At 58.8% G+C, this 56,878-nt stretch carries 52 protein-coding genes, 1 tRNA gene and 1 pseudogene (1 of these 54 cut by a window edge); 33 read left to right on the top strand and 21 right to left on the bottom strand.

The window, feature by feature from the left end:
- The 5 genes from dgt to G5367_RS18440 form a co-directional block, all read left to right on the top strand.
- Positions 1-379, top strand: partial view of a dGTPase gene (gene dgt / locus G5367_RS18460; RefSeq protein ID WP_216980169.1) — the end only. The gene continues 986 nt to the left of window position 1, outside the view; only the last 379 of its 1,365 coding nucleotides appear in the window; its start codon lies off the left edge, out of view; its stop codon occupies positions 377-379.
- Between the two features lie 315 nt (positions 380-694).
- Complete coding sequence (locus tag G5367_RS18455; protein WP_042059910.1) at positions 695-898, top strand: hypothetical protein; 204 nt, start codon at positions 695-697, stop codon at positions 896-898.
- Between the two features lie 221 nt (positions 899-1,119).
- A complete protein-coding gene (locus G5367_RS18450; protein ID WP_421294828.1) occupies positions 1,120-5,370 on the top strand; it encodes an ATP-binding protein in 4,251 nt (1,416 codons plus the stop codon).
- Positions 5,351-6,562, top strand: coding sequence for an EAL domain-containing response regulator (locus tag G5367_RS18445; RefSeq protein ID WP_421244817.1), 1,212 nt, complete (start codon positions 5,351-5,353; stop codon positions 6,560-6,562). Before G5367_RS18450 ends, G5367_RS18445 begins: the two co-directional genes overlap by 20 nt.
- Positions 6,563-6,600: 38 nt before the next feature.
- Positions 6,601-8,577, top strand: a complete 1,977-nt coding sequence (locus G5367_RS18440; protein ID WP_421244816.1) for a HAMP domain-containing methyl-accepting chemotaxis protein — start codon at positions 6,601-6,603, stop codon at positions 8,575-8,577.
- 53 nt (positions 8,578-8,630) lie between these two features.
- Here G5367_RS18440 and rfaH read toward each other — a convergent pair whose 3' ends face one another.
- The 4 genes from rfaH to metN all read right to left on the bottom strand — a co-directional run bounded on the left by rfaH (position 8,631) and on the right by metN (position 11,731).
- Entirely contained in the window at positions 8,631-9,131 is a 501-nt protein-coding gene (gene rfaH, locus G5367_RS18435; protein ID WP_005341090.1) for a transcription/translation regulatory transformer protein RfaH, read from the bottom strand.
- A gap of 96 nt (positions 9,132-9,227) precedes the next feature.
- Positions 9,228-10,028, bottom strand: coding sequence for a methionine ABC transporter substrate-binding lipoprotein MetQ (gene metQ, locus G5367_RS18430; RefSeq protein WP_005349258.1), 801 nt, complete (start codon positions 10,026-10,028; stop codon positions 9,228-9,230).
- Between the two features lie 25 nt (positions 10,029-10,053).
- Entirely contained in the window at positions 10,054-10,707 is a 654-nt protein-coding gene (locus G5367_RS18425; protein WP_005339070.1) for a methionine ABC transporter permease, read from the bottom strand.
- Entirely contained in the window at positions 10,688-11,731 is a 1,044-nt protein-coding gene (metN, locus tag G5367_RS18420; RefSeq protein WP_181269932.1) for a methionine ABC transporter ATP-binding protein MetN, read from the bottom strand. The genes G5367_RS18425 and metN overlap by 20 nt, the downstream gene beginning before the upstream one ends.
- Before the next feature lie 505 nt (positions 11,732-12,236).
- On the opposite strand from metN, the gene G5367_RS18415 reads away from it, so the two are divergent.
- Positions 12,237-12,692, top strand: a complete 456-nt coding sequence (locus G5367_RS18415) for a hypothetical protein (RefSeq protein ID WP_421244815.1) — start codon at positions 12,237-12,239, stop codon at positions 12,690-12,692.
- A 100-nt stretch (positions 12,693-12,792) separates the two neighbouring features.
- Here G5367_RS18415 and ppgK read toward each other — a convergent pair whose 3' ends face one another.
- Both ppgK and queG read right to left on the bottom strand, forming a co-directional pair.
- Positions 12,793-13,536: a polyphosphate--glucose phosphotransferase gene (ppgK, locus tag G5367_RS18410; RefSeq protein ID WP_421244814.1), complete on the bottom strand. Its 744-nt coding sequence runs from the start codon at positions 13,534-13,536 to the stop codon at positions 12,793-12,795.
- Between the two features lie 109 nt (positions 13,537-13,645).
- Complete coding sequence (queG, locus tag G5367_RS18405) at positions 13,646-14,800, bottom strand: tRNA epoxyqueuosine(34) reductase QueG (RefSeq protein ID WP_421244813.1); 1,155 nt, start codon at positions 14,798-14,800, stop codon at positions 13,646-13,648.
- 60 nt (positions 14,801-14,860) lie between these two features.
- On the opposite strand from queG, the gene G5367_RS18400 reads away from it, so the two are divergent.
- From G5367_RS18400 to G5367_RS18350, 11 genes are all read left to right on the top strand, one after another.
- Entirely contained in the window at positions 14,861-16,372 is a 1,512-nt protein-coding gene (locus tag G5367_RS18400; protein ID WP_421244812.1) for an NAD(P)H-hydrate dehydratase, read from the top strand.
- A gap of 10 nt (positions 16,373-16,382) precedes the next feature.
- Entirely contained in the window at positions 16,383-16,856 is a 474-nt protein-coding gene (gene tsaE / locus G5367_RS18395) for a tRNA (adenosine(37)-N6)-threonylcarbamoyltransferase complex ATPase subunit type 1 TsaE (RefSeq protein ID WP_005339056.1), read from the top strand.
- Between the two features lie 23 nt (positions 16,857-16,879).
- Positions 16,880-18,571 (top strand): N-acetylmuramoyl-L-alanine amidase, encoded by a 1,692-nt coding sequence (locus G5367_RS18390; RefSeq protein ID WP_421244839.1) that lies wholly within the window; start codon positions 16,880-16,882, stop codon positions 18,569-18,571.
- Positions 18,572-18,587: 16 nt separating this feature from the next.
- Complete coding sequence (locus G5367_RS18385; protein WP_202411275.1) at positions 18,588-18,746, top strand: hypothetical protein; 159 nt, start codon at positions 18,588-18,590, stop codon at positions 18,744-18,746.
- Between the two features lie 3 nt (positions 18,747-18,749).
- Entirely contained in the window at positions 18,750-20,618 is a 1,869-nt protein-coding gene (gene mutL, locus G5367_RS18380; RefSeq protein ID WP_421244810.1) for a DNA mismatch repair endonuclease MutL, read from the top strand.
- Positions 20,608-21,537 carry a tRNA (adenosine(37)-N6)-dimethylallyltransferase MiaA gene (gene miaA / locus G5367_RS18375; RefSeq protein ID WP_421244809.1) on the top strand — a complete coding sequence of 310 codons (930 nt, stop codon included), beginning with the start codon at positions 20,608-20,610 and terminating at the stop codon, positions 21,535-21,537. Before mutL ends, miaA begins: the two co-directional genes overlap by 11 nt.
- Before the next feature lie 72 nt (positions 21,538-21,609).
- A complete protein-coding gene (gene hfq / locus G5367_RS18370) occupies positions 21,610-21,873 on the top strand; it encodes an RNA chaperone Hfq (RefSeq protein ID WP_216980178.1) in 264 nt (87 codons plus the stop codon).
- Positions 21,874-21,936: 63 nt separating this feature from the next.
- Positions 21,937-23,223, top strand: a complete 1,287-nt coding sequence (gene hflX, locus G5367_RS18365) for a ribosome rescue GTPase HflX (protein WP_005339043.1) — start codon at positions 21,937-21,939, stop codon at positions 23,221-23,223.
- A gap of 91 nt (positions 23,224-23,314) precedes the next feature.
- On the top strand, positions 23,315-24,466 hold the full coding sequence (gene hflK / locus G5367_RS18360) for an FtsH protease activity modulator HflK (protein ID WP_421244808.1): 1,152 nt from the start codon (positions 23,315-23,317) through the stop codon (positions 24,464-24,466).
- A 3-nt stretch (positions 24,467-24,469) separates the two neighbouring features.
- The gene (gene hflC, locus G5367_RS18355) at positions 24,470-25,354 is read left to right on the top strand and encodes a protease modulator HflC (RefSeq protein WP_005339038.1); all 885 of its coding nucleotides are present in this window, start codon (positions 24,470-24,472) and stop codon (positions 25,352-25,354) included.
- 105 nt (positions 25,355-25,459) lie between these two features.
- Positions 25,460-25,648, top strand: coding sequence for a DUF2065 domain-containing protein (locus G5367_RS18350; protein ID WP_100646711.1), 189 nt, complete (start codon positions 25,460-25,462; stop codon positions 25,646-25,648).
- Positions 25,649-25,729: 81 nt separating this feature from the next.
- Here G5367_RS18350 and ispB read toward each other — a convergent pair whose 3' ends face one another.
- Positions 25,730-26,701, bottom strand: a complete 972-nt coding sequence (gene ispB / locus G5367_RS18345; RefSeq protein WP_019444890.1) for an octaprenyl diphosphate synthase — start codon at positions 26,699-26,701, stop codon at positions 25,730-25,732.
- Between the two features lie 242 nt (positions 26,702-26,943).
- Between ispB and rplU the strand changes: the two genes are divergently transcribed.
- The 4 genes from rplU to G5367_RS18325 all read left to right on the top strand — a co-directional run bounded on the left by rplU (position 26,944) and on the right by G5367_RS18325 (position 30,668).
- The gene (gene rplU, locus G5367_RS18340; protein WP_005304210.1) at positions 26,944-27,255 is read left to right on the top strand and encodes a 50S ribosomal protein L21; all 312 of its coding nucleotides are present in this window, start codon (positions 26,944-26,946) and stop codon (positions 27,253-27,255) included.
- A 17-nt stretch (positions 27,256-27,272) separates the two neighbouring features.
- Entirely contained in the window at positions 27,273-27,530 is a 258-nt protein-coding gene (gene rpmA, locus G5367_RS18335) for a 50S ribosomal protein L27 (protein WP_005304202.1), read from the top strand.
- A 190-nt stretch (positions 27,531-27,720) separates the two neighbouring features.
- Positions 27,721-28,923: an Obg family GTPase CgtA gene (cgtA, locus tag G5367_RS18330; protein WP_005341056.1), complete on the top strand. Its 1,203-nt coding sequence runs from the start codon at positions 27,721-27,723 to the stop codon at positions 28,921-28,923.
- 374 nt (positions 28,924-29,297) lie between these two features.
- Entirely contained in the window at positions 29,298-30,668 is a 1,371-nt protein-coding gene (locus G5367_RS18325; RefSeq protein ID WP_421244807.1) for a YjiH family protein, read from the top strand.
- Between the two features lie 85 nt (positions 30,669-30,753).
- Here the strand turns inward: G5367_RS18325 and G5367_RS18320 are convergent, their stop codons facing one another.
- On the bottom strand, positions 30,754-31,092 hold the full coding sequence (locus tag G5367_RS18320) for a hypothetical protein (protein ID WP_005341051.1): 339 nt from the start codon (positions 31,090-31,092) through the stop codon (positions 30,754-30,756).
- A gap of 132 nt (positions 31,093-31,224) precedes the next feature.
- Positions 31,225-34,116 (bottom strand): HD domain-containing phosphohydrolase, encoded by a 2,892-nt coding sequence (locus G5367_RS18315; protein ID WP_421294819.1) that lies wholly within the window; start codon positions 34,114-34,116, stop codon positions 31,225-31,227.
- A 210-nt stretch (positions 34,117-34,326) separates the two neighbouring features.
- Between G5367_RS18315 and G5367_RS18310 the strand changes: the two genes are divergently transcribed.
- Both G5367_RS18310 and G5367_RS18305 read left to right on the top strand, forming a co-directional pair.
- Positions 34,327-35,316 carry a luciferase-like monooxygenase gene (locus G5367_RS18310; protein ID WP_421244805.1) on the top strand — a complete coding sequence of 330 codons (990 nt, stop codon included), beginning with the start codon at positions 34,327-34,329 and terminating at the stop codon, positions 35,314-35,316.
- 222 nt (positions 35,317-35,538) lie between these two features.
- Positions 35,539-36,039: a 2TM domain-containing protein gene (locus tag G5367_RS18305; RefSeq protein ID WP_021231934.1), complete on the top strand. Its 501-nt coding sequence runs from the start codon at positions 35,539-35,541 to the stop codon at positions 36,037-36,039.
- Positions 36,040-36,146: 107 nt separating this feature from the next.
- Here G5367_RS18305 and G5367_RS18300 read toward each other — a convergent pair whose 3' ends face one another.
- The 6 genes from G5367_RS18300 to lptD are packed head-to-tail and all read right to left on the bottom strand — an operon-like array spanning position 36,147 to position 42,944.
- Positions 36,147-36,968, bottom strand: a complete 822-nt coding sequence (locus G5367_RS18300; RefSeq protein WP_005341040.1) for a symmetrical bis(5'-nucleosyl)-tetraphosphatase — start codon at positions 36,966-36,968, stop codon at positions 36,147-36,149.
- Positions 36,969-36,974: 6 nt separating this feature from the next.
- Positions 36,975-37,337, bottom strand: coding sequence for a Co2+/Mg2+ efflux protein ApaG (apaG, locus tag G5367_RS18295; RefSeq protein WP_005341038.1), 363 nt, complete (start codon positions 37,335-37,337; stop codon positions 36,975-36,977).
- Positions 37,338-37,341: 4 nt separating this feature from the next.
- Entirely contained in the window at positions 37,342-38,169 is an 828-nt protein-coding gene (rsmA, locus tag G5367_RS18290; protein WP_236348086.1) for a 16S rRNA (adenine(1518)-N(6)/adenine(1519)-N(6))-dimethyltransferase RsmA, read from the bottom strand.
- On the bottom strand, positions 38,159-39,154 hold the full coding sequence (gene pdxA, locus G5367_RS18285) for a 4-hydroxythreonine-4-phosphate dehydrogenase PdxA (protein ID WP_216980183.1): 996 nt from the start codon (positions 39,152-39,154) through the stop codon (positions 38,159-38,161). Before pdxA ends, rsmA begins: the two co-directional genes overlap by 11 nt.
- Positions 39,154-40,452 (bottom strand): peptidylprolyl isomerase SurA, encoded by a 1,299-nt coding sequence (gene surA / locus G5367_RS18280; protein ID WP_421244804.1) that lies wholly within the window; start codon positions 40,450-40,452, stop codon positions 39,154-39,156. Before surA ends, pdxA begins: the two co-directional genes overlap by 1 nt.
- Before the next feature lie 26 nt (positions 40,453-40,478).
- Positions 40,479-42,944 carry an LPS assembly protein LptD gene (gene lptD / locus G5367_RS18275; RefSeq protein WP_005341030.1) on the bottom strand — a complete coding sequence of 822 codons (2,466 nt, stop codon included), beginning with the start codon at positions 42,942-42,944 and terminating at the stop codon, positions 40,479-40,481.
- 174 nt (positions 42,945-43,118) lie between these two features.
- Between lptD and G5367_RS18270 the strand changes: the two genes are divergently transcribed.
- Genes G5367_RS18270 through djlA form a run of 3 tightly spaced genes read left to right on the top strand, consistent with a single transcriptional unit; the run spans position 43,119 to position 45,647 of the window.
- A complete protein-coding gene (locus G5367_RS18270) occupies positions 43,119-44,129 on the top strand; it encodes an aminoglycoside phosphotransferase family protein (RefSeq protein ID WP_421244803.1) in 1,011 nt (336 codons plus the stop codon).
- Positions 44,126-44,794, top strand: a complete 669-nt coding sequence (gene murU / locus G5367_RS18265) for an N-acetylmuramate alpha-1-phosphate uridylyltransferase MurU (protein ID WP_216980185.1) — start codon at positions 44,126-44,128, stop codon at positions 44,792-44,794. The genes G5367_RS18270 and murU overlap by 4 nt, the downstream gene beginning before the upstream one ends.
- A 19-nt stretch (positions 44,795-44,813) precedes the next feature.
- Complete coding sequence (djlA, locus tag G5367_RS18260) at positions 44,814-45,647, top strand: co-chaperone DjlA (RefSeq protein WP_421244802.1); 834 nt, start codon at positions 44,814-44,816, stop codon at positions 45,645-45,647.
- A gap of 76 nt (positions 45,648-45,723) precedes the next feature.
- On the opposite strand, the gene G5367_RS18255 is transcribed toward djlA, so the two are convergent.
- Positions 45,724-47,175, bottom strand: a complete 1,452-nt coding sequence (locus tag G5367_RS18255; RefSeq protein ID WP_421244801.1) for an aminoacyl-histidine dipeptidase — start codon at positions 47,173-47,175, stop codon at positions 45,724-45,726.
- Positions 47,176-48,122: 947 nt separating this feature from the next.
- Between G5367_RS18255 and gpt the strand changes: the two genes are divergently transcribed.
- From gpt to G5367_RS18230, 5 genes and pseudogenes are all read left to right on the top strand, one after another.
- On the top strand, positions 48,123-48,590 hold the full coding sequence (gene gpt / locus G5367_RS18250) for a xanthine phosphoribosyltransferase (protein WP_005339007.1): 468 nt from the start codon (positions 48,123-48,125) through the stop codon (positions 48,588-48,590).
- Between the two features lie 172 nt (positions 48,591-48,762).
- Positions 48,763-50,031: an esterase FrsA gene (gene frsA / locus G5367_RS18245; RefSeq protein ID WP_421212603.1), complete on the top strand. Its 1,269-nt coding sequence runs from the start codon at positions 48,763-48,765 to the stop codon at positions 50,029-50,031.
- Positions 50,032-50,093: 62 nt separating this feature from the next.
- On the top strand, positions 50,094-50,486 hold the full coding sequence (gene crl, locus G5367_RS18240) for a sigma factor-binding protein Crl (RefSeq protein WP_337073340.1): 393 nt from the start codon (positions 50,094-50,096) through the stop codon (positions 50,484-50,486).
- Positions 50,487-50,665: 179 nt separating this feature from the next.
- Positions 50,666-51,769, top strand: coding sequence for a glutamate 5-kinase (gene proB / locus G5367_RS18235; protein WP_033114873.1), 1,104 nt, complete (start codon positions 50,666-50,668; stop codon positions 51,767-51,769).
- Between the two features lie 15 nt (positions 51,770-51,784).
- A pseudogene (locus G5367_RS18230) lies at positions 51,785-53,056 on the top strand (glutamate-5-semialdehyde dehydrogenase); the annotation flags it as partial.
- Positions 53,057-53,142: 86 nt separating this feature from the next.
- Here the strand turns inward: G5367_RS18230 and G5367_RS18225 are convergent.
- Genes G5367_RS18225 through rsgA form a run of 5 tightly spaced genes read right to left on the bottom strand, consistent with a single transcriptional unit; the run spans position 53,143 to position 55,989 of the window.
- Positions 53,143-53,532, bottom strand: a complete 390-nt coding sequence (locus G5367_RS18225) for a hypothetical protein (RefSeq protein ID WP_421244800.1) — start codon at positions 53,530-53,532, stop codon at positions 53,143-53,145.
- Positions 53,533-53,534: 2 nt separating this feature from the next.
- Positions 53,535-53,798: a DUF2960 domain-containing protein gene (locus tag G5367_RS18220; RefSeq protein ID WP_421244799.1), complete on the bottom strand. Its 264-nt coding sequence runs from the start codon at positions 53,796-53,798 to the stop codon at positions 53,535-53,537.
- Positions 53,788-54,057 carry a VF530 family DNA-binding protein gene (locus G5367_RS18215; RefSeq protein ID WP_005349372.1) on the bottom strand — a complete coding sequence of 90 codons (270 nt, stop codon included), beginning with the start codon at positions 54,055-54,057 and terminating at the stop codon, positions 53,788-53,790. Before G5367_RS18215 ends, G5367_RS18220 begins: the two co-directional genes overlap by 11 nt.
- Positions 54,054-54,926, bottom strand: a complete 873-nt coding sequence (asd, locus tag G5367_RS18210) for an archaetidylserine decarboxylase (protein ID WP_421244798.1) — start codon at positions 54,924-54,926, stop codon at positions 54,054-54,056. Before asd ends, G5367_RS18215 begins: the two co-directional genes overlap by 4 nt.
- A 28-nt stretch (positions 54,927-54,954) precedes the next feature.
- Positions 54,955-55,989 carry a small ribosomal subunit biogenesis GTPase RsgA gene (gene rsgA, locus G5367_RS18205; RefSeq protein ID WP_421244797.1) on the bottom strand — a complete coding sequence of 345 codons (1,035 nt, stop codon included), beginning with the start codon at positions 55,987-55,989 and terminating at the stop codon, positions 54,955-54,957.
- A gap of 91 nt (positions 55,990-56,080) precedes the next feature.
- Between rsgA and orn the strand changes: the two genes are divergently transcribed.
- Both orn and G5367_RS18195 read left to right on the top strand, forming a co-directional pair.
- Positions 56,081-56,626 (top strand): oligoribonuclease, encoded by a 546-nt coding sequence (orn, locus tag G5367_RS18200; protein WP_421244796.1) that lies wholly within the window; start codon positions 56,081-56,083, stop codon positions 56,624-56,626.
- A 178-nt stretch (positions 56,627-56,804) separates the two neighbouring features.
- Positions 56,805-56,877, top strand: a tRNA-Gly gene (locus tag G5367_RS18195).
- Position 56,878 lies beyond the last annotated feature (1 nt).

Below are 56,878 nucleotides of genomic sequence, written 5' to 3'. Positions count from 1 at the left end.
GCTCGACATCCTCAAACAGGTGGCCCGCGAGCAGGTCTTTATGCGACCCGAAGTAGAGGCGCTCGAACTGGAAGGGTATGCGGCGCTGCGCGGGGTGCTGACCAGTTATTCCTGTCTGTTGGCGCTGCCAGCACCACAGTTTGCTCGCCTGCTGGCCGGGGAGGGGAGTCAGGCGCTGTTCTTTGCGCGCCGCCTCTATCACCGCCTTTCGGCCCGCCATCTCAAGGCCTATCGATTGGCGATCGCCACCCCTGATCCACGCTTTGCCTGCCTGCATGAGCAGGAGTGGTATTACCGGGTGCGGCTGCTGCTCGATTATGTCAGTGGCATGACAGATACCTATGTGCTGGAGGAGTACCGGCTGCTCTCGGGGATCTGATACCCCAAGCTCCTTTTCGGGCAGCATAAAATGCCGTAAAAACGTTTAAAAAGGAGTCGCAAGAGGCTTGTTTTAAATTCGGATATTTTTTAGACTTCTGCAGCCTGTTCAACTTTTATCCGGTAAGGAGACGAAAATGCAACATCTGATGCTCAATATTGCATTCTCTCGCGGCACTGCGTGCGGCGTGAAATCTCGTGCTCTTTTACCGCGTGGCGTAAACAGGTAACCCCTGTCTTTTTATCACCCGCGGTTCGTCCCGCAGGGTGATATCCACTTTCTCCGGGAGAACCGCATGTTCTACTGGAGAATGTCATGTCTATCGAACTGGTTTTACTGCGCAGTGTTGAATCCCTGGTCCAGAGACGGATTGCCCGGGTCGAGCGTCGTCTCGTACAGGTTAATCTGTCACCCGCTCTGCTCAGGGATATCGGGCTGGAAGGATATCAGGGTCAGATCTCCCTCGTTCGCGAGCGGGAGTATCAAACCGGCTTCCGCCTCGGGAATCGAATAACCTGATCCACAGGGGAGGGTAAACGCTCTCCCCGTGGTGACGTGGCAGGCGGAATGCCTGCCATTTTTGTGTTTGCAGGTTGATTTTTTATTCACTTTTCTTTGTCCCGGCACTATCCTCTCTGCCCCATTTGTGACAGATGCGTATGTTTTCTCGCCTTGTGCCGTCAGGATCGGCAAAATTAGAGATGGTGGCCGATCTGTTTTACTCATCAGGACAAGACTTCATGTCACTCTTTCGTCAGCTTTTTCTCCCCCTGTTGCTGCTGTTTTCCGGCCTGCCTGCTGTTGCTGTTCCCCAGTTGGAAAAGGCAGTGGCGGACCACCAGAGTGCGGCTGATGAAGAGTTGGTGGTCGGGGTGCCCCGTGGTGGTTATCCTCCGTTCCTCTATGAACTGCCCAATCAGCGCTATGCCGGTCCGCTCAAGGAGCTGGCCTCGCGTATTGCGGCAGAAATGGGGGTCTCCCTGCGCTATGTCTCCTACAACTCCTATGTGGATGCCCGTGGTGCGCTGAACAGACGCCAAGTTGATGCCTTGATCGGGGTCGAGCTCGATGCGCTCGAGCTGGAGGGGATGAATCATATTGGCTATCTGGGCTCCTACGCCCGCGCCATCTTGATGCGCCATCCGGATCAACGTTTGACCCTGGAACAGGCGCGCAAGCTTCGCTGGGTCTGTATTCGCGGTTTTGGCAGTTGCAATGAGCTAGCGCGACTGGGGATGCCTCATGTGACCGAGCTGGAGAGCCGTGACGAGGCGACCTATATGGTCAAACTGGGGGCGGCCGATGCTTATCTGGCTCTGGGGCCGATCATTGCCATGGAGATGGAGCGGTTGCCTGAGTCGATGGGGATTGTGATCCCGGACTGGATCCCCGGTAGTGCATTGACCATTGCAACCAGTACCCATGATCCGGCGCTGACGGATCGCATCTGGCAGGCCTACCAGCGGATCCCGGTGGCTGATGCCCGGTTGCGGCTGAATCAGGAAGACAGCCGTTTCAAGGCGGGTTTGTTGCTGGAACCAGACGAGGTAGCCTGGTTAAAGAAGAAGAGCAAGGTGGTCAGGTTTGCCGTTGCGCCGTCGTTTGCCGGTATCAGCGAGATTGATGACGAAGGGGTGTTGCACGGCTATGCGGCAGATTTGATGAAGTTGTTGAGTCTGCGCTCGGGGATCCGCTTTGAACTTGAGCCGACCAGCACCTGGCAAGAGTCTCTGGCTCTGCTGAAACAGCACAAGGTGGATCTGATCCCCCTGATGACACCGCTCAGGGATCGCGAGGCATTTGCCTCCTTCAGCTCCTCCTACCTTAAATTCGACAGCTATGTGGTATCCCGGCGCGGCGCACGCCCGTTGAAGTCGCTGGCGGAGCTGAAAGGGCGTTTGATCGGTGGCGTGACCGGTTCTTATGAGGCTTCTCTTATCAGCGCCCATGGTGGCAACGTCATTGAAGTGGGCAAGGATACCGAGCTGCTTACCCTGCTTGATACGGGGAAAGCCGAGTATGTGCTGTTGACCATGACCAATCTGGGGCAGCAGGCCATGAAGGGCTTCAACGAAAAGTATCAGGTGGTGCTGAGCTCCCCCGAGTTTTCCGTGCCCATCAGCATGGCCGTTGATATCAGGCAGCCCGAGCTGCTGCGGATCATGGACAAGCTGTTGCTGACCATCACGGATGAGGAGTGGCAACTGCTGGAGCGGCGCTGGCTCAATGTTTCGGTAAATGTCGAATCCGATTACAGCCAGTTCTACAAGTGGCTGGCGCTGGGCGGAGTGGCCTTGTTGACCTGCGGTCTGCTGGTGATGTTCTGGGCCCGCAGCCTGCGTCGCCAGATTGCGCAGCGGAAAATCGCAGAGAGCAAACTCAACGAACAGTTGCTGTTTGTACAGACCCTGCTCAACTCATTGCCGACCATGGTGGCATTGCGCGACAGCGAGCAGCGTATAACCCTCTGCAACCGGGCTTATCGCGATGCCTTTCTCGTTGATGTCAATGGCGAGGCGCTTGACGACCTGCAAAGCATCCCCGAGCCCCTGCGTGCGAGCGTGCTGGAAGAGGAGCGCAGGATATGGCAAAGCGGCCAGGAGCTGGAGGGGGCCGGCAATAGCTTGCGTGCCGATGGCACCCCTTTTCATGTGATCTATGCCAAGCGCCCTTACCGGGACCCCGATGGCAACATGCGGGGTGTGCTGACAGTGCTGACCGATGTCAGCCGTATCAAGGAAGCCGAGGAGCGTGCTCGTCAGGCTGAAACTCGCCTGACCCAGATCACCGACAGCATGCCCGGCGTAGTCTACCAGTATCTGTGGCAGGGACCGGGGAAGGGGCGTTTTCTTTACGCTTCTCAGGGGGCCAGTGAAATCCTGGGGGTATCTCATCAGGATTTATTTAACGCTGAATCGGGTGGTGCGGTATTTGGCTTTACCGAACAGGCCCTGCAGGAGTTTGTCAGCAAGGTGGCCAACCATGCCGAGACCCTGGCCCCCCTCGATCTGGAGGTCAAGGTGGAGCGCCCTGACGGGGATCGCTATCTGCAGGTACGCGGCAATTTTGTCCGTCAGGAGCAGCAGGCGCTGATCCTCAACGGGGTGATTCAGGACATCACGGCCCTCAAGCAGCAGGAGCATGAGCTGCGCGAGGCACGTGCTTATGCCGAGCAGGCGATGCAGGCGCGCAGCCGCTTTCTGGCCACCATGAGCCACGAGTTACGCACCCCCATCTCCGGCATGCACGGCATGCTCGAGTTGTTGCAAATGAGCGAGCTCAACGACGATCAACGTTACATGGTGCGTAATGTGGTCACCTCGACCAACAACCTGCTCTATCTGGTCAACGACATACTCGATTTCTCCAAGATCGAAGCGGGTCAGTTGCAACTGCATTGTCAGGTCAGCCGGTTGCAGACGGTGATCTGCGATGCGATCCGTGGCCACGCTACCCTGGCCCATAGCAAGGGGCTCAACGTGACGCTGGAGTGGGGCCAGCATGTACCTGATTGGGCCGATATCGACGGGGTACGGGTCGGTCAGGTGATCTCCAATCTGCTCAACAATGCGGTAAAGTTCACCGAACAGGGGGAGGTCTCCATCCGGGTCAGCTACCTGCGCGATCAGCTTGCTATCAGTATCCGCGATACCGGTATCGGGATTGCCGAGGAGAAACAGGCATTGTTGTTCACTCCGTTTGAGCAGGTGGAGTCCGACATCAATCGCCGCTTTGGTGGTACCGGGCTGGGGCTGGCAATCTGTGATCAGCTGGTGCGCAAAATGGGGGGCGAACTCACCCTGACCAGCAAGGCGGGAGAGGGATCCCGTTTCCGCTTTACCGTGCCGCTGACCAACCCTCAATGGGATGCGCCCCCGCTGGCTGGCACCGAATGGTGGTTTTTCAGCGCCGATGCCAATCTCGAGGCGGCCATGCGGCGGTTGGGCGCCAAGCTAAGGCATCTGGATGCCAGCCAGCTCAACCGCTCACTGGAAGGGTTGCTGCTGGCTGATCAGCTGTGGTTGGAGCAGGCCCTCGGCGGTGAGTGGCAGGGATGGTTGCAGCATGTCTCATTGAGAGGGATCATAGCGTCACCGAACGAGGCTCTTCGCGGCCGGATCGGCGGTCAGTTTTGGTGGCGATTGGGGCTCTCTCCTCTCTACCCGGACCTGCTGCTGGAGAGTTGTCTCGAACTGCTGCAGGAACGGGTCGCCCCGGTTTTGCCTGCGCTGGCCGACAAGCTGGGAGGACGGGTGCTGGTGGCTGATGATCATCCGGTCAATCGCGCCCTGCTGGCACGACAACTGGCTATCCTCGGAATTGAATCCCAGGTAGTGGAAGATGGCGAAAAGGCGTTGCGGGCCTGGCAGGGGCAGCCATTCTCCCTGTTGCTGACCGATTGCCACATGCCGGTGATGGATGGCTATGCCCTGACCAAGGCGCTGCGGGCTGCGGGGGTGACGGCGCCCATTATCGGGGTGACGGCGGATACCTCGGAAGAGGCTCATGCCCGTATGGTGGAAGCGGGAATGAGTGACATGCTGTTCAAGCCCTACCCGCTGGATACCCTGCGCCAGCTGCTGGCACACTGGCTCGCTGAGTCGGTACCGGCGGGCGATACAGCGGTGATGGCGGTCGATGATGTGCTGGCCGTTCAGGCTGAACGCTGGTTGACCCTGTTTGGCGATGAGCCGACGGCGCGGGCAATGGCGGCGGAATATCTCGACTCCAATCGTCAGGATGGGGCTCATATGATGGCTGCGCTGGCTTGCCATGATTTCAGCGTACTGGTAGAAACTGCCCACCGGATCAAGGGGGCAGCCCGCATGGTCGGGCTGCAGGAGCTGGCCACACAGGCTGCCAGGCTGGAGTCGGCTGCCAGATTGAAGCAGCTTGAGGAACTGGATGAGCTGACCAGCAAGGTGCAGCTATTGATGACGGCGATCGCCCACGACATTGGATTATGGCTCGATGAAAAAAGCACAACATGAGTTGGTCATTATGGTCGTGGAAGACCATGGATTTCAGCGCAAGGCGCTGCTGCACCAGGTCCGCAGCCTGGGTTACCAGAATCTGCTGGAGGCGGCCGATGGTGCCGAGGCGCTGGTACTGAGCCAGCAACACGCCGTCGATATCCTGTTTTGCGACCTGCGGATGCCGGGCATGGATGGCATGGCACTGCTGCGCCGCCTGTCACTGGGCGGTTTTCGCGGGGGGATTATCCTCTCCAGCGCCCTTGAAGACGATGTGGTGGAGGCCGTGTTGCGGATGAGTGCCGCCTATGGCTTGCAGGTGCTCGGCCGCATAGAGAAACCCTCTACCCAGCAGCAGCTCAAGCTGCTGATCGATGCTTGGTCACCCCGGGAGGAGCCTGCTAGGGAGGAGGAGGGGCACAGGATCGGCCTGGATGAGTTGTGCCGTGCACTCGAGCAGGATCAGTTGCTGCCCTGGTATCAGCCCAAGGTGAGCTTTGCCTCCGGCGAGTGGGTCGGGATGGAGGCGCTGGCCCGCTGGCAGCACCCGGAGTACGGCCTGATCTCTCCGGGGCGTTTTATTCCACTGGCGGAGCGCAACGGACTGATCGATCAGTTGACTGAAGTGATCATCGGCAAATCCCTTAGTGATGGTCACTTGTGGGAAGAGACCGGACTCTCGCTCAATCTGTCGATGAACCTCTCCACTACCTCGCTGATCGAGGGCGATCTGTGCAATTCCCTGATCAATCAGTGTCAACGCTGGAGCATCAACCCCGAGCTTATCACCCTGGAGGTGACCGAGAGCGCCTTTGTACAGGATCTGGGCAAGTCGCTGGAGGTGCTGACCCGGCTGCGGATGCACGGCTTTGGCCTCGCCATTGATGACTTCGGTACCGGCTACTCCTCCATGCAGCAACTGGCGCTGCTGCCCTTTACCGAACTGAAGCTGGATCGCTCCTTTGTCGACCGCTGTTTTGAAGACCCATCCCGTCTGGCCATTATCGAGTCCAGTATCGAGCTGGCGCGCAAGTTGGGCCTCAAGTCGGTGGCTGAAGGGGTAGAGGATGAGCAGACCTGGCGGTTGCTGGCAAAGTTGGGCTGCGATGTTTGTCAGGGGTTCTTCTCTGCCAGACCTATGCCACGCAGTGAGTTGCAAACATGGAATCGAACTTGGCAGGATAGATTGCCTACACTGATATCTATCTGATTCTGTTGGCTGGATCCGCCGTTTGAACAAGGATGTTCATGAAAATTTCAAACAAGTTGCTGCTCAGCTTCGGTTTTATCAACCTGCTGATCCTGCTCTCCTCCACGCTGGTCTATTACCGGCTGACCCAGATCAATCAGGCCCAACACACCCTGCTGGAGCAGGCGCTGCCCGCCCTGCAGCGGGATGAGGCGAGTCAGAAGGCGCTGGTTGCCACTGTTTCAGCCCTGCGTGGCTATCTTATCCTCGGCAAGGATCCGGTTCAGGCTTCTCGCCTCAAGCAGGAGTGGGACTCGGCCTGGCAGGCGATTGCCCATCAGACGTTCAGTCAGGCGCTCGCCAAGTCTCTCGAGACCTTCAAAAGCCATCAGGAGAAAGTGTGGACCATCGCCCAGAGTGAAGAGAATCTGCCTGCTCACACTCTGATGCTGCAGGAGGCTGGGCCACTGGCGGAGGCGGCGCTCGATCAGCTGCAATCCTTTGCCAATGAGGAGGTCGCAACCCCGCAGGAGCAGCTCACAGGGGATCGCCGCATGCTGCTCAAACAGGTGGGGGATGCCTATAACAGCCTCGCCAACGCACTCTCTGCCCTGCGGGATTTTCTTATCTCAGGCGATCCCGAATACCGCAGCAAATATCAGGATTACTACCAGTTCCATCAGCAGCGGGTGGCTGAGGTGAAACAGCAAGCCGCGCTCTTTACCGAGACCCAGCGCGGCCTCTGGCAGCTGTTTGAAGAGATGGCGAGTCCCTTCTCCGAGCTGGTTGAGCAGGTGATCGAGAAGCGCCAGGCACCGGATTGGGATCAGGCCAATTACCTGATGGCCACCGACATCGAACCGATGCAGTCCAACCTCAGCGAGCAGCTGGTCCAGCAGGTGGGGAAAACCCGTGCCGAGGTGGATCAGATTTCGGCGCAAATGGCTCGTGCCGGGAGTGCCATCAACCAGACACTGCTGTTGGCTACCGGCAGCGCCATTGTGCTTGGTATGGTAGTCGCCTGGCTCTTCAGTCGTCGTCTGACCCGTGACATTGCCAGCTTGGTGACCAGGGCAGGACAGGTTGCGGATGGCCGACTGGCGGCCGATCCCCTGCCCATCACGGGGCAGGATGAGCTGGGTGGATTGACCGGCTCCATCAACCGGATGTCAGCCCAGCTTCGCCAGTTGGTGGGGGAACTGCAGGGGGCCGTGGGGCAGGTAGAAGAAGCCTGTGATGAGGTGGGCTGCACCACGAGAGCCATCGTAGTGGATTTGACGGTGCAGGATCAGCGGGTCGATGCGGTGGCGGCGGCTATCGATCAGATGTCGGTCAGCGCCCGGGATGTGGCCGGCCATATCGCCGCCGCGGCAGGTGGCGCCCAGCAGGTGCAACACCAGACTCGTCAGGGAGAGGCCGCGCTGGCGCGGATGACCGACGCCATGCAGCAGATTGCGGCCATGATTGGGCAGGCCAACGAGGCCATGGGGCTGCTGGCACATCAGAGCGAACAAGTTGGGCAGATCACCGAGGTGATCGCCACGATAGCGGAGCAGACCAACTTGCTGGCCCTCAATGCGGCGATCGAGGCGGCGCGGGCAGGTGAGCAGGGACGCGGTTTTGCGGTGGTGGCCGACGAGGTTCGCCAGCTGGCGACCCGCACCCATCAATCAACCGCCGAGATCAGCCAGACTATTGCGGCCATCTCCCAGCAGACTCGCCAGACCGTGAGTACCGTCAGCAGCGGAACCCGGTTGGTAGAGCAAGGGCGGGATGCAGTCGGATTGGTGACCGATACCCTGAGTGCCATGAACCAGCTGGTACAGTCGCTGTCGGGACAGCTGGAGGCCATTTCGGTTGCAACCGAGCAGCAGTCGCGGGTGGCCGCCGAGGTGGCCGGGACTGTCGATGACATTGCCGCGCTCAGTCGGCAATCCTGTCAGCGGAGTCAGCAGGGGGAAGAGATCGTGGCCAGACTGGCTGGCGATACCGGCAAGCTGACAGCGGTCATCGCCCGCTTCGATCTTGATGCGTGAGATGGCGGGATCATCCCGCCATTGCCATTTATCGTGCAATCTGGCCCGTGAGTTTAATCCAGGCGTCTGAATGCCTGGTTGTCGAAGCTGCTGGTGGTTTCGCGATTGAGCAGGCTAACTAGCAAAATCGCCCGTTTCTCCCCATCCGGTTCCATATAGATGGCTTCGAAGCCAGCCAATGGCCCCTCTTCAATCAGCACCTTGTCACCCGAGCAGGGCAGATTGGCGTAGCTGGCTCTTGCCTCGTCGCTGTCATCACGGCTCATCAGCTGATAGACCAGCTTGCTGCTGATGGGGGTCCATTCACTGCCAAAGTGGATGATCCGGCTGATGCCGCGGGTCGATTTCAGAGTGACTGGTGTCACCTCTTCCAGATCGACAAAGATAAACAGATAGTTGGGGAACATGGGCTCCCGTACCGGAACTCGCTTGCCCCGGCGCAGCTTTTCGATCTCCACCATGGGGTAGTAGGATTCGATACCCTGGGCATCGAGGTGGGCGCGGGCGCGGGCCTCTTCTTTTGGCTTGCAGTAGGCCAGATACCATTTTTTCATGTTATGAGTATGTTCGTGTTGCCGTGCTCGCCGATATGATAGCGGCGCCAATAAAAAAGGCCACGCATTGCGTGGCCTTTTTTGTCGAGTGAGCAATTACCAACCTTTGACCAGGCCGCCTTTGAACAGCTCCAACCCTTTCTTGTAGACGTCATCGGTCTGGAAAGACTGTACGAACTGTTTGACCTTCTCGTCATCCTTGTTGTTGTCGCGGGCGACGATCAGGTTGACGTAGGGGGACTCTTTGTCTTCAACAAACAGGCCGTTTTCGGTCGGGGTCAGGCCAATCTGGCCGGCGAAGGTGTTGTTGATGATGGCCAAGTCCACGTCTTCCAGTGAGCGCGGCAGCTGGGCTGCTTCCAGCTCGACAATCTTGAAGTTGCGCGGGTTGCTGGCGATATCCAGCACGGTGGCTTCCAGACCGGCGCCATCCTTCAGGGTGATCAGACCCTGTTTGGCCAGCAGGATCAGGGAGCGGCCCAGGTTGGTCGGATCGTTCGGTACCGCGATCTGGGCGCCATCTTGCAGCTCGCTCAGCGCCTTGATCTTCTTGGAGTAACCGGCGATCGGGTAGACGAAGGTGTTGCCAACCGGCACCAGCTTGAAGCCGCGATCACGTACTTGCGCATCCAGATAGGGTTTGTGCTGGAAGGCGTTGACGTCGATGCTGCCATCGTTCAGCGCCACGTTCGGGGTGACGTAGTCGGAGAAGTTGACCACCTCGACTGTCAGACCGTATTTCTCTTTGGCTACTTTGGCAGCCACTTCAACCAGTTCGGTCTCGGGGCCAGCAATAGCGCCCACTTTCAGAACCTTGCTCTCTTCTTTTTGACCGCAACCGGCCAGAACCAGACCAGCCAGCAGGGCAGCCGCAACGGATTTGATGCCAAATTTCATAAAACCTCCTGTCAGAAATCGACGATTAACGATGATCACATTTGTTGACCAGGCGCTCACCCGCGCTCTGGATAAGTTGAACCAGTACTACCAGGATAACCACGGTCACCAGCATGACGGTCGGGTCAAAGCGCTGATAACCATAACGAATACCCACATCCCCCAGACCACCGCCACCGATGGCCCCGGCCATGGCCGAGTAGTTCACCAGAGTGACAAGGGTAATGGTGACACTGTTGAGGATGCCGGGCAGGGCCTCGGGCAGCAGCACCTTGGTGATGATTTGCAACGGCTTGGCGCCCATCGCCTTGGCCGCTTCCAGCAGGCCGTCCGGCACTTCCATCAGGGCCCCTTCCACCAGACGGGCAATGAAAGGGATGCAACCAACTGTCAGCGGCACGATGGCAGCGATGGTGCCGATACTGGTGCCGACAATCAGCCGGGTCAGCGGAATGATGGCGACCAGCAGGATGATAAAGGGCACCGAGCGACCCACGTTGACCACCATACCCAGAGTACGGTTGAGCAAGGGGTTGGCCAGGATCTGGCCAGCCTTGGTCACATGCAGTGCCACGCCGAGCGGCAGACCCAGCAGGCAGCCGAACAGAGCGGAGGCAAACACCATGATCAGGGTGTCGCCCAGGGCCGTGATGAGCAGATTAATCATGGCTTCGGACATAACCCATTACCTCCAGCTGAATGTGGTTGTCGATAAGGAACTGCTGGGTCGCCTCACACTGGGCTTCATCCCCGAACAGCTCGGCCAGCAGGAAACCAAATTTGACGCCACCGGCGTATTCGATGTCTGCGCTCAGAATGCTGATGTCGATATTGAAGCGGCGGCTCGCCTCGGAAATCAACGGCGTATCGACCGTGCTGCCGGTAAAGCCGAGCTTCACCAGTGGGTAGCTGCCCGGCACCCGCTCCGCACTCATCCGATCCTGATACTCCTGCGGTACCTCCAGATGGATGGTGGAGTGGATAAAGTCACGGGCCAGCTGGGTCTTGGCGTTGCTGAAGAACCAGGCCACTTCGCCCTGTTCGATCAGACGGCCGTCGCTGATGATGGCCACTTCGTCACAGATCCCTTTCACCACATCCATCTCGTGGGTGATGAGCAGGATGGTGAGCCCCAGCTTGACGTTGATCTCCTTGAGCAGGGTCAGGATCGAGCGGGTGGTCTGCGGGTCGAGAGCAGAGGTGGCCTCGTCACAAAGCAGTACCTTGGGGGCCGGTGCCAGTGCGCGGGCAATCGCGACGCGCTGTTTCTGACCGCCAGAAAGCTCGGACGGATAGGCCTGGGCACGGGCTTCCAGCCCGACCAGTGCCAGCAGCTCGGCAACCCGTTGCTGGATCTTCTCTTTGCTCCAGCCCGCCAGCTCCAGCGGAAAGGCGATGTTGGCGGAGACGGTGCGGGAGGCCAGCAGGTTGAAGTGTTGGAAAATCATCCCGATCTGGCGGCGAGCCTGGGTCAGATCCCGTTCGCTCAGGGCGACCAGATCCTGGCCATCAACGATGACTTGACCCTCTGTCGGGCGCTCCAGCAGGTTGACACAACGAATGAGGGTACTCTTGCCGGCACCTGAGGCACCGATCACCCCGAAAATTTTGCCTTGGGGTACATGCAGACTCACATCACGCAGGGCGTGCACGGCGTCACTGCCTGTACCGTAGACTTTGTTGAGACCGATCAACTTAATCATGGATTCTTCCGTGCTAACAGCCTTAAAGCACAGGGCGCTACAGGCGGGGAAATTGGGCAGAGGTTCCACTGGGTAGCTCTGTCATCATGGAGGATGATGCTAAGATGTCCGGATGGCTGTGTCAATGAATGTTTTTACGTCTAGACGTCTAAAAAAGTAATAAGTATTTCTGTCAGGCGGATAACGATCAGGATGGTATTGTTGCTCTTCCAGATCCTGTTTCGTCCCTACCGCACATGGCCGAATTAAAGATGGTTTATGCCGGGGAAATTCTGGTTTTATTAGTGTGCCAGCCCGTTTCTGTTCACATCTGCTGTCGAGTTTAATGCTCCTCCATCGTTACACAAATTGCTGCACAAATCGTTCCCTATTCGTGACCGGATCACCTGGTAGCCACTTTGTCGGCGTCAACCTTGATGCAGCGCAAGGAGGGCACGGATAGGGATTGGGTCAGTGGCGCCGGTTTTTTATACTGATGATGTCGACAAGCATGGAGGGCAGTGCGATGAGATTCCAACAGCTCAAAGAGTTGCTGCACTATCTTGAACAGGTGCATCACCAGCTCGGCCTTTGTTACCGGCGTTTGAGCAACCAGGTGGATAGCGAGCGCAGCCGGATGTTGCTGGTCTATCTGCAAGGGCGTGAGGATGCGGCCAGTGCCCATCTGCACGAATATGCCGTTCAGCTGGGAGAGGCGGTCAGGGAAACCTGGCTGGAGCAGGGTTTTAGCGAGGATATGCTGCCTGCCATTACCGGTTGCGAGCTGCCAGCCTCGGCTCAAACCGGGGAGATCCTTGCGCTGGTTTGTCGCTGGGAGGAGCAGCTGGTCGGTGAGTTGGGTCATCTGGCTCGGGAGTGTCCGACGCCTGCTACTGCAACCATGCTCGACAATCTGGCTGCGTTGGAACAGACGCGCCTGCACCGTCTGGTGCATGGGGTGCATCGGCTTGATGATATGTAGGAAACCGGAAGGATTGGTACGCAGATAAAAAGAAGGGCTCGGCAGCCATGCCGGGCCCTTCTTTTATAGGAGGGTTATAAGGGACTGTGTTGCTGGGCAATCAGCTCTGATGCCGTTCGGCTGCGTAGAGAGCGGCTCCGATAATACCTGCCTGATTGAGGCTGGCCGCCGGAATCAGCGGTGCCCGGGTCTCGATGCGATCGACAAATTTATCCAGCTTGGCGGCGCTGCCTCCCCCCAGAATGAAGAGGTCGGGGGAGAAGAGAAACTCGAGGCGGGCCAGATACTTGTTGAAGCGCTTGCCCCAGCGGTTCCAGGAGAGATCTTCCCGTTTGCGCACCGCATCGGAGCAGTAGTGCTCGGCGACCATTCCTTCCAGCATCAGGTGACCCAGCTCGGTGTTGGGCAGCAGATGGCCGTTGACGAAGATGGCGGTGCCGATACCGGTGCCGACCGTGATGAGGATGATGACCCCCTTGCGATCTTTACCTGCGCCAAAGCGCATCTCGGCCAGACCCGCTGCATCGGCATCGTTCAGCACATAGCAGGGTTTGCCGGTGACATCGGCAAACAGATGTTCGGCATCGGTCTCAATCCAGCTCTTGTCGATGTTGGCGGCACTCTTGGCAACCCCGTTGTGGATGGTGGCTGGAAAACCGCAGCCCACCGGCCCTATCCAGTCGAAGTGTTCGACCAGTGCCTTGAGGGTATGGGCGATGGCGGCCGGTGTGGCCGGTTGCGGTGTGGCAATGCGATGACGCTCGCCGATCAGTTCGCCTGTTTCGGTGTCGACCAGGCAACCCTTGATCCCCGAGCCTCCAATATCCACTCCCAACATTTGCATCTGTAATGTCCTTTTAGTGTGCCGACTATGTTGTTTTGATCGCAGTGTTGATCACGACGGGTCGGCAGAGCATGAAAAAAGTGCTGCAATCCGGCAAGGGGCAGATCACTTATGCGTGATCCGGCAAACCTTTTTCGATGCAGCGGATCAGCAAACGGGTTTTCTTGTTCTCCTCATCCTGACGCAGCGCCAGGGTGGCCAGCGCCCATTCGATATGTTCGGCCACCATAGGCTCGGCGGTGGTCAGTCCCAGTTGCAGGGCGGCGATCACCTCGGGGGTCGCCGGGCCGTTGCCAAGGGCTACCGCCAGATTGCGGCGCCAGCGTTGATAGCCGATGCGGCGGATCGGGCTCCCCTCGGTATGTTTGAGGAACTCGGCCTCGCTCCAGCACCACAGCGCCAGCAGGGGCGGTCGGTGCAGGCTGGGGCGCGGGCTGAAGTCGGGTTCCGGGCTGGCATCTGCGTAGCGATTCCAGGGGCAGATAAGCTGGCAGTCGTCGCAGCCGTAGATGCGGTTGCCCATCAGGGGCCTGAACTCTTCCGGAATAGGGCCGTCATTCTCGATGGTGAGATAGGAGATGCAGCGGCGGCCATCCACCACATAGGGGGCGACAATGGCGCCGGTCGGGCAGATGTTGATGCAGGCGACGCACTTGCCGCACTGCTCCTTCTCCACTGGCTGGTCGAGCGGCAGCGGCAGGTTGAGCAACAGCTCACCGAGAAAGAAGAAGGAGCCGGCCGATTCGTTGAGCAGCAGTGAGTGTTTGCCAACCCAGCCGAGGCCAGCCTTGGCTGCCAGCGGCCGCTCGAGGATGGGGGCAGAGTCGACGAAGGGGCGCCACTCACCCAAGGTATCTTCGGTGCCTTGAAACAGCTCGGCGCAGCGCGCTTCGATGCGATCACCCAGCTGTTTGAGCCGGTTGCGCAGCACCTTGTGATAGTCGCGGCCGAGGGCATAGCGGCTGATATAGCCGAGGGCCGGATCGCGCAGGGTGGCGGCAAAACCCGCCTCGAACGGCAGGTAGTTCATCCGCACCGACAACACCCGCACCGTGCCCGGCAGCAGCTCGTGGGGGCGCGCGCGCATCATGCCGTGGCGCGCCATGTAATCCATGCTGCCGTGATAGCCCGCATCCAGCCAGGCCTGCAATCTCGGCTCTTCGATACGCAGATCGGTGTCGGTGATGCCCGCCTGGTCAAAACCTAGCTCCCGTGCCCAGAGCTTGATATCGTGGGCCAGCTGGTGGAAGTCAGGTGCGCTCATGCGGCTTGGCCTGGCCGGTGTTTGCTGGCGTGGGTCGATTGATAAGAGGCGGGAGCCGTCATGGTAGAGATCATCAGGGGCGCGTTGGGCACAAAAGAGGGGAGCAGTTTACCACAGGGGTTGTGGCAGACTGAACAGATCCGCGCACTGGAGCGCAACTGGGCCGCGCGTGAGGGGCAACCTCTCTATGCCCTGATGGAGCGAGCCGGTGCCGCGCTGCGTACTTATGCCACCCTGCATTGGCCCGACAGTCGCTGCTGGTGGATTTTCGTCGGCCCCGGTAATAACGGCGGTGATGGCTATGTGCTGGCCCGCCTTGCCCGCCAGATTGGCATCGAGGTGGTGGTGATTGCCGCCAGGGCACCCGACCAGCTGAAGGGGGATGCCAGACGGGCCGCCGATGAGTGGCTGGCGGCCGGTGGCCGGGTCTGGCTGGCCGAGCAGTTTGATAAGGACCAGCACACCACCCCGGATCTGGTGGTCGATGCCCTGCTTGGCACCGGCGTCAACACGTCCCTCTCGCCACTACTGACAAAGATCGTCGCAACAATCAATGGCTTGGCTGTGCCCGTGCTGGCGGTGGATCTCCCCTCCGGCCTCAACGGCGATACCGGCCGTGCCATGGGGGCCGTGGTGCAGGCCACTCGCACCCTCACCTTTATCGGTATCAAGCAGGGAATGCTCACCGGCGACGGGGTGGATTGTGTCGGCCAGCTCGACTGTGATCCCCTAGGCGTGACGCCTGATGAAGCTATGCTGCCCGCCGCCTGGCGTATCGATTATCCACTGCTCAGCGCGCAGCTGACCCCGCGTCCGCGCGCTTCCCACAAGGGTTCTTATGGCAAGGTACTGCTGGTGGGGGGCAATCGCGGCATGCAGGGGGCCATCGTGTTGGCGGCCCGCGCCTGCCTGTGGGCGGGGGCTGGGCTGGTGCGGGTGTGTCAGCATCCGGAGCATCCGCCGGTCAGTCTTTATCAACCCGAACTAATGAGTCTTATCACCGCTGATGACGAGGGATGGGCGTCGGTGCGGGTCATTGGCCCCGGGCTCGGTCAGGATGATTGGGGAAGGGGGCAAATTGCCCGTTATCTCACCGATCGGTTGCCATTGGTTTTGGACGCCGATGGATTGAATTGGCTGGCGCAATCTCCCCGCCATCAGGATAATTGGGTGCTCACGCCCCATCCCGGCGAAGCTGCGCGACTGCTGGGATGCTCCATTGCCGACATTGAAACCGACCGGTTTGCCGCCGTGCAGGCGCTGCAGCGGCGTTATGGCGGTGTGGTGTTGTTAAAAGGAGCGGGAACACTTATTTATGACGGCGAGCGGGTCGCTCTCTGTTGTGAAGGCAATCCCGGCATGGCAAGTGGCGGCATGGGCGATCTGTTATCTGGTATAATCGCCGCCCTTTTGGCCCAGGGCTGGTCTGCCACCATGGCAAGCTGGCTGGGCGCCGTGATCCACGGCGAGGCTGCAGATCAGGCCGCAGCTGACGGCGAGCGGGGCATGCTGGCGTCAGACTTGCTGCCGCTGATCCGCAAACTGGTTAATCCCGACACCATTACAAGTTAAAAAGAAGAACATGGCAAAACAGTTGATGATGACACTGCCGGACGAGGCAGCAACCGTGGCACTGGGTGGCCGTCTGGCACAGGCCTGCCAGCAGGCGACTACAGTGTTTTTGCATGGCACGCTTGGCGCCGGTAAAACCACCCTTACCCGCGGCTGGGTGCAGGGCCTTGGCCATCAGGGCAAGGTAAAAAGCCCGACTTACACTCTGGTCGAGCCCTACGAACTCGATGGCTGGCAGGTCTACCATTTCGATCTCTATCGCCTGGCTGATCCGGAAGAGCTGGAATTCATGGGCATTCGGGACTATTTTGCCGCCAATACACTCTGTCTGGTGGAGTGGTCCGAGAAGGGCGAGGGCTGGTTACCGGCCCCAGACCTGGAAATTACCCTCACCTATGTAGGCGAGCAGCGCGAGGTTCTGATAGAGGCTCGCACTGCTATTGGCGAAGCCATTCTGGAACGGTTGTCATCTACGTGCGCTTGATCCTTGTTATTGCTCTCTCCTTGATGGCGCTCCCCTCCTGGGCAAATCAGCTCAAGAGTGTGCGAATCTGGCCATCACCGGATAATACCCGGGTGGTGCTCGATATGAGCAGTGCCCCCAACTACAACTACTTCACCCTGGCTGGCCCCGATAGATTGGTGATCGATCTGAAAGGGGCGAGCAACGCTGCCAATCTGGCCCGGGTCGAGAACAACAGCGAGCTGGTGCGCAAGATACGTGAGAGCACTCCGCTGGAGAAGGGTGGCCTGCGGCTGGTACTGGATCTCAGCTCCGCCATCACGCCGGTGGTCTTTCCGCTGGCACCAGCCGGGCCCTATGGTCACCGTCTGGTCATCGACCTTCCTTATGAAGAGAAGCGCTCGGCGGCAGCAGTGCAATCCACGCCCGTCGGTGGCAAGGGCAAGGGGGTGGTGATTGCCATCGACCCGGGCCACGGTGGGGAAGACCCGGGCTCCATCGGTCCACGTCGTACCTATGAGAAGCGAGTGACGCTGGCGGTCTCCCAGAAGCTGGCCGCGCTGATCGACCGCGAGCCGGGGATGCGCGCCGTGCTGACCCGTCGTGGCGACTATTTCGTCGACCTCAACAAGCGTTCCGAGATTGCCCGCAAGGCCAAGGCGGATCTGCTGGTGTCGGTCCATGCGGACAGCTTCCATAACTCTACTCCGCGTGGCGCCTCTGTCTGGGTCCTCTCGACCAACCGTGCCAACCGCGAGATGGGCAGCTGGCTGGAGAAGCAGGAGAAGCAGGGTGAGCTGCTGGGCGGGGTTGGCAAGGTATTGGCGGAATCCGATCCCAACCCCTATCTGGCGCAGACCTTCCTCGACCTCTCAATGGACAAGTCCCGTGCCGAAGGCTACGACGTCAGCCGTCAGATCCTGCGCTCGTTGGGCAAGGTTGCCCGACTGCACAAGAAGGCGCCGGAGCATGCCAGTCTGGCTGTGCTGAAGGCGCCGGATATTCCCTCGGTGCTGGTCGAAACCGGCTTTATTTCTAACCATGCGGAAGAGAAGCTGCTGGCCACCTCAAGCTATCAGGATCAGCTGGCCCGCGCCATTTTCGAGGGGATCCGCAACTATTACCGCGCCCACCCGACCAAGGGGGCCATGCTGACCGGCAAGGGACAGGCGAGCAGGCCTGCTGCGACCACTCGCTCTGCACAGGTAGCTTCGCAGCCGGTGAGCCAGCCCAAGCCGGTGCAGTCGCAGCCGGTGGTGACCAACAAGATGCCGGCTACAGTGCGTGACGGCGCTACTGCGACCGGTTCAGGTGCCGGTGTGATCAAACCCTACTCGGAGGCTGTGCAAGATTCTGGTGCGCCGGTCAGCAGTGTGGGGGACTATGACAAATCGCGGATGCTCCGCCATGTGGTCAAACGGGGCGAGAGCCTCTCTCGCCTTGCCGAGAAGCATGGGGTGAGTCAGTCCACCCTGGTCGAGATCAACCAGTTGCGCAGCAGGGATATCCAGATTGGTCAGACCATTTATATCCCCCAGCAGGGGCAGAGCCGCGCAGCTGCCCCCGTTCGCAGTGACGACAAGTCGCAGATGCTCCGCCATGTGGTCAAGCGGGGCGAGAGCCTCTCCCGCCTTGCCGAGAAGCATGGGGTGAGTCAGGCTCGGCTGGTGGAGATTAACAAACTCAAGTCACGGAATATTCAGGTCGGGCAAGTGCTCTACATTCCGCAAAACTGAGGCGCGCGAGCGGGCGATGCCGCTCCCGCTGTTAGCGAACACCATCAGCAAGATTGAAATTCAGGAGCAAGTGATGCCGATCCGTATATTGCCCCCTATCTTGGCCAACCAGATTCCGGTTGGTGGAGAGGTGGTGGAACGGCTCTCTATCCGCAAGATTGAAATTCAGGAGTAAATGATGCCGATCCGTATTTTGCCACCCATTCTGGCCAACCAGATTGCAGCCGGAGAGGTGGTGGAGCGGCCCTCTTCTGTGGTGAAAGAGCTGGTGGAGAACAGCCTGGATGCGGGGGCCGACCGGGTCGAGATCGACATCGACAAGGGGGGCGCCAAGCTGATCCGCATCCGTGACAACGGCTGCGGTGTCGCCAAAGATGAGCTGGTACTTGCGCTGTCGCGTCATGCAACCTCCAAGGTGGCCACGCTGGATGATCTGGAAGGGATCAACAGCCTCGGTTTTCGTGGCGAGGCGCTCGCCTCCATCAGCTCTGTCTCCCGTCTCACCTTCACCTCCCGCACCGCCGAGCAGTCCGAAGCCTGGCAAGCCCAGGCGGAAGGGCGCGAGATGAGCGTCACCATCAAGCCTGCGGCCCATCCGGTGGGCACCACGGTGGAGGTGGTGGATCTCTTCTTTAATACACCCGCGCGGCGCAAATTCATGCGCAGCGAAAAGACCGAGTTTGCCCATATTGACGAGCTGGTGCGCCGCATCGCGCTCTCCCGCTTCGATGCCACCCTGATCCTGCGCCACAACGGCAAGGTGGTGCGCCAGTACAAAGCCGCCAATACCGTGCCGGAGCAGGAGCGCCGCCTTGCCGCCGTCTGCGGAACCCCCTTCATGCACCATGTGCTGGCGGTGGAGAGCGAGCATAGCGACGTGCGTCTGTGGGGCTGGCTGGCAACCCCGGAGGGGGCAAGACCGCAGAACGACCTGCAATACACCTACGTCAACGGTCGGATGATGCGTGACAAGCTCATCAATCATGCCATTCGTCAGGCCTATGACGAGCTGCTGCCCGCTGACCGTTTTGCAGCCTATGTGCTCTATATCGAGCTGGATCCCCGTCAGGTGGATGTCAACGTCCACCCGGCCAAGCATGAGGTACGGTTTCATCAGGCGCGGTTGATCCACGACTTTATTTTTCAGGCGCTGTTTACTGCGCTGCGTCGCGAAGGGGTCAGCGCCGCTCATCAGGACACTCCGCTGGCCGAAACCCTGGTCGAGCTGCCGGTCAGCCCGCAGATCGAATATCCCGGTCAGGCTCCGCGTACCGAGTGGTACGGTGCCGAGCACAGCTACCGGGCACCTGCACAGGTGCGGGAAGGGAACGGTGGTGGTGCAGGCCGAGCCAGCAACTATCAACCGCCCGAGCCCCCAAGCCGGGAGGCGATGCGCGGCATGGGCGCTCTGCTCACTACGCTTCCTATCGCAGCTGAGGCTGCTCCTGCGCAGCCCACTGATCCAGTGCCGTCACCCAAACAGGGGGGATGTCGTGCCCTGACACTGGTGGAGCAGGCCTACCTGTTGATCGAGCGTGATAATCAGCTGGCGCTGCTCTCGCTGGTACGCGCCGAGCGGGTACTGCTGCGCCACTGGCTGCTGGAGACCTGGGGCCAGGGACTGGCTGCCCAGCCGCTGTTGCTGCCGGTCTCCTTCAAATTGCCGAAGAATTTGATCGCGCTGGTGACCGAGCAGGAACGTTTGCTGAAACGGATGGGGCTGGAGTTGAAAAGCGGGGGGCGCGACACCATGATCCTGACTCGGGTGCCGGCTCTGCTGCGCCAGACCGATCTGGTGCGTCTGTTACCCGAATTGCTGCAAATTATCGAGGGCGGATCTGACAGTGATGCTGGTCAGCAGGCTGAAGTATTATGCCAATGGCTGGTGGAGCAGGGGATAAGCCGCGAGAAGATATACGATTTTTCAACTGCCAGTCGTCTGCTGACGGAACTTGTGACCGATTTCAGTGACCAACTGGCAGACATTCGCATGGTGCGCCCCCTTTCGCTGGCGACCGTGCTGGAGGAGTTTGAACATGGCGAGTGACTTGCCGACCGCAATTTTTCTGATGGGGCCGACGGCCTCCGGCAAGACGGATCTCGCCATTGAACTGTGCCAGGCGCTGCCCTGCGACATCATCAGCGTCGATTCGGCGCTGATCTATCGCGGCATGGATATAGGTACGGCCAAGCCGACCGCCGATGAACTGGCACGGGCCCCGCACCGGCTGATCGACATTCTTGATCCCGCAGTGAGCTATTCTGCGGCCGATTTTTGCAAGGATGCCCTGCGGGAGATGAAAGAGATCGCCGATCGCGGCCGCATTCCGCTGCTGGTGGGCGGTACCATGCTCTATTTCAAGGCGTTGCTGGAGGGATTGTCTCCGCTGCCCTCCGCCGATCCCGCCATTCGAGCCGGGATTGAGGAAGAGGCTGCCCGCCTCAGTTGGCAGGCGCTGCACGATGAGCTGGTACGCATCGACCCGGTGGCCGGGGCGCGGATCCACCCCAATGATCCGCAGCGACTCTCTCGGGCGCTGGAGGTCTACCGCATCAGCGGCAAGACCCTTACCGAGCTGACGCAGGTGCAGGGGGAGGGCTTGCCCTATCGGGTGCTGCAGTTTGCCATCGCCCCGAGCGATCGTGCCTTGCTGCATCAGCGTATCGAACAGCGCTTTGACAAGATGCTGCAAGGTGGCTTTGAACAGGAGGTCCGTGCGCTGATGGCACGCGGCGATCTGACCCCGGATCTCCCCTCCATTCGCTGTGTGGGTTATCGCCAAATGTGGGACTACCTGTGCGGTGAAGTGGGGTATGATGAGATGCGTTATCGTGGCATTGTTGCCACACGCCAATTGGCAAAACGACAGATGACCTGGTTACGCGGCTGGCCCGACGTGACCTGGTTGGAATCTGGTGAGTCTGGCAATCTCGACCGCGTGCTTGCTCGCGCTGGTGCGGCTTGACACTCCCTGTATAATCAGGTTGTTATATTGATATTCGGTGTTTAAAAACAACAAACTATAAGGAAAAGAAAAATGGCTAAGGGGCAATCTCTCCAAGACCCGTTTTTGAATGCGCTGCGCCGTGAGCGGATTCCTGTTTCTATCTATTTGGTGAACGGCATCAAACTGCAAGGTCAGATCGAGTCTTTTGACCAGTTTGTTATCCTGCTGAAAAACACCGTGAGTCAGATGGTTTACAAGCACGCCATCTCGACTGTCGTACCGGCCCGTGCCGTTAATCATCACCAGCCCACTCCGGGTGGCGCGGCTGATGATCAGGGTGATGCCGAGGCGTGATATCCCTGGGCGAGTCGACTCGCCAACTCAGATTCATCATGATTCCTGTTAAGGAGCAAGCGCTTGTTTGACCGTTATGAAGCTGGCGAACAGGCCGTTCTGGTGCATGTCAACTTCAGTGATGAGGGTGAGCGGGAGGATCTGGAAGAGCTCAAAATGTTGGTGAGCTCGGCCGGAGTCAATGCGCTGGGGGTGATCACCACCAGTCGTAGTGCGCCCAGCGCCAAATTTTTTGTCGGCAGCGGCAAGGCTGAAGAGATTGCGTCTCAAGTCCAGATGCTGGATGCCGACGTCGTTATCTTCAACCATGCCCTGACCCCTGCCCAGGAGCGCAATCTGGAGCGTCTGTTCCAGTGCCGAGTGGTGGACCGAACCGGCCTGATCCTCGATATCTTTGCCCAGCGCGCCCGAACCCATGAAGGTAAACTGCAGGTCGAACTGGCCCAGTTGCGCCATCTTTCCACTCGTCTGGTGCGAGGCTGGACCCACCTTGAGCGTCAAAAGGGCGGGATTGGTCTGCGTGGTCCGGGTGAAACCCAGCTTGAAACTGACCGACGTCTGCTGCGGGAACGCATCAAGGCGATTTTGCGTCGGCTCGACAAGGTGGCCAAGCAGCGGGAGCAGGGACGCCGCGCCCGCAACCGCAACGAAGTGCCGACGGTGTCACTGGTTGGTTATACCAACGCCGGAAAGTCCACTTTGTTCAACCAACTTACAGCTGCCAGCGTGTATGCTGCCGACCAATTGTTCGCAACTCTGGATCCTACCCTGCGTAAACTGGTGATCCGGGATGTGGGTGATGTGATTTTGGCGGATACAGTTGGATTTATTCGACACTTGCCCCATGATCTGGTCGCGGCCTTCAAGGCGACCCTGCAGGAGACCCGTGAAGCGGATCTGCTGTTGCATGTGGTGGACTGTGCCGATGAGCAGATGCAGGAGAATATCGACTCCGTGCAGCAGGTATTGGCCGAGATTGAAGCCGATGACAGGCCCCAGCTGATGATCTGCAACAAGATTGACAAGCTGGCGGATCGTCCGGCAGGTCTGGAGCGAGATGACGAGGGGCGCCCGTTGCGCGTCTGGTTGTCGGCCCAGACTGGTGAAGGTTGTGAGCATCTGTTTACGGCGCTGACCGAATTGCTGGCTGGCTCCATGGTGCATCACACCCTGCAGTTGCCTCCTTCTGCCGCGAGATTGCGCAGTGCGCTCTATCAGCTGAAAGGGATTGAGCAGGAAGGTTTTAGCGAGGAGGGTGATTTCGTGCTGGAAGTCCGCTTGCAAGTGGCCGACTGGAACCGCCTCGTGAAACAGGAAGGTGAGAGTTTACAACGCTTTATCAGGCATTGATTCGTCGATGAAGATGAACCCTTAGGGGCTTCTCAACGTATGATGGCCCGATAGAGATGATATCCATCCGCATGTATTAATGGAGACGCTGATGGCTTGGAATGAGCCTGGTAACAACGGCAAAGACCGTGACCCTTGGGGGAATAACGGCAAGAATCAGGGACCCCCTGATCTGGATGAAATGCTGCGCAAAGTGAGTCGCCGTTTCGGTGGCTTGTTTGGTGGCGGCAAATCTGGCGGCGATGTAGGTCGCTTTGGTATCTCCATCGCGCTGGTTGTCGCTGTGGTGGTGTGGGTCGTCAGCGGCTTCTACACCATTCGCGAAGCGGAGCGTGGTGCCGTGCTGCGGTTTGGCAAGTTTTCCCATATTGTCGAGCCGGGCCTGCGCTGGAAGCCGACCTTTATCGATCAGGTGATCCCGGTGGACGTCGAGTCCGTGCGCTCCCTGCCTGCCTCCGGCTTCATGTTGACTCAGGATGAGAACGTGGTACGAGTCGAGATGGACGTGCAGTACCGTGTGGTCAATCCCGAGCAGTATCTGTTCAGCGTGACCAATGCCGACGAGAGTCTGGGTCAGGCCACCGATAGCGCCCTGCGCTATGTAGTGGGTCATACCCGGATGGATGACGTGCTGACTACCGGTCGTGAGAAGGTGCGTCAGGAAACCTGGCAGGTGATCGATGGCATCATCGAGCCTTACCAGATGGGCCTGCAGATCGTCGACGTCAACTTCCTGCCGGCGCGTCCGCCGGAAGAGGTAAAAGATGCCTTTGATGACGCCATCGCCGCTCAGGAAGATGAACAGCGCTTCATTCGTGAAGCAGAAGCCTATGCCCGTGAAGTGGAGCCGAAGGCCCGTGGTCAGGTGAAGCGTCTGGAGCAGGAAGCGGAAGCTTACAAATCCCAGATCGTGTTGAAAGCCCAGGGTGAAGTTGCTCGCTTCAACGAGCTGCTGCCCCAGTATCTGGCTGCCCCCGAGCTGACCCGTGAGCGTATCTATCTGGAAACGATGGAAGAGCTCTATCAGCAGGCCAACAAGGTGGTGGTCGACATGCCGGCTGGCAACAACAGCATGATCTACCTGCCGCTCGACAAGCTGTCTGGCAAGCCGAAGGCTGCCCAGCCTGATCGTGCCACTGTCGCCCCGGTCACAGAGCAGGTCCCCGTTTCCAACGAGGGTGCCAACTCTACGCCGACAATGCCGCTGCGTAGCGGTGACCGCTTCAGCTCAGGGAGAAACTGATAGATGAAAAAGCTAGCTATTGGTGCAATCGCTGTCGCGGCCATGGTCTGCTTCTCCTCTGTCTTTATCGTTGATGAAGGTCAGAAGGGGATTGTGGTGCAGTTTGGCAAGGTGAAGCGGGTTGACTCCGGTGAACCCCGCCTCTATGAGCCGGGCCTGCATTTCAAGGTGCCGCTCATCGACCAGGTTCGCAAGATGGATGCCCGCATCCAGACCATTGACAGCCAGGCCGACCGTTTTGTCACCTCCGAGAAGAAAGACCTGATCATCGACTCCTACGTGAAGTGGAAGATCGAGGACTTCTCCAAGTACTACCTGGCAACTGGTGGCGGTAACAAGTTGCAGGCCGAGGATCTGCTCAAGCGCAAGATCAACAACGGTCTGCGTTCCGAGATTGGTAACCGCACCATCAAGGACATCGTCTCCGGTGAGCGTAGTACCGTGATGGAAGATGCCCTGAAGAAGATGGCGCGCTCCTCCGAGCTCGGCATCAAGGTGGTGGATGTGCGGATCAAGCAGATCAACCTGCCGGTGGAAGTCTCCAACTCCATCTACCAGCGGATGCGTGCCGAACGTACCGCTGTGGCCCGTGAGCACCGCTCTCAGGGTCGCGAGAAGGCTGAAATCCTGCGTGCCGATATCGACCGCAAGGTAACCGTCATGATCGCCGACGCCGAGAGTAACGCTCGCCAGCTGCGCGGTGAAGGGGATGCGGAAGCTGCCAAGATCTATGCCGACAGCTACAAGAAAGACCCCGAGTTTTTCAGCTTCGTGCGTAGCATGGAGGCCTATCGCAAGAGCTTTGCCGGTGGCAACGACCTGATGGTGTTGAAGCCGGACAGCGAGTTCTTCCGTTACCTCAAGTCTCCTCACGGCACCAAGCAGTAATCGCCACGAGGTCACATTCAAAGGGTCTGCATTGTCAGACCCTTTTGTTTTTGGTGCCAATGCCAGCCGTCGACCCAGGAGGCTGGTTGCATTGAAGGAGGTCAGATGCTGACATCCATGCTGATGGGGTTGGGATTGCTGCTGTTGTTCGAGGGGCTAGGCCCGCTGTTGATGCCCAGGGCATGGCAGCAGATGTTACGGCTGCTGAGCGATCAGCCACCGGAGCAGTTGCGCCGTATCGGCGGCTCGCTAGTGGTTGCGGGTTGCATGATCCTCTGGATGCTGAGTCGCTGAGTTTGGCGAAATGCACTGTCCAGCAGATAGCAGACAATAAAAAAGAGGCCGAAGGCCTCTTTTTTCATGCATGTCGTTTACTCAGGCACTGCGCTGCACGGCCATGTGGGCCAGTGTTTCCAGCGCCTGTTTGTGCGGGGAGTCAGGCAGGATGGCGAGGGCGGCAATGGCCTTGTCGGCCTCTTCCCTGGCACGCATGCGGGAGTACTCCAGCGCGCCAGTGCGGTCGAGAATGCCAAGGATCTGCTCAAGATGCTCCATGCCGTTGCGGTGCTCGATGGCATCGCGTACCAGCTGGCGCTCTTCCGGCGTACCCACTTCCATGGCGCGCAGCAGCGGCAGGGTCGGTTTGCCTTCGGCCAGATCGTCGCCGACGTTCTTGCCCATCTCTTCGCTCTGGGAGCAGTAATCCATCACATCATCGATGATCTGAAAGGCGGTACCCAGATACTTGCCGTAGTCGGTCATGGCCTGCTCGACGGGCTCGGGCTGATGGGTCAGCACGGCGGCGAGACGGGTGGCGGCCTCGAACAGCTTGGCGGTCTTGCAATAGATGACCGTCATGTAGCTCTCTTCGGTGGTATCCGGATCGTTGCAGTTCATCAACTGCAGCACTTCCCCTTCGGCGATGGTGTTGGTTGCATCCGAGAGGATCTCCATCACCCGCAGGTTGGAGAGTTCGGCCATCATCTGGAAGGAGCGGCTATAGAGGTAGTCACCGACCAGCACGCTGGCAGCATTGCCAAACATGGCGTTGGCGGTCTCCCGGCCACGGCGCAGGTCGGATTCGTCGACCACGTCGTCGTGCAGCAGGGTAGAGGTGTGAATGAATTCGATGATGGCGGCCAGTTTCAGGTGATCCTCACCTTCATAGCCCAGCGCACGCGCAGCCATCACGGTCAGCATGGGGCGCATCCGTTTCCCGCCGGCGCTGACAATGTAGAAACCCAGCTGATTGATCAGACTAACGTCGGACTGGAGTCGGGCCAGGATCAGTTCATTGACCGCCGTCATGTCGGCGGCACAGAGCGCACGGATAGTCTGTTGGTCCATAAGTCTCGTAACGTGACAGCAGCAATAACTGCGATTTTAGTAATGGCAGGGATTCTACACGATTTCACAATGGGTTACAGTTAGGCGTTTATCCACGGCGGCAGATATGCGCACAAAATAAACTTTTTGCGAAAATGGCCTTGCCTGAGCAGATCGATTTGCGTAGAATGCCCGCCCATTGTTATAGGTTTTTGCGCATGTCTAGCCTTGAGCAAAAGACATGCCTTTACGGAGTTAATCAAATGTACGCGGTATTCCAAAGCGGCGGAAAACAACACCGTGTGGCCGAAGGTCAAATCGTTCGTCTGGAAAAGCTGAACGTTGAGACTGGCGCTACCATCGACTTCAACGAAGTGCTGATGGTTGCTGCAGGCGACACTTTTAAAGTAGGTGCTCCTTTCGTTGAAGGTGGCAAGGTTGTAGCTGAAGTTGTGGCTCACGGCCGTGGCGAGAAAGTGACTATCGTCAAGTTCCGTCGTCGTAAGCACCACCGTAAGCAAGCGGGCCACCGTCAGTGGTTCACTGAAGTCAAAATCACTGGCATCAGCGCTTAATTAGAGGAGTCCGATAGATGGCACACAAAAAAGCTGGCGGTTCATCCCGCAACGGTCGCGATTCTGAAGCTAAACGCCTGGGCGTGAAGCGTTTCGGCGGCGAAACAGTTCTGGCTGGCAGCATCATCGTTCGTCAGCGCGGTACCAAGTTCCACGCTGGTGAGAACGTTGGTCTGGGCAAGGACCACACCCTGTTCGCTACCGCGAACGGCAAGGTGCAGTTCGAAGTTAAAGGTCCGCTGAATCGTAAGTACGTTAGCATCGTTGCTGAGTAATTACGGACCGCAAGGATCCGAAGCCCCGCCAACAGGCGGGGCTTTTGTTTTTCCGAAATAATGACGAAAAAACGGAACGCAGATGACCCGGGTACCGAGATTGCCCGGAGAGGCAAGATGCGTATCGCCCGCAGGGGTCTGTACCACTATAATTGCGTATCGGTTTTTCGAATTAAGGTGACGGTTACCTATGAAGTTTGTTGATGAAGTCCAGATTCGAGTCGATGCCGGTGACGGTGGTAACGGTTGTGTAAGTTTTCGCCGTGAAAAATATATTCCCAACGGTGGTCCGGATGGTGGTGACGGTGGTGACGGTGGTGACGTCTATCTGGTTGCCGATGAGAACCTCAACACCCTGATCGACTACCGTTTTGAGCGTTTCCATGCTGCCGAGCGTGGCGAGAATGGCCAGAGTGCCAACTGTACCGGTCGCCGTGGTAAGGATAAGATCCTGCGTGTGCCGGTCGGTACCCGTGCAACCGATGACGATACCGGCGAGTTGCTGGGTGACTTGACTCACCACGAGCAGAAGCTGCTGGTTGCCAAGGGTGGTTTCCATGGTCTGGGTAACACCCGCTTCAAGAGCTCCGTCAATCGGGCTCCGCGCCAGAAGAGCAACGGTACCCCGGGCGAGGTGCGTACCCTGAAGCTGGAGCTGCTGCTGCTGGCCGATGTCGGCATGCTGGGTCTACCCAACGCAGGCAAGTCTACCTTTATTCGAGCCGTTTCTGCGGCTCGCCCGAAAGTGGCTGATTACCCCTTCACTACCCTGGTACCTAACTTGGGGGTGGTGCGTGGTGAAAACTCCCGCTCCTTCGTGATCGCCGATATCCCTGGTCTGATCGAAGGTGCTGCCGAAGGCGCAGGTCTGGGTATCCGCTTCTTGAAACACCTCGAGCGTTGCCGCGTGCTGATCCACCTGGTGGATATCTGCCCGGTTGATGGCTCCGATCCGGCCGAAAATGCCGTGACCATCGTCAAGGAGCTGGAGAAGTACAGCCCGGAACTGGCTGGCAAGCCGCGCTGGCTGGTGTTCAACAAAATGGATCTGATCCTGGAAGAAGAAGCCCAGGAAGTGATGGATCGCGTCAAGGCTGCTCTGAACCATGAAGGTCCGGTCTATGCCATCACCGCTATCAGCAAGGAAGGGACCAAGAAGGTCTGCTACGACATCCTGGATCTGCTGGATACCATGCCCCGTCAACTAGAACAGGATGCCAAAGAGGCGATTGAGAAAGTTGAGTTCAAGTGGGACGACTACCACAAGAACCAGTTGGCTAAAGCCGAAGCGGAAGCGCTTGCTGCCTCAATGGCCTTTGACGAAAGTCTCGACGATGATGATTGGGATGACGAAGATGATGATGGTGTGGAAGTGATCTACGTCCGTGACTGATACCCGTATCTGTCCATCTCATTGAAAACCGGAGCCTGAACAGGCTCCGGTTTTTTTATGCCTGTCGAGTAGTGACATATTAGATATATTTGTGATGTCACTTATTGCCTGCCGTTGATAACTGTTTATACTGCCCCATAAAAATTAACAGTAATGAAACAATCGTCTGGCGATGTTGGTTGAATCGATATGCGTCTCTGTATCTGATTGTTTTGATGGAAGGTTTACCTGTAAAAATTTTTATGCGCAGATTTGTGCTTAATGGGCTTGTTTGTGCATTTTTTTGGAGTATTCTTGCGCCCGTTTTTTCCGGTTAATGCATGAATACGCAGGTTGGCCGGGCTGGGGAAAAGTAACATTAGGGCAGTCTTATCATGTTGGAAAAGAGTCTTGAAGCATCTGCGGTGAATACCCGCCGTAACTTGTTGATGTTTCTAATACCGTCACTGATCGGGATCTTGCTGTTCATGACGCCGGTCGTCTATGACGGTAACGTCACCATCCCCGTCGCCGTGCTGGCCAAGCTGGTGCAGCGGTTTTTTGCCGATTATCTGGTTGCCATGGTCAGTGCGGTGATCACTACCACCATGCTGATGACTATCATCACCTGGTTGTTCAAACCGGCTATTCTGGTGCGTAGACCATTCCTCAACAGCCTGTTCAACGTCTCTCCTTTCTGGGCCTGCGTGCGGGTGGTGGGCGGTATTTTCGTGCTGCTGACCTTCTTCCAGGTGGGACCAGAGGTGCTTTATTCAGGCGCAACCGGCGGCCTGGTGCTCAATGATCTGCTGCCGGTGCTCTTTTCTGTATTTATCTTTGCCGGTCTGTTGCTGCCACTGCTACTCGATTTCGGTCTGCTGGAATTTGTCGGCACCATGATGACTCGCATCATGCGTCCGGTATTCCGGTTGCCGGGTCGCTCTGCCGTGGACTGCTTTGCCTCCTGGCTGGGGGATGGCAGTGTCGGCATCCTGCTAACCAGCAAGCAGTACGAAGGGAAGTTCTATACCCAGCGTGAAGCCGCGGTGATTGGCACCACCTTCTCCGCCGTCTCCATCACCTTCTGTCTGGTAGTGATCTCTCAGGTGAAGCTGGAACACATGTTCGTTCCCTTCTATCTGACGGTCTGTCTGGCTGGAGTGGTTGCAGCTATCGTGGTGCCACGTCTGCCGCCGCTCTGCTGGAAGAAGGATATCTATATCGATGGTGCTCCCCTGTGTCGCAAGCAGGAGGCGGTGCCCCATCAGCACAGTGTGATGAGTTATGGTCTCGAACGTGCATTGACCAAGGCAGAGCGGATGACCGATCTCGGTGCCGTCGCTCGGGAAGGGGTAAAAAATGCGCTCGACATGCTGTTTGGCGTGTTGCCTGTGGTCATGGCGATCGGTACCTGTGCCCTGATGCTGGCCGAACACACCCCCATCTTCAACTGGCTTGGCGCCCCCTTCGTCCCCTTGCTGGAACTGCTGCAACTGCCGGAGGCGGAAGCGGCATCCAAGACCATCATGGTCGGTTTTGCCGATATGTTTATTCCAGCGGTGCTGGCCTCGACCATCGATAGCGAGATGACCCGCTTCGTCATTGCCGCCATGTCGGTAACCCAGCTTATCTATATGTCGGAAGTGGGGGCCCTGCTGCTTGGCAGCAAGATCCCGGTCAAACTGTGGGAGTTGTTTGTGATCTTCCTGATGCGCACCCTGGTTACCTTGCCGGTAATTGCCGGTGTAGCGCATCTGCTGTTCTAAGGGCTACGCCATAGTGAAAAACGGTCAACCTGGGTTGACCGTTTTCTTTTCCGCGGTAAGGGGAGAGCATCGCCCTTAGGCTGGCTCAGCCTCTAGTGACGGGACACTGAATTGTCAGGGAGTGGACTGTGTTGGCGATGCTATAGGGCTTGGCCGCCTTGTAGACCTTCTTGTCTTCGTCGTAGCTGCCTCCCAGATACTGGGTACTGTATAGCGTCTGCTGGCGGCGATCGGTCTCCTTGTAACCTTGTGGGCAGGTCTGGTTGGCCTGCTGGAAGCAGGCTTTCATGCTGCTGCATTCGATGTAGAAGCCGCGCTGGCTGGTATCGGCAAGGTGCACCGGGGTGACGGTGGGGGCTGGGGGAGACAACAGGGAGCAGCCGGAGAGCGTCAGCGCGCCCAGCAGAACGAGATGTTTTGACATAGATAACCTGAACAGTGTGGTGTGACAAAGAGTGAGGGGGAGTCTATTGCTCCCCCTTCGCTATAGGGGCACCGTTATAACCAGCCCGGGGCGCTCAGGCCAGCCCGCAAATGTAAGAAAATATGACCCAGCCTAGGCCAGTGCGGCCAGCAGTGCGGTTTCGTCCACCTGATCCAGTTGGGCGCTCTCGAGGAAGCGCCTAGCGTAATCGCGCCAGATGCCGCTGCTGACAAACAGGGCGAACAGATCCGAGTCGATATGCTGTTCACGCACCATGTTCTGCATGATGGCAAGAGCCTGGGAGATCGTCTTGCCAGATTTGTAGGGGCGATCACTGGCGGTCAGCGCCTCGAAAATATCGGCGATAGCCATGATGCGGGCTGGTACGCTCATCTGTGCTCCGGTCAGCTGGCGTGGGTAACCCTTGCCATCCATCCGCTCGTGATGACCGCCGGCAATCTCTGGCACGCAGCGCAGATGACGGGGGAAGGGGAGGTGCTCCAGCATGCGTATGGTCTGGATGATGTGCTCGTTGATCTTGTAGCGCTCCTCCTCGGTGAGGGTTCCCCTGCTGATGGCAAGGTTGTATCTCTCCCCCCGGTTGTAGAGATGGTGCGGTACCTTGACCTTGAAGCCCCAGGGATTGTGCTCGTCGAACCGATCTCCATCCGGACGAGGCACAAGGTGCCAGCACTTGTCGGCCAGCAGTGGCTCGAGGCAGGGCAACTCGGGAGACGGTTCTTTCTGACGCAGCTTGAGCTCCTCCCGGCTGATGCCGAGTCGATCGTCCAGGGTGCGCAGCCAGGTGCGGCTGGCGATGGCGTCGAGCCGTTCAATCTTCTCGGGGGCCATCCACTCGCCGCCCAGATTGCACTCGGCGATGAAGACAAACTCCTGATCCAGTTCGGCCCAGCGCGGGGCTGCTTCTTCCCGGCAGGCACTTCTGATCTCTGATGACAGGCGGGCTGCGAGGCACTCGATATAGACATCCCGCTTGAGTACTTCAAAACGGGTGCGGATCTCGTGGATCCGGTCGTAGAGGGTCTCCAGTTTGGTAGCCTTGTCGACCACGAACTCCGGGGTGGTCACCTTGCCACAGTCATGTAGCCAGCTGGCGATATGGATGGCTTCCCACTCCTCCTCGTTGAGACTGAAATCGGCAAAGGGGCCCTGTCGCTGGGCGCAGGCTGCATCGGTCAGCATCTTGGTCAGCTCGGGCACACGTTGGCAGTGGCCGCCGGTGTAGGGGCTCTTGGCGTCGATGGCGCCGGCCATCAGCTCGATAAAGGATTCGAGCAGCTGTTTTTGCTCCTCCAGCAGGCGCTGGTTCTCGATGGCGGAGGCCGAAGTGCCCGCCAGCGCCTCGATCAGGCTGATGCGCGATGCCAGCTCCTGTTCGCTGCAGTGTGGCAGGATCAGCAGGAGGTAGCCGATCAGCTCCTGACGATGGTTGCAGAGCGGCTCAGCTACCAGCTGGCATAGGCCGGGAAAGGAACCCCAACTGTCCAGGTGTTGCCTCCAGGCCGCCTCATCCAGGCTGAGGGAGATGCGCTGGGAAGTGGCCGGGCCGGATAGCAATGGTTGTGGCCAGGGAACCTGCCCTAGGGGCAGTTCGGTTTGCTGCCAGCGGGCCTGGACCGGCTGCATCTTTTGCTGTTGGGCTAGGTAGAGGCATCCCCCTTTTGCCTGTACCGCGGCGATGGTTTCATGCAGGATGCGGCTTAGCAGGGAGTCGACGCGGTGCTCTGCAGCCAGTGCTCTACCCATGTTCATGAAGTTGCCGAGGGTTTGGCGCATGCCGGACATGGTGCGCGCAAGGTCATCTATTTCCCGGATGGCTGATTCAGGAACCTGACCCTCGCCAAAGTCGAAACGCTGGATCCGCTCAGCCTCACGGGTCAGGGCCAGCAGCGGGGCAGCGGTACGGCGGGAGACCAGCCAGATCACCGGCAGCAACAACAGCAGGCTGCCCAGCGCCCATGCCACATTGACCAGCGCTTCGTTGCGTGCCTGCTGATAAAGCAGATCTGCCGAGACCAGCAGGGCGACGTAAAAAGGGGTGTCCTTGCCTAGGGGAGAGATATAGACCAGCCACTCTTGTTCTTCCCCTGTGGTCAGGGTCAGCTCCTGGGGAGTACCATCCAGCAGCACAGGCGTCCTCTCTAGCCTAGTTTTCAGCTCGGCCATGACTGGGCTGCCCAGAGCCGTGATCGCTGGCAGCCGGGTCAGCTGATCATAGGCTGGCAGATGTACAGGGTCGGCCGCCAGCAGTGTCGCGGAGCGATCGAACAACACTACCTGGCTTTGGAGCGGCAACTGCAGCTCGCCAATCAAGGCCGAGAGCCCCTCGACACTGGCATCCAGCCCGATCACGGCGCGTTGGCTATGGCTGGTGACAGCCAGCGTCATGCCTGGCTCCCTGGTGGTAAAAAAGAGATAGGGGGTGGTGGCGACAATCTTTGATGAACCGCGAGCCAGCCGGTACCAGTCGCGGCTGCGGGGATCGAATCGATAATCCGCCATGGCTCGCCGTGCCAAAAGTTGCAGCTGCTCGTCAAAATAGAGGAACTCTCCCCGCCCGCTACTCAGGCTCTGAACCAGCAACTGGCTGCCTTCAGGCACAGCCTGCAACGTGGCCCGGGCCCGTTCCGTGAGTTTTCGTACCAGAAAGAAATCGCCACTCTCATATCCGATGTAGACGGCACCATAGCTGTCGCGATTGGCCAGGATCTCTGCCAACTGCGGCAGATACTCCAGTCGGCTTGCCAGATCACTCATGTCGGCCAGTCGGCTGCTGGCTAGCAGGCTGAGGGACATGCGGGCTGGCTGCTCGTTCAATTGCAGAGCGAGGGCCAGCTGTTCCCGGTACTGTTTGAAGTTGTGGCGCTCATGTTCCAGCATCTGGCGAGAGCCCTGCTGGAACTGCAGCAGAATCAGCAGCATGCCCAGCACACTGAACAGCAGGGTAAACAGGGTGGCAATGTGAACGTAGAAGGGCTTGCGCCCGGATCTGGCAGTGATCATGGACATTTCCTTGTCACAGTGATGCTTGCGGAGACGATCTGTCAGCAGTGTGTCAATACGATAACAGAAATGACAATAATGGCCTGATATCTGTGCTTTTCCATGGTTGCCCACTGCCAGGCAGAGCTTGGCAGGAGATAGTGATTCATTCAGGTATCCCGTGCTACATTGCCCCACTTGTTACTGGTCTGTAAATCAATGGAGTGACCCATGTCTGCCATCCCCTATTCCGTGCTCGATCTGGTGCCTGTTGCCGAAGGTTCCGTACCTGCCGAGTCATTTCGCCGTTCGCGGGATCTAGCCCGCCATGCCGAGGGCTGGGGTTACCAGCGCTACTGGCTGGCCGAACACCACAACATGCCGGGCATTGCCAGTGCCGCCACCTCGGTGCTGATCGGCCATCTGGCCGAAGCCACCACCACTTTGCGGATTGGGGCGGGTGGCATCATGCTGCCGAACCACTCGCCACTGGTGATTGCCGAGCAGTTTGGCACCTTGGCTTCGCTCTATCCGGATCGCATCGATTTGGGCCTTGGTCGGGCACCTGGTACCGATCAGCGCACCATGCGGGCGCTCAGGCGCCAACGCAGCAGTGAGGTGGATGATTTTCCGGCCGATGTGCGCGAGCTGATGAGCTACTTTGGCGACGAGATCGGCGCGGTGCAGGCGGTGCCAGGTCAAGGGTTACATCTTCCTATCTGGCTGCTGGGCTCCAGCCTCTACAGCGCGCAACTTGCAGCGGCGATGGGCTTGCCGTTCGGGTTTGCCTCCCATTTCGCGCCCGCCATGTTGCTGCAGGCGCTGGAGATCTACCGTAGCCAGTATCGCCCCTCCGCTCGCTGGCCCAAGCCCCATGCGGTGGTCTGCATCAACATGATTGCCGCCGACAGCGAGCGGGAGGCCCGCTTCCAGTTCACTACCGTGCAGCAGCAGTTCTTGCGCCTCCATCGCGGTGATGCGGGCAAGCTGCCCGCACCAGTCGTCCGGCTTGACGACGAGTGGACGCCCCGTGAGCTGATGGCGATGGAGCAGACCCTTGCCCGCTCTCTGGTGGGCGATCCTGAGCAGGTTCGTCACGGTCTCAAGGCGCTGCTGGCGGAAACCCGAGCCGATGAGCTGATGTTCAATGGCCCCATCGTTGATCATCAGGCCCGACTGCGCTCTTTCGAGATTGCCGCCGGGTTGATGCAGGATCTATAACTCGCCTCCCCGAATACAAAGGCGCTATCTTGCTCAAAGTGCGTCTGTCGTCCTGATGTCAGGTTATCGCAAAGGGACTGTCGGGGGACTGTAACTCAGCACTACCTTTGAACTAACGCACTGAATTAAAAGGAAAGTCAGGTTGGTGTCAGGCTGCTGTCGTGTCGCATGCAACCCTCCGGCCCCTATGCTGGCCCTGTCAATGACCACAAGGAGTTCGAGATGATCGTCAGGAAGTTGAGATTGCAACGGGGTTGGTCTCAGGATCAGTTGGCAACGTTGACTGGTTTGAGTGTCCGCACTATCCAGCGGATCGAGCAGGGGCAGCAACCCGGACTGGAATCTCTCAAGGCCCTGGCCGCCGTCTTTGAACTCGATGTGGCTCAACTGGATGGGTCAGAGCAACAGGAGCGCGAGATGAGAGGAAGTGACACTATGGGTCAGGATGCGGTGCAGGTATCGGCAGAGGAGCGGGCGGCAATGCGCTATGTGGAGGAGCTCAAGGGCTTCTATCACCATGTCGCCAGCTACGTAGTGGTGATCTGCGGGCTGTTTGTCATCAACTACCTGAGCAATCCGGAGTACATCTGGGCCTGGTGGCCAACCTTGGGTTGGGGGCTGGGGCTTGCCTCCCATGCTGTTCGGGTATTTCAGCCCTTCAAGCTGTTTGGCCCCGAGTGGGAGCGGCGCCAGATCGAGAAGCGGCTGGGGCGCAAGTTGTAACTTCATTCGCCTGAAACAGAGAACACAAAACTGCAAGCCCGGCAGATTGCCGGGCTTTGTTATTACTGCGGGTTGTGGCAATCAGTATGACAGCGACCGCCCACTCACTAGCTGGCGTGAACCGGGCAGGGGGTGGCGATCAGGGCATCATCCTCGTAGCGCCACAGGGTCAGGCTGTTGCCCCAGACGCAGCCGGTATCGAGCGCCTTGATATCGCTTTTGCCGGTGTTGCCCATCAGCGCCGCCCAGTGGCCGAACACCAGAATGGGGTCATCTACGTGATGCTCCCGCTGTTCGAACCAGGGACGCAGCCCCGGAGTTGACTCCTTGGGTCCCTTCTTGCATTTGAAGTCGAGACGACCGTCGAAATAGCAGAAGCGCATTCGGGTGAAGGTGTTGATGATGTAGCGGTAGCGGTCGATCCCGATCAGCTCATCTTTCCAGCCATCGGGCTGATCGCCATACATGTTATGTAGCAGCCAGCTGTACTGGTCTCCGCGCAGCAGGCTCTCTACCTCACGGGCACAGTTGCGGGCGGTACGGGCATCCCATGCAGGAGAGATACCGGCATGCACCATCATGATGGGCAGCTCCGGATGCTCTGCCAGCAGCGGGCGGTGGCGCAGCCATTCCAGCAGTTCATCCCGATCCGGCGCATCCATCAGGCTTTGCAGCTTGTCTTTCTTCTTGAGCGGTGCAACGCCATTAGCGACCGCCAGCAGGTGCAGATCGTGGTTGCCGAGCACGGTGACGGCGCGATTGCCCAGCCCTTTGACAAAACGCAGTGTATTGAGGGAGTCCGGGCCGCGGGCGACCAGATCGCCGCAGAGCCAGAGCACGTCTTTATCGGGATCGAACGCGGCAAGATCCAGCAGACGGCGCAAGTCGTCGTAACAGCCCTGGATGTCACCGACAAAACAGTTCGCCATGAAACCTCAGTTGATAATATTGGGGATGGCCAGCGTGAAGGGAGCGATGGACGCCTCGAACTGCTGGCCAGAGCCATCTTGCAGGGTATAGCTCCCTTCCATCACCCCGAGCGGGGTCGCCAGCGGCACGCCGCTCTGGTAGCGGTAGGTCTCACCTTCGGCAATGACGGGTTGTTCCCCGACCACGCCCGGGCCTGCCACTTCCAGCATCTTGCCATTGGCATCGGTGATGAGCCAGCGCCGGTGCAGCAGTTGCACCGGGCCGGGTCCCAGATTCTCAATCTCGATCAGATAGTGAAACTGGTAAGGGTCTTTGGATTCCGCCACATATACGGGGTATGGGCGGATCTCGATGTGCGGGAGTGCCACAGGATCAGGCCTTTGGCTGATCTGCCAGCCAGTTGGCGATCATGACAAACTGCTCGAGGGAGAGATTCTCCGGGCGCAGGTTGCCATCGATACCAAGCTCGGTCAGCTGGGCGTCGGTGATGAAGTTGGAGAAGCTGTTGCGAATGGTCTTGCGACGTTGGCCGAAGCCCTCGGTACAGACGCGGTTCAGGCAACGGATATCCTTGGCGACTATGGTGGGATTCTTGTGCGGGATCAGGCGTACCACGGCAGAGTCCACTTTCGGCGCCGGCTTGAAGGCGCCAGGGCCCACTTCCAGCACTGGCACTACCTGGCAGTAGTACTGGGTCATCACGCTCAGGCGGCCATAGGCCTTGCTGCCGGGACCGGCGGCCAGACGCAGAACCACTTCCTTTTGCAGCATAAAGTGCATGTCTTCAACCCGGTCGGCAAACTCGCACAGGTGGAAGATAAGCGGGGTGGAGATGTTGTAGGGCAGGTTGCCGAAGATACGCAGTGGCCCCTTGCCTTCACCCATCAGGGTGCCGAAGTCAAAACGCATGGCATCCGCTTCGATAACGGTCAGCTTGTCCTTGAGGGTCGGGTGCTCACGCAGACGTGCCGCCAGATCCCGGTCCAGCTCGACCACGGTCATCTTGTCCATCTGGGAGGCGACCGGCTCGGTCAGCGCGGCCAGACCCGGGCCGATCTCCACCAGGTTCTGACCCGGCTGCGGATTGATGGCGGCCACGATCTGATCGATCACGTAGCGATCGTGCAAGAAGTTCTGACCGAAACGCTTACGGGCGGTGTGGCCCATGTGCACTTTGTTGCTCTGCACCTTACTGCTCATATCTTTTTTTCTCTACCATCTTGATGGCGTGGTTGATCGCGGTGATCAGGCTGCCCGAGTCGGCGAGGCCCTTGCCTGCCAGATCCAGTGCGGTGCCGTGATCCACCGAAGTGCGGATGAAGGGAAGCCCCAGGGTGATATTGACCGAACTGCCGAAGCCCTTGTATTTGAGCACTGGCAGCCCCTGGTCGTGGTACATGGCGAGTACCGCATCCGCATCCTTGAGGTATTTCTCCTGGAACAGGGTGTCGGCCGGCAATGGGCCGACCAGATCGATCCCCTCCTGGCGCAGTGTGGCCAGAGCAGGTTCGATCACGTCAATCTCTTCACGTCCGAGATGGCCACCTTCCCCGGCATGAGGGTTGAGGCCGCAGACGTAAATACGGGGTTTGGCGATGCCAAACTTGGTGGCGAGATCCTCGTTGAGGATCCGGATCACCTTGCCGAGGCGATCCTCGGTGATGGCCATCGCTACATAGGCCAGCGGAATATGGGTGGTCGCCAGTGCAACCCGCAGTCCCTCGGTTGCCAGCATCATCACCACATCGGCGGTGCCAGACTGCTGGGCAAAGAACTCGGTGTGGCCGCTGAACGAGACGCCGGCCTGGTTGATGATCCCCTTGTGCACCGGTCCGGTCACCACGGCGGCAAATTCGCCGCTGAGGTTGCCATCGCAGGCGCGTTGCAGGGTCGCCAGCACATAGGCGCCGTTGCCTTCGTTCAGCTCGCCCGGTACCACGGGGGCTCCGAGGGGGACCGGACAGACGGTCAGGGTGCCCGCCCGCTGCGGATGAGCAGGGACTCCTGCATCGTAGGGCTCAAGCTCTATGGACAGCCCCAGCAGGGCCGCCCGCTCGCGCAGCAAAGCTGGATCGGCAATGACCACCAACTGGTGCGGCCAATCCTGCTGGGCAATCTGCAGCACCAGATCCGGGCCGATCCCGGCCGGTTCGCCCGGGGTAACGGCAAGGCGACGGCAGCTCATCAGCTCGCAGATCCTTCGACACGGATGTAAGCCTCATCACGCAGCTCATCCAGCCACGCCTGGGACTCTTCCACGAAGCGGCGGTTGTAGATCAGCTGATAGGCACGCTGTTCCAGAGCCTTGTCAGTGGCATCCAGGCTGCGACGATCTTCCACTTGGACGATGTGCCAGCCGTGGCTGGTGCGGAAGGGCGCGCTGATCTGGCCCGGTTGCAGGCGGTTAACCATGTCGCGGAACTCCGGCACATAGACGTTGGGGTCAGACCAGCCCAGTTCGCCACCCTGCACCGCAGAGCCCGGATCTTCGGAGTACTTCTCCGCCATGCTGGCGAAGCTGGCCTTACCGCTCTTGATGTCGTGCAGAATGCCGTCCAGCATCCCCTTGGCTTTCTCTTCGCTCAGGATGATGGAAGGCTTGATCAGGATGTGACGGGCCTTCACCTCGGTCTGCATCACCTGCTGCTGGCCCTTGGTGTCGAACACCTTGACGATGTGCAGACCGGCGCCGGAGCGCAGCGGGCCGACGATATCGCCCTTCTTGGCACCCTGTACCGCTTCGGCCATCAGGGTCGGCATCTCTTGCGGGCTCATCCAGCCCCAGTCACCCCCTTCCAGCGCCTTGGGACCGTTACTCTCGGCAATGGCCAGTTTGCGGAAGTCGGCACCTTGCTTGAGGGCGGCCAGAATGCGCTCGATCTTGCTCTTGGCTGCATCCAGCTGGGCGGCGGTCGGGTTGTCCGGCAGTGCAATCTGGATATGGCCGACGTGGTATTCGTTCTGCTGTTGACCCTGTTTCTTCAGGATCTCCACCACTTGCTTCACCTCCTGCTCGGAGATGTTGATGCGACGGCGCACCTGGTTGCGGCGTACCTCGTTCATCAGGATCTCGCGGCGCACCTCTTCCCGATACTGGGCATAGGTCATCCCTTCACGGGCGAGCTGGGCACGCAGTTGATCCAGGGTCATCTTGTTGTCGGCGGCGATGCCCTGAATAGCCTGTTCCAGCTGGGTATCGCTGATCTTCAGCCCCTGGCGATCCGCCAGTTGTAACTGAAGGCTCTCCTGGATTAGACGGTCGAGCGCCTGTTTGCGCAGAGTGGCATCGTCAGGCAGGGACTGGCCGCTCTCCTGGGCGGAGAGTTTTACCTTGTTGACCAGTGCGTCCTGTTGACTGGACAGCACTACGTCCTTGTTGACCACGGCCAGCACCTTGTCCATCAGCTCGGGTGCAGCCAGAGCGGCCTGGCTCATGGCGCCGAACATTCCCGCGGTCAGCAGGGCAATCAGGGTCTTTTTCATATCCATCTCTCAAGGCTGGACCAGCATCATTGCTGGTCTTTCAGATTAAACGGGCGAACATAGGGCAACAGCTCGGTATCCAGTGTGACACTGCGGCCACCGGTACCCACACTGCCAAGTCCCTTCATTTCAAACTGCAGACCAATGACTTTTTCCGAAGTTGGCTTCAGGGTGATATTGTCCGGCTGGTTGTGCCACTCTAGGCTCATGTTGATGCTCCAGCAGCAGGAGTCGTATTTGACACCGATTTTGCGGTCAATGTTCACATCCTGCTTGATATCACGGTAGTAACCGCCATACATCTGCCACTGATCGGCGATCGGTGCCATCATCACTAGGCCAGCCTGGCTGAGGTCTTCGGCCAGATTTGGGTTGCTCGGGTAGCGATAGTCCCGGTTGCCGTCCTGGATATAACGGTAGTTGACCTGGGTGGTCAGCTTGCCGGCCCGATATTCGACCGCACCGTTGCCAGCAGTAAAATCACCCTCGGAGGTGTCGTACTGGCTCCCTACATGGGCAAACCACTCATCGGTGATCCGGGCATCACCTTCGAACGAGAGCAGTGAGCGCGAATTGGTGCTCTTGGGATCCGATGGATAGAGGCGTACCTTGGGGGGCGTCATTTCGAAGGCCTGAGCCACCGCCAAGCGTAACCTTTCATCACCCACATTGTCATAGACCCGGCTGGTCAAGCCAGCGGTAACCCGGTTGGCATCACTAATGCGATCGAGACCGGCATAGCGGCGATCGCTAAACAGGCTGTAGTAATCCTGACGGGTTGTGGTGGAGTCGTAGATCCCGATCTCATCCTGATTCCGATAGGGTACATAGAGATACTGAAACTCCGGCTCAAGCGTCTGGGTGCCCTTGCCATCATACCAGTCAATCGAACGATCGAAGTTGAGCCCGCCCTTGAGTCGGAAGGAGGGAAGGGTGCGATTGACGGTTCCATCCGCCAGGGTCAATTGCTTGCTTTCAACATCGGTGAAGCGGGTTCGATCGGTGGCTACCAGATCCTTGGGAACCTCCTGGTTGTAGGAGGTAAACATCAGCTTGTACTGGCTGGTGAGGTAATAGCCGGGCGCATCCACCAGAGGAATTGTCAGGGCGGGCGCTAAATGAAATCTGGTGGCTGTGTAGCGTTCACCGGCTTGCTGGGCAGTGGCACTGCCGCTGTCATAGCCAAACTTGGTCAGCTCGCTGTTCCAGGCCAGATCGAACCACTGACCCTGCTGGTAGTAGTTGTAGTTGATGCGTGGCAGCATCTCGTGAGGCAGCAAAGCACCAGGCAACAATATCTGGTAGCGGCGTATCTCCGAGGTGAGGTTCCAGTTTTGTTGGTAGTAACCAGCAGTAAAGGATTGCTGCAACTGGCTGTCGACCTGGGTACCTACTTGCGGACTGAAGTCATTGAAGTAGTTGTAATCCTTGTCCCGGACTTTGGTGTAATCGATACCAAAGCGTAGCGAACCATCCATCAGGGTGGAGCCGTGACGGACGTTCAGCAGATAGCGATGGCCATCAGAGAGGTACGGCGTTCCTGTTGAAGGGTTGGTAAAGCTTGGATTGCCCGAGTCAAACTGCTTGTCATCCCTCAGATTTTCAAAATAGAGGGTGCCGATATGGGCGGGATCCGGCATGTAGCGGAACTCCACCTGTTCCATCAGGCCTCGCCTGTCCATGAAACGAGAGGTGATGGTGGCATCGTAGTTGGGGGCAATGTTCCAGTAGAAGGGCTGGGTGATCTCCATGCCATTGCCGGAACTCTGTTTGTAACCCGGATAGAGCAGACCTGTCTTCCGTTCATCCTTGATGGGAAAGTTGATGTACGGAAAATAGAACACCGGGTAGTCATAGAGCCAGAGACTGGCGTTCCAGGCTTCACCGAATACCTCTTTCTGGTCGATATCGATGTTGCCTGCCTTGAGGGTCCACACCTCCTGACCGGGGGGGCAAGTGGTGTACTGGGCCCCCTCCATGGTGATGTTCTGGTTGTTGTTGGTCATCACTACGCGCTTGGCAAAGCCGCGCACCGGTGAGCCATGCACCTGATACTTGCCCTCTTCCAGCTCGGAGTTCTTGGTATCCAGATTGGATTTGAGGGTCTTGTCGCTGGTGACGGTCACCTGACCGTCGTTGTAATAGATGTTGCCGATGGCGATGACATCCCGGCTCTTCTGATCGAGCTGGGCATAGTCGGAGTCAAACTTGCGAACACCCTGACGAACCTTGACGTCACCTTCATAGACGGCGGTGCCGCCCTGTTTGGCCTCGAGACGGTCAGCATCAACCTCGACCGGCTGTGCGTTGGCATCCTGATCCGATGCTGGCTTCTCTATCTTGGGAACATAGTCATAGCAGAGACTATCAAGAATGCCGGTGGCTGGCGGCGCTTCGAACGGAGCCGCCTGCACCATCACAGGGGCAAGTGCGGGGGCCAGACTGATAGTCAGGGCGATGGGATAGCGGTACCCCAGTGTCCATTTGGTCATGTGAAAGACTCGTGCAATCCGTGATAGATACGGTTGATCCAAGGCATGCATTTTACGACAGGTTTCATCGAGTTGACATTGCATGTCATTGCTTTATGTTAGCCGGCAATGATAAAGCATTATTGCGGCCAGGGCTAACAGCCAAGTGCTGCTTTTCACCTTGGTCCCCGACTTATGCACGATCGCGATTCCCTGCTATTGCGGTGGGCACGCCAGATATCAGGCGATGCCACCCTTCAGTTGACCCTTATTTCCGGTGATGCCAGTTTCCGCCGCTACTACCGTGGTGCCGGGCTGATATGGGTAGATGCCAATCCGAAAACCGAAAAAAATCATGAATTTGTTCGTAACGCGGCCGCCTTGCTGGCGCGTCAGCTGCTGGCGCCAGAGGTGAAGGCGATAGACTACGAGCAGGGCTTGCTGGCGGTCAGTGACCTGGGCGATACCCAGCTTATCAGCCGCCTGAACGAGCACAACGTGCTGGCCTGGTATGGCAAGGCCATTGATTTGTTGCCCCGACTGGGGGCAGTCGACCTGGCACTTGAACCCTTCGATGCCGCTTTTATGGCACGGGAGAACAGCATTTTCCCCGAGTGGCTGCTGGGCCACCATCTAAAACTGACCCTGAGCGACGAAGAGCAGCAGTTGCTCGATGAGACCTTTGCCTGTCTCACAACCTGCAATCTGGCCCAGCCGCAAGGAGTCATGCACCGGGACTTCCACAGTCGCAACCTGATGGTGTGCGGCGGAGGCACTCCTGATAGCAGCGAACTCGCCATCATCGATTTTCAGGATATGGTCATCGGGCCGCTCACCTATGATCTGGTCTCCCTGCTGAAAGATTGCTACGTACGCTGGTCAGACGATGTGATCGATGAAGGGATGCGGCACGGCTTTGCCACCCTGCAACAGGCGGGTCTGCTTGGTGAGCTCGATTATGCCAGTTTCCGTCGTGATGCCGACCTGACCGGCATGCAGCGCCACCTCAAAGCTGCGGGGATCTTCACCCGGCTCTATCATCGCGACGGCAAGCCTGGCTATCTCAAGGATATTCCCCGTACTCTCGGCTATGTGGTGGATGTCTGTCGCACTCATGGTAGTGCCTATCCGGTACTGGCCCGTTTTGGTCAGTGGCTGGAGCAGGTTGTGTTGCCGGGGATTGCCAATGCAGGGGTTAAACCATGAAGGCGATGATCTTGGCCGCTGGCCGTGGCGAGCGGATGCGCCCGCTGACCGACCTGCTGCCCAAGCCGTTGTTGGCTGTCGGGGGCAAGCCGCTCATCGTTCATCACATCGAAAAACTCAAAGCCGCCGGGGTGACCGAGTTGGTGATCAACCACGCCTGGCTCGGCCACAAGCTGGTCGAGAGCCTTGGTGATGGCAGTGCGCTTGGCGTGACCATCCACTGGTCAGCCGAAGAGAGTGCGCTGGAGACTGCGGGCGGCATCGTGCAGGCGCTGCCGCTGCTGGGCTCTAAACCCTTTTTGGTGATCAACGGCGATACCTGGCTCGATCTCGATTATCACACTCTGGTCAGTCAGCCCCTTGGCGATGATCTGGCACATCTCTGGCTGGTGCCCAATCCGCCCCAGCACCCTAGCGGGGACTTTGCCCTGCAAGGGGGGCGAGTCATGGATACGCCAGCGTTTACCTTCAGCGGGGTCGGACTATATGATCCGGCGGCCTTTGCCGGTCTCGCGGGCGGTGCCCGCAAGCTGGCGCCCCTGCTCCGTGACTGGATGGCGCAAGGGCGGGTGGGCGGCAGCCTGCTCGCTGGCGAGTGGCGCGATATCGGCACGGTCGATCGACTGCGCGAGCTGGATGACCAGCTCCAGGCCCGCACTCATTAACTTCAAGAGGTCTTGAACCATGCGTATTTGGGGTAAGGTGCTGGGCGCCTTCTTCGGTTTTCTGCTCGGCAATATCATCGGCGCCCTGATTGGCCTCTGGATTGGCCACCGTTTCGACCGTGGCATGGGGCTGCAGGGGGCGTTTCGTCGCGGCCCGACTCAGGCGCAGCAAGCCGTCTTCTTCCACGCCACCTTCTCGGTGATGGGCCACATCGCCAAGGCCAGCGGTCAGGTGACCGAGCAGGAGATCCGGGTTGCCTCCAACCTGATGGATCGTATGCGGCTGGCGGGTGAACAGCGTGCCCGGGCGCAGGAGTCGTTTCGTCTCGGCAAAGAGGCTGATTTCCCGCTGCGCGAGACCCTGGCCGAGTTCCGCCGTGCCAGTCTGGGGCAGCGCGACATTCTGCGCTTTTTCCTCGAGGTACAACTGCAGGCTGCCTTTGCTGACGGACGGGTAGAGGAGGGCGAGCGCGCCATTCTTCATACCATCGCCGACGAGCTGGGGTTCAGTCGCATCGAGCTGGCCCGCATTCTGGCGATGGCCGAAGCGCAGATGAACTTCTTTAATCAGGCCCATGGCCAGTATCAGGGGAGCCATTCCGGTGGCCAGCAGTATCGGCAGGAGGCACCCTCTGCGGATCGTCTCAAGAATGCCTACCAGTTGCTGGGGGTAAGCGAGAGCGACAGCGATCAGGATATCAAGCGCGCCTACCGCAAGGAGATGAGCAAGCATCACCCGGACAAGCTGGCCGCCAAGGGGTTGCCGCCGGAGATGATGGAGATGGCCAAGGAGAAAACCCAGGAGATCCAACAAGCCTGGGAGTGGATCCGCGAGGCCCGCGGTATCCGTTAAGCGCCAAAGTCAGGCTGGAACAGACAATAAAAAGCCCCGCAGCAGTGCGGGGCTTTTGTTTTGCCGTTGGGCTGTCTTACTTGGCCGGAATGGCTTCCAGTACGTGCACCAGCAGCTGCCAGAAACGCTCGACTGCCGGGATGTGTACCTTCTCGTCAGGGGAGTGGGCACCGCGGATGGTCGGGCCGAAGGAGACCATGTCCCACTCCGGATAGGCGCTCTTGAACAGACCGCACTCGAGACCGGCGTGGATCACCATGACGTTGGGCATGGTGCCGAACAGGGTCTGGTAGCTGTTGCGTACCAGCGCCATGACGGGGGAGTCCACGTTCGGCGCCCAACCCGGGTAGGCACCGGTAAATTCGCAGCTGGCGCCTGCCAGGGTGAACAGGGAGCGGGTCATCTGCTCGATGCTCTCGCGGCCGGAGTCAATCAGGGAGCGGATCAGGCACTGGACGTACACTTCGCCATCCTGAGTCTTGATGACCCCCAGGTTGGTCGAGGTTTCGGTCACGCCGGGCATGGCATCGCTCATGCGCATCACACCGTTCGGGCAGGCCATCAGGGCATCCAGCAGGCGCTGTTGCAAAGAGACGCTCATCAGCTTGGCCGGTTTGGCGGTGTTGTTGACCAGCACGGTCAGGTTCGGCTCGGTGGCGGCCAGTTCGGTCTGGTAGATCCCGGTGTAGCGGTCAACCAGTGCCTTGAACTCGTTTACGCTGGCAGCAGGCACCAGCAGGGTGGCACGGGCTTCGCGCGGGATGGCGTTACGCAGGGTACCGCCGTGGATCTCGGCCAGACGAACACCCAGCGGCTCGGCTGCTTTGAGTAGACGCACCAGCAGCTTGTTGGCGTTGCCACGGCCGCGATGGATATCGCAACCTGAGTGGCCGCCACGCAGTCCTTTGACTGCCAGTTCGAGGGCTTCGCCTTCAATGGCGTCAACCAGCTCGAGCGGGAAGCGGATATTGGCATCCACACCGCCAGCGCAGCCCATGTAGACCTCGCCATCCTCTTCGGAGTCGGTGTTGAGCAGAATTTCGCCCTCCAGCCAGCCCGCTTCCAGACCGAAGGCGCCGGTCATGCCGGTCTCTTCGTCTGTGGTCAGCAGCACTTCCAGCGGGCCGTGCTTGATGGTCTTGTCAGCCAGCACAGCCAGGCAACCGGCCATGCCGATGCCGTTGTCGGCACCCAGAGTGGTACCACGGGCCGTGACCCACTCACCATCAACATAGGCATCGATGGGATCGGTCGCGAAGTCGTGTTTGGTGTCGGCGTTGGCCTGCGGCACCATGTCGATGTGGGCCTGCAGTACCACGGCTTTGCGGTTTTCCATCCCCGGGGTGGCCGGTTTCTTGATGATGATGTTGCCGACCTTGTCCTGCTTGACCGCCAGACCTTCCCCTTGGGCCCATTGGATGATCCAGGCGCTCAGTTTGGCTTCATGTTTGGAAGGGTGGGGGATGGAGCAGATCTGTTCGAAGAAATGCCAAATCAGTTTGGGAGAGAGAGAGCTAAGCTGTGCCACGTCGGGACTCCTTACCAGCACGGAATTAACAGGGCCCCATCAGCGGGCCGGGGAAGAGGATAACGATAATACAGTCAATCACACAAAAATGTGAGCAATCAGCGCAAATCGCAGGCAGCTTGTGCTGGCTGATGGCAATCAGGCAGTACGATCGTCAGGTTCGGACGACGCTGACCGATAGAAAAGAAATTATGTGACCGATCTCACAAAAATATTGAATTTAATGCACCGACTGGTAAATTAGCTCCCGTGGTTCGCAACCCGTCAGGATGACGATGAAAGCCTCCAGGGAACCGAAGCAAAGCAAGTGCGCCTCCATGGAACCGAGTGTTCGTTCAAGGATTTGAGCCCGCATTAAAGGTACGTAACTTGTTAAGCAATCAGGAGTTTCAATATGCCAGGCAGCAACTCAACCTATTGGTTTGCCCCCTCTTTGTATACCCAGGGTTTCAGCTACCCTAACCCCTTCGTCACTCGTCGCTAAGACGAACTGCCCAACCAGGCAGAGGCGAGAAAGCAGCAGGTGCGTGAGGTAAATCCTCCCCCTGCTATTTTTTTATCTGCGATTGGCCGCACAGCTCATTTGGGCTCGGCAGCAGGGATGGCAGGTTAGTCGTTTGGCGCTCTATATGTGCCGAGTTGAGAGGGTGATGCCGATTTTTCCTGTTTTTGGCATACGTTTGCCAGGCATTTTCTCTGCAAACGGTGCTATCATATCGGCCCAACAGCCTGTCCGCGGTTTGGACACATCATCTAACCGATCGCCGGATAAGCCCATCTTGCTTCCATTGTTATCAGATTTGCTGCCGAGGCTTAGCCCTGAGGCAGCCGAAGTGCAATCTGAATTCAGTCGGGCAAGGGCCGCCATTTACTGGCATCCGCAGGGAGAATTGCGGATGTTGTTATTTTAAGTAATTGTTTTTAAATAACTATTCGAGATCGATAACATGCCGAAAAAGTTCTATGTGTCGTGGGACAACCTGCAACGTGAAGCTCGCCGTCTGGCCCGTCGTCAGCTGCCTGTCAGCCAGTGGAAAGGTATCATCGCGGTCAGCCGTGGTGGTCTGGTGCCCGCAGCCCTGATGGCCCGTGAACTTGGCATTCGTAATGTGGAAACCCTCTGCATCTCCAGCTATGACCACGACAGCCAGCGCGAGCTGGTGGTCGTGAAGGCTGCCACCACCGCCGGTGACGGCGAAGGCTGGCTGGTGGTGGAAGATCTGGTGGACACCGGCACCACCGCCAAGGCGATCCGTGAGCTCTACCCGAAAGCCAAGTTCATCGCGATTTTCGCCAAGCCGATGGGCGAAGCGCTGCTGGACGATTTCGAAGTGGCGATCCCGCAGGATACCTGGATCGAACAGCCGTGGGATATGGCGCTGGAGTTCGCTACACCGATCTGCGACGAAAAGTAACGGAAACGGGATGTGACGCTCGCTGCGTCCATTGGCCGTAACTGTCAATAATGGTTTCACAGGGCTCCAATTTGGAGCCCTGTTTTTTTGTCTATCAATCTGTTGCGGGGTGGCTGAGTGGCGGCAAAAGTGGTTAAGATGAACCATTGCCTGATATGAATGAGACACTATCTTGGACTTGAACGAAGACCTTAACCTGACCGAACAGCTCTTTACCCGCGTCAAGAAGGTATTGGAAACATCCGAGATCTCCAACTCCAGTGCGGCTGACCTGGCGGAAGCCGAGTCAGATGAGATGTTTATCGACGGCTCCATGTCAAAGAGCTGGTATCGTCTGTTGCGTCGTCCTTCCTGGGCCTGGCAGGGGGCTGATCCCATCGAGGTGGAGCAAACCCTGGCCCGCATCGCCATGGCTAGTGGCGAACGCACCCACGACTGCTATCTCGATACCATCAAGGGCTACGTGCCCGGCAACTGGATTTACGAGTGGAGCCAGGTGGCTGGCAACTATTTCAAGCAGGGGCGCGCACTGCGCGAGCTGGGGGATAATGCTGGCGCCCTGAAACAGTTACTCAAGGCGGTACGCTATTACTCCATCGCCAGCTATCCTCATCTCAAAGACGATGAGCTGGCGGATCAGGCCCAGCTGCTTGGCAACATGGCCTATCGCGAGGCGGGTCGGCTGTTCAAGGTTCCGCTCAAAGAGATCCAGGTGCCTTTTCGCGGCAAGCATATTCAGGGTTATCTCCACCTGCCGACTACCGAAAAGCCGGTGCCGCTGGTGATCATCAGCGGCGGGATCGACTCCCTGCAGCTCGATTTCCTCAACTTCTATCTCAAACGGCTCGAGCCCAACGGTATCGGCATGCTATCCCTCGATATGCCCGGGATTGGCTATGCCGAGCATTGGCCATTGGTGCAGGATACCAGCCGCCTCCATCAGGCGGTGCTCCATTACCTTTCCGAAGTGGCCTGGGTCGATCATCAGCGTATCGCCATGGTGGGGATGCGTCTGGCGGGCAATATCGCAGCCAGATTGGCGTTTATCGAACCGTTCAAGCTGCGGACTGTGGTCTGTGTCGGCGCCGGGGTCAATCAGGTGTTTACCAATCAGGAGCTGTTTGCCAAGTGTCCGCGCATGATGCGGGACAGTCTGGCCAACCGGTTGGGGGCGGATGCAGCGCAGTGGGACGGCATGCGTACCAAGTGCCAGGTATTTTCACTTAAAACACAAGGATTACTGGGGACTCGCACCTCAGTGCCGATATTGAGTATTGGACACAAGCGAGATTTCATTTGTCCCGAGCAGGATGTACGGGCATTGGCGGCGGCCAGTCGTAACGGCAAGGCCATCGTATTCGACAAACAGCCTTTGCTGGAGGTGTATGACAAGGCTCTGGACGAAATCGTCGAGTGGCTGAAACAGCATTTGTGTACCTGACATTGCGCTAAAGAACTGACGCCATCCCGAGGTGGCGCGGCTTGTTTAACAGGGAGGTTAACATGTCTGAAAGAGTGACCTACAAGCGACTGCTGAGGCAGTTTGCTGCCATTGGCCCCTATTTGCGCGAAGATCTCTGCGAAGAGGGGCATTATCGTTTCGACTGCCTGTCGGTCTGTGTCAGCGCCAAGCCGGCGCCGGACAAACGGGAGTTCTGGGGCTGGTGGCTGGTGCTGGAGCAGGACGATCACCATTTCCGTTACCACTATCAGCTCGGTTTCTACAATGCTGATGGTGAGTGGCTGGAAAAGCCGATCCCCAAGAAGCACCAGGTAGAAGTGGAACGGACCCTCAACCGTTTCTACAAGCTCATCAGCGACAAACTGGCGGCACTGGAGTGCCAGTTAGCGCCAGCGGATCAGGTCACCAATGAGTTGACCGTGACCGCCGCTTGATCCCTGATGCCCGGTGAGCAGCATCCCGCTGTTTGCCGGGCCATCAGTCAGCCATCTCCCCTTCCGACCGCAATCATCCGGGCTTTGCCCCATCTCCTCACCCCAGTGTTAATTGCCTTGCAGGGCTCCATAGCCGTGGGTATAAAGATATTCCTTACTTTTTTAGCCTTTATGCTCCCATGGAAAACAGAACCATAGTCGTCAAGTTGGGCACCAGCGTGCTCACAGGGGGGTCTTCCCAGCTCAATCGTGCCCATATGGTCGAGCTGGTCAGACAGTGTGCGGCCTTGCACCGTCACGGCCACAGGGTCGTGGTCGTCACATCAGGGGCTATCGCCGCCGGTCGTGAACATCTGGGTCACCCGCCACTGGCGCCAACCCTGCCCAATAAGCAGATGCTGGCGGCGGTTGGTCAGACCCAGCTTATTCGGGTATGGCAGGATCTGTTCAACCTCTACGGTCTGCATATCGGCCAGATGCTGCTGACCCGCGCCGATCTGGAAGATCGGGAACGCTATCTCAATGCCCGCGATACCATGCGCACACTGCTTGATCACCGCATCATTCCGGTCATCAACGAAAACGATGCGGTGGCGACCGCCGAGATCAAGGTCGGCGACAACGACAACCTCTCCGCACGGGCCGCTATTCTGGCGGATGCGGATCTGCTGATCCTGCTGACCGACCAGAAGGGGCTCTTTACCGCCGATCCGCGCACCAATCCTGATGCCCAGCTCATTGAAGAGGTGCAGACCATCGACGATACCCTGCGCTCGCTGGCGGGTGACAGCGTCAGTGGCCTCGGTACCGGCGGCATGGCTACCAAGCTGCAGGCCGCCGATGTGGCGCGCCGCGCTGGTGTCAACGTGGTGATCGCGACCGGCCAGATGCCAGAGGTGATCGGTCGTCTCGCCAAGGGCGAGCGGATTGGCACCCTGTTCCCGGCGCTGGCGTCCCCGCTGGAAGGGCGCAAGAGCTGGATCCTGGCAGGCCCACCCCCTCACGGCGAAGTACATGTGGATCAGGGCGCAGTGGCCGCCATGAAGGAGAAAGGCTCCAGCCTGCTGCCCAAGGGGATTGTCGCAGTCAAGGGCGACTTTATTCGGGGCGATGTGGTGCGCATTCTTGATCCCAAAGGAGCCGAGTTGGCGCGCGGTATCTGCCGTTACGATCATCTGGAGCTGGACAAGCTGCGCGGCGTCCACTCGGATCAGATTGAGCAGGTACTGGGCTATGGATATGGTTCAGTAGCCATCCATCGAGACGATATGGTGCTGCTCTAATCAGCGGCACGGCATGAACAAAAGGGAACCGAGATGAGTCTGGAGAAAATGGGGCAGGCGGCCCGTGAAGCCGCCTATCAGCTGGCTACCGTCAGCACGGCGCAGAAAAACCGGGCGCTGGCCGCCATCGCCGACGAGCTGGAGGCGCGCAGTGAGCAGGTCCTCGCCGCCAACGCGAAAGATATCGCCGCCGGCCGTGAGGCGGGCTTGTCAGAGGCGATGCTGGATCGCCTGCTGCTCAATCCGGCCCGGCTAGCCGGTATCGTGGCAGATGTGCGCAAGGTGATCACGCTGGACGATCCGGTCGGCGCCGAAATGGATAGCCGGGTGCTGGAAAATGGCCTGCGTCTCTCCCGTCGTCGGGTGCCCATCGGGGTTATCGGCGTCATCTACGAGGCGCGCCCCAACGTCACCATCGACATCGCCAGCCTCTGCCTCAAGACCGGTAACGCCAGCATACTGCGCGGCGGGCGCGAGACCTTCCACTCCAATCTGGAACTGGTGCGGGTGATCCAGCATGCCTTGGCGGCCTCCGGTCTGCCCGAGGCGGCGGTGCAGTACATCGACAACCCGGATCGGGCGCTGGTCGGCGAGCTGCTGCGCCTCGACCGCTATGTGGACATGATCATCCCCCGTGGCGGTGCCGGCCTGCACAAGATGTGCAAGGAGAACAGCTCCATCCCGGTCATCATCGGCGGTTTCGGCATCAGCCATATCTTCGTCGACGAGAGTGCCGATCTGGTGCGCTCTCTGGCTGTTATCGACAACGCCAAGGTGCAACGCCCCTCCGCCTGCAATGCCCTCGATACCCTGCTGGTACACGAGAAGGTGGCAGCCACCTTCCTGCCGCAACTGGTGACGCTGATGAACGAGCGCAAGGTGACGCTGGTGGCCGCGCCCAACGCCATGACACAGTTGGCGGGTGCCGACAACCTGTGCGAGGCGGGGCCGGAGGATTTCGATACCGAGTGGCTGGGACTGACCCTGGGGGTCAAGCTGGTGGCGGATGTGAACGAAGCGCTGGCCCATATGCGCGAGCATAACGCCGGCCACTCCGATGCCATCCTGACCAACGATCTGGCCAACGCCGAGCGTTTCGTCAACGTGGCCGGTTCGGCGGCGGTCTACGTCAACGCTTCGACCCGTTTCACCGATGGCGGCCAGTTTGGTCTGGGCGCTGAAGTGGCGGTGTCGACCCAGATGCTGCACGCCCGTGGCCCCATGGGGCTGACCGAGCTCACCAGCTACAAGTGGGTGGGGCAGGCCGATTACCTTAGCCGCGCCTGATAACAGTCTGTTTCACATACAAAAATGCCGACCACTTGGGTCGGCATTTTATTTGGCGGATATCGGGAAGATATCAGGCGTTCGGGTTACTCCCCCTGATAGAGCACCTTGTCACCGGATTTGAGCACATAGCCCTTCCAGGGGAAGAGGGTGTAGCCGCTACCCTGCCACGACCAGTTGCCTTCCATGCCCTGACGGGCAAGCTGGTGCTGCTCGCCAGTGGGCAGGGTGAGCTCGGCCTTGCTCTGATCGGTGTTGAACAGCACGAACGCACTGCTGGTCTGGCCGGCATCGGTCGGATTGAGCCGGATGCCCTGCTCGAACAGTCGTACGCACTGGTTGGTCAGCGCCGACCACTGATAGCCCGCACTGCCGATACAGCCGTGGCTGTCGCGATCGCTGCCCACCAGATGTTGTTCCGGTGTACTGCATGCCGCCAGCAGCAGAGAGGCGGCCATCAGAGTCAAGGTTCGCATGGTTACTCCTGATCCTCTTCGGGATTGTCCCGTTCGATGACGATGTTGGAGAATCCCAACTCTTTGAAGTAGTTCTCCTGGTAATCCTTCACGCTCTTCTTGTCACGGCGACATACCTGAGCCAGCTGGGCCTCCATGGCGTGGAAACTGGAGAGATCCAGCCCTTCGGCTGCGGCGATGGCGTCGTAGATGCTGCGGAACTTGTCGTTGGCATAGCCGAGCTCTTTGGCCTGTTTTTTATAGGTGTACGTAATCTTAAAGGCCATCTTGCCCTTCCTTCTTCGATTTGGCTTGCTTGCGCTGGACGTAGAGGTAGAGGCTTTCGACCTTCTCCCGAGCCCAGGGGGTCTTGCGCAAGAACTTCAGGCTGGACTTGATGCTGGGATTATCGGTGAAGCAGCGGATATTGATCTGCTGCCCCAGCTCTTCCCAGCCATAGTGCTCGACCAGCGCGGTGACGATGGCCTCCAGCGTCAGCCCGTGCAGCGGGTTGTTCTTCTGCGAGGCGTTCGGTTGCTCGCTCATGCCTGCTCCGCCAGCTTGGCAAAGGGCTGACCCATGCGGGTGGTGACCCCGTTGGCCAGATGGGGCTCGAAACCGGCCAGCATGCCCGGACCAAACAGGCAGACGACAGTACTGCCCAGCTTGAACAGCCCCATCTCGGCGCCTTTTTGCAGGGTGATGGCCTCGTCGCCGGTGTAGTCCCAGCGCACCACCTTCTTCTCTTTGGTCGGAGCAATGTTACCGGCCCAGATGGTTTCGATGCTGGCCACGATAGTGGCACCGACCAGCACCAGCGCCATGGGGCCGTGCGGAGTGCGGAAGGTGGCGACCACCCGCTCGTTGCGGGCAAACAGGTTGGGCACGTTCTCGGCGGTGAGCGGGTTGACGGAGAAGAGATCCCCCGGCACGAACACCATGCTCTCCAGTACGCCGTCCAGCGGCATGTGGATGCGGTGATAATCCTTGGGCGCCAGGTAGATGGTGGCGAAGTCGCCATCCTTGAACGGTGCCACCAGATCCTCATAACCGCCCAGCAGCTCGCGGGCGCTGTAGTCGTGGCCCTTGGCCTGAATGATGCGACCCTGCTGGATGGGGCCGAGCTGGCTGACGGTGCCATCCACCGGCAGCGCCAGGGTCATGGCATCTTCTACCACGGGACGGATACCGGGCTTGAGCTCGCGGGTGAAGAACTCGTTGAAGCTCTTATAGTGGGCCGGACTCTCGTGCAGCGCCTCGCTCATGTCGACCTGGTACTGCTTGATAAAGGCCTCGATCACCCTGGTGGTGAGGTTGCCTGCTTCGGCAGCCGCAAGTTTGCCGACCAGGCGAGAGAGGACGTGTTTGGGCAGACAGTATTGACCGGCAATTTTCAGGTTGTCAGTAATGCTCATGTTCATCATCAAGGTAGGTTGAATAGGGTCACAGGCGCGCCTGTTGGCGACCGTGACGGGCTTCCTGCATGGTTTCCAGGATGCGGTGATAGTTGTGGAAGCGATCGGCGCTGATGGCGCCCGCGTCGACCGCGGCGCGCAGGGCACAGCCGGGATCGTCCTTGTGGGTACAGTCGCGGAACTTGCAGCCACCCAGGTAGTCGCGGAATTCGACGAAGCACCAGGTGATGCGTTCGGCTTCCAGATGCCAGAGGGCGAACTCGCGGATCCCGGGGGAGTCGATGAGATCGCCGCCGCTCGGGAAGTGGTAGAGCCGCGCCGTGGTGGTGGTGTGCTGGCCGAGCCCCGAGTTTTCGGAGATCTCGCCGGTGAGCACATCCAGCCCCGGCATCAGGGCGTTGGTGAGGGACGACTTGCCCACCCCGGACTGGCCGACGAAGATGCTGATCTTGTCGGTGAGCTTGGCTTTCAGCTCATCGAGCCCTTCACCGCTCTCGCAGCTCACCAGCAGCACCTCGTAATTGAGCTTGCGGTAGGTTTCGAGCTGGCTCTCGATGCGCGCTCTGGCGGCATCATCAAGCATATCGACCTTGTTCAGCACGATGAGGGGGCGGATCTCCACATCCTCGGCAGCCACCAGATAGCGGTCGACGATGTTGGTGGAGAACTCGGGCATCACCGCCGAGACGATGATGATCTGGTCGATATTGGCGGCGATGGGTTTGACCCCGTCGTAGAAGTCCGGCCGGGTCAGTACCGAGTGGCGCGGATGCACTGCTTCGATGACGCCCGCTGTTGCGGCATTGAGGCCGGGACGCCACACCACCTTGTCGCCGCACACCAGACTGCTGATGCTGCTGCGCCGCAGGTTGCTGCGGTGAATGGTGCCATCGCTCGCTTCCACGTCCGCGTGCTGACCGAAACGGCTGATCACCACCCCTTCGATGGCCGGGCCAAACAGGGTGTCATCCACCTCTGTGGTGTGCTCTTTTTGCAGCCGCCGCTCGCGGTTGGCCTGGACGCGTCTTTGTTGACCCAGATTGAGTTTTGCTTTCTTTGCCACTCGATTCGCCAGTTTATGAACAGATCCAAAGCCAGTATGATACATGCAAATTGGCAAAATTCCGCCATTCCTCCCAACAGAGAGAGTAATCATGACAGTCAGCGCGCAGAACCTGGTATGGATCGACATGGAGATGACGGGTCTCGACCCCGAAGAGAACGTGGTACTGGAGATTGCCACCATAGTCACCGACAAGGACCTGAACGTGCTGGCCGAAGGGCCGGTCATCGCCATTCATCAGAGTGATGAAGAGCTGGCCAAGATGGACGACTGGAACGTCAACACCCATACCAAGAGCGGTCTGGTGGCCCGGGTCAAGGCGAGTCAGCATGACGAGGCGAAAGCCGTTGCCAAGACCCTCGAGTTCATTCGCCAGTGGGTGCCGGAGCGCACCAGCCCGCTGTGCGGCAATAGCATCGGTCAGGATCGCCGCTTCATGGTCAAGCACATGGCCGAGCTGGAAGCCTTCTTCCACTACCGCAACGTCGACGTCAGCACCATCAAGGAGCTGGTACGCCGCTGGCAGCCGGAACTGCTGGAGCAGTTCAAGAAGAGCGGCACCCACCAGGCGCTGGACGATATCCGCGAATCCATCGCCGAGCTGCAGTTCTATCGCAGCCACGTCTTCAAGATCTGATTCCCCGGCAAGGGGTTGTCATGCGCTGGCTGCTAAAATCGACAGTTCGGCCAGCTTTTGAGCGAACGCGCGCAACCAGACAAAAAAGCCCTTGCAATTGGAATGACTGCTCTTATAATTCGGCTCCCGTACAGTAGCGCAAGCAACCAAATGCTGTACGGCCGGTTTTAAGGTAGTTGCGGGAATAGCTCAGTTGGTAGAGCACGACCTTGCCAAGGTCGGGGTCGCGAGTTCGAGTCTCGTTTCCCGCTC

Origin of the sequence: Aeromonas sp. 604282 (assembly GCF_049170575.1) — a bacterium.
GTDB lineage: Bacteria > Pseudomonadota > Gammaproteobacteria > Enterobacterales > Aeromonadaceae > Aeromonas > Aeromonas veronii_A.
This window is presented reverse-complemented; position numbering and strand designations above follow the sequence as displayed.

What these genes read in the sequence shown, in the direction of transcription:
- asd (WP_421244798.1), bottom strand. Translation starts at nt 54,926, where the DNA reads ATGAGCATTACTGACAACCTGAAAATTGCCGGTCAATACTGTCTGCCC.
- lptD (WP_005341030.1), bottom strand. Translation starts at nt 42,944, where the DNA reads ATGACCAAATGGACACTGGGGTACCGCTATCCCATCGCCCTGACTATC.
- miaA (WP_421244809.1), top strand. Translation starts at nt 20,608, where the DNA reads ATGGCGAGTGACTTGCCGACCGCAATTTTTCTGATGGGGCCGACGGCC.
- G5367_RS18305 (WP_021231934.1), top strand. Translation starts at nt 35,539, where the DNA reads ATGATCGTCAGGAAGTTGAGATTGCAACGGGGTTGGTCTCAGGATCAG.
- cgtA (WP_005341056.1), top strand. Translation starts at nt 27,721, where the DNA reads ATGAAGTTTGTTGATGAAGTCCAGATTCGAGTCGATGCCGGTGACGGT.
- ppgK (WP_421244814.1), bottom strand. Translation starts at nt 13,536, where the DNA reads ATGCAAATGTTGGGAGTGGATATTGGAGGCTCGGGGATCAAGGGTTGC.
- G5367_RS18325 (WP_421244807.1), top strand. Translation starts at nt 29,298, where the DNA reads ATGTTGGAAAAGAGTCTTGAAGCATCTGCGGTGAATACCCGCCGTAAC.
- G5367_RS18450 (WP_421294828.1), top strand. Translation starts at nt 1,120, where the DNA reads ATGTCACTCTTTCGTCAGCTTTTTCTCCCCCTGTTGCTGCTGTTTTCC.
- G5367_RS18320 (WP_005341051.1), bottom strand. Translation starts at nt 31,092, where the DNA reads ATGTCAAAACATCTCGTTCTGCTGGGCGCGCTGACGCTCTCCGGCTGC.
- G5367_RS18270 (WP_421244803.1), top strand. Translation starts at nt 43,119, where the DNA reads ATGCACGATCGCGATTCCCTGCTATTGCGGTGGGCACGCCAGATATCA.
- rfaH (WP_005341090.1), bottom strand. Translation starts at nt 9,131, where the DNA reads ATGAAAAAATGGTATCTGGCCTACTGCAAGCCAAAAGAAGAGGCCCGC.
- gpt (WP_005339007.1), top strand. Translation starts at nt 48,123, where the DNA reads ATGCCGAAAAAGTTCTATGTGTCGTGGGACAACCTGCAACGTGAAGCT.
- queG (WP_421244813.1), bottom strand. Translation starts at nt 14,800, where the DNA reads ATGAGCGCACCTGACTTCCACCAGCTGGCCCACGATATCAAGCTCTGG.
- rpmA (WP_005304202.1), top strand. Translation starts at nt 27,273, where the DNA reads ATGGCACACAAAAAAGCTGGCGGTTCATCCCGCAACGGTCGCGATTCT.
- G5367_RS18400 (WP_421244812.1), top strand. Translation starts at nt 14,861, where the DNA reads ATGGTAGAGATCATCAGGGGCGCGTTGGGCACAAAAGAGGGGAGCAGT.
- mutL (WP_421244810.1), top strand. Translation starts at nt 18,750, where the DNA reads ATGCCGATCCGTATTTTGCCACCCATTCTGGCCAACCAGATTGCAGCC.
- pdxA (WP_216980183.1), bottom strand. Translation starts at nt 39,154, where the DNA reads ATGAGCTGCCGTCGCCTTGCCGTTACCCCGGGCGAACCGGCCGGGATC.
- G5367_RS18415 (WP_421244815.1), top strand. Translation starts at nt 12,237, where the DNA reads ATGAGATTCCAACAGCTCAAAGAGTTGCTGCACTATCTTGAACAGGTG.
- G5367_RS18350 (WP_100646711.1), top strand. Translation starts at nt 25,460, where the DNA reads ATGCTGACATCCATGCTGATGGGGTTGGGATTGCTGCTGTTGTTCGAG.
- hflK (WP_421244808.1), top strand. Translation starts at nt 23,315, where the DNA reads ATGGCTTGGAATGAGCCTGGTAACAACGGCAAAGACCGTGACCCTTGG.
- G5367_RS18300 (WP_005341040.1), bottom strand. Translation starts at nt 36,968, where the DNA reads ATGGCGAACTGTTTTGTCGGTGACATCCAGGGCTGTTACGACGACTTG.
- hflC (WP_005339038.1), top strand. Translation starts at nt 24,470, where the DNA reads ATGAAAAAGCTAGCTATTGGTGCAATCGCTGTCGCGGCCATGGTCTGC.
- murU (WP_216980185.1), top strand. Translation starts at nt 44,126, where the DNA reads ATGAAGGCGATGATCTTGGCCGCTGGCCGTGGCGAGCGGATGCGCCCG.
- metN (WP_181269932.1), bottom strand. Translation starts at nt 11,731, where the DNA reads ATGATTAAGTTGATCGGTCTCAACAAAGTCTACGGTACAGGCAGTGAC.
- G5367_RS18315 (WP_421294819.1), bottom strand. Translation starts at nt 34,116, where the DNA reads ATGATCACTGCCAGATCCGGGCGCAAGCCCTTCTACGTTCACATTGCC.
- G5367_RS18390 (WP_421244839.1), top strand. Translation starts at nt 16,880, where the DNA reads ATGGCGCTCCCCTCCTGGGCAAATCAGCTCAAGAGTGTGCGAATCTGG.
- G5367_RS18215 (WP_005349372.1), bottom strand. Translation starts at nt 54,057, where the DNA reads ATGAGCGAGCAACCGAACGCCTCGCAGAAGAACAACCCGCTGCACGGG.
- tsaE (WP_005339056.1), top strand. Translation starts at nt 16,383, where the DNA reads ATGGCAAAACAGTTGATGATGACACTGCCGGACGAGGCAGCAACCGTG.
- djlA (WP_421244802.1), top strand. Translation starts at nt 44,814, where the DNA reads ATGCGTATTTGGGGTAAGGTGCTGGGCGCCTTCTTCGGTTTTCTGCTC.
- G5367_RS18440 (WP_421244816.1), top strand. Translation starts at nt 6,601, where the DNA reads ATGAAAATTTCAAACAAGTTGCTGCTCAGCTTCGGTTTTATCAACCTG.
- rsmA (WP_236348086.1), bottom strand. Translation starts at nt 38,169, where the DNA reads ATGAGCAGTAAGGTGCAGAGCAACAAAGTGCACATGGGCCACACCGCC.
- crl (WP_337073340.1), top strand. Translation starts at nt 50,094, where the DNA reads ATGTCTGAAAGAGTGACCTACAAGCGACTGCTGAGGCAGTTTGCTGCC.
- G5367_RS18445 (WP_421244817.1), top strand. Translation starts at nt 5,351, where the DNA reads ATGAAAAAAGCACAACATGAGTTGGTCATTATGGTCGTGGAAGACCAT.
- G5367_RS18385 (WP_202411275.1), top strand. Translation starts at nt 18,588, where the DNA reads ATGCCGCTCCCGCTGTTAGCGAACACCATCAGCAAGATTGAAATTCAG.
- ispB (WP_019444890.1), bottom strand. Translation starts at nt 26,701, where the DNA reads ATGGACCAACAGACTATCCGTGCGCTCTGTGCCGCCGACATGACGGCG.
- G5367_RS18220 (WP_421244799.1), bottom strand. Translation starts at nt 53,798, where the DNA reads ATGGCCTTTAAGATTACGTACACCTATAAAAAACAGGCCAAAGAGCTC.
- metQ (WP_005349258.1), bottom strand. Translation starts at nt 10,028, where the DNA reads ATGAAATTTGGCATCAAATCCGTTGCGGCTGCCCTGCTGGCTGGTCTG.
- rplU (WP_005304210.1), top strand. Translation starts at nt 26,944, where the DNA reads ATGTACGCGGTATTCCAAAGCGGCGGAAAACAACACCGTGTGGCCGAA.
- G5367_RS18455 (WP_042059910.1), top strand. Translation starts at nt 695, where the DNA reads ATGTCTATCGAACTGGTTTTACTGCGCAGTGTTGAATCCCTGGTCCAG.
- hfq (WP_216980178.1), top strand. Translation starts at nt 21,610, where the DNA reads ATGGCTAAGGGGCAATCTCTCCAAGACCCGTTTTTGAATGCGCTGCGC.
- proB (WP_033114873.1), top strand. Translation starts at nt 50,666, where the DNA reads ATGGAAAACAGAACCATAGTCGTCAAGTTGGGCACCAGCGTGCTCACA.
- G5367_RS18425 (WP_005339070.1), bottom strand. Translation starts at nt 10,707, where the DNA reads ATGTCCGAAGCCATGATTAATCTGCTCATCACGGCCCTGGGCGACACC.
- surA (WP_421244804.1), bottom strand. Translation starts at nt 40,452, where the DNA reads ATGAAAAAGACCCTGATTGCCCTGCTGACCGCGGGAATGTTCGGCGCC.
- G5367_RS18225 (WP_421244800.1), bottom strand. Translation starts at nt 53,532, where the DNA reads ATGCGAACCTTGACTCTGATGGCCGCCTCTCTGCTGCTGGCGGCATGC.
- G5367_RS18310 (WP_421244805.1), top strand. Translation starts at nt 34,327, where the DNA reads ATGTCTGCCATCCCCTATTCCGTGCTCGATCTGGTGCCTGTTGCCGAA.
- orn (WP_421244796.1), top strand. Translation starts at nt 56,081, where the DNA reads ATGACAGTCAGCGCGCAGAACCTGGTATGGATCGACATGGAGATGACG.